Raw genomic sequence first — 57,671 nt, forward strand, 5'->3', positions numbered from 1 at the left:
TCGTACCAGATGATGTCATCTTGACCGCCTTGGCTGGACCAAATAGGCAACTTCACTGTCTTCACACCCTTGGTCGAGCTGACATTTGTCACCACCACATCAAAACCTTGGGAAGTCTTGTTTTCAATGTGAATCGTACCTGTCACCTTGTTTTGAGCTGGTTTTTGAGACTCTGACTGAGCTAATTTTGTCACAGCCGCATAACGACGAACACCGCTATATGAAACATAGCTAATCCATTGATAGCCATCATTTTCCAGCACTTTATCATAGTAGACACTGTCGCCCCTATTAAAGGTAAATTGTGTCGGAGCTGACAATTTAGCTTCATTCTTAACCTCTGTCGTTCTAGAGAAAGCATATCTTCCTCTAGAAGGGAGAGTTCCTGTTGAAGAAGGTGTTTGCTTTGCTGGCTGTTGAGGTTCAGATTGAATCAGCTTGTTAATAGCCGCATAGCGACGAACACCACTATAAGAGCGGTAACTTAGCCATTGGTATCCATCTGCAATCAAAACTTGGTCGTAAAAAACACGATCCCCCGCATTTACATAAAATTGCAATGCTGCACTTGCTTTCGGTTCATTTTTCACTTCCGTACGTTTCGTATAAGTGTAATAGCCCTGACTTGGTAAAGAAGGTACACTTTGCGTTACTTTGGATTCTGCAAGACGAGCTTGTTGTGCTGGTTGCGTTTTATCCATCAATTTCGCAACATCAGCTTCTTCTTTCCCTGCTTCTTTTTCGACAGGACTCTTTTCAACTTTTACAGTTGTTGAAGGGGTAGCTGTGTCTGTTGTTGCATCAACAGATGAATTTGTTGTTTCGTCTTCTGTCTGTGTCGCTGCATCAACAGTCGTTGTTTGAGAAGGTGTCGTCTCTGTAGCTACAGAAACAGCTTTATCTGCCGTTATCGTCTTTTGAGTATTTTCAGAAGACGTTTTAGCAACACCCGTGTCTGCTGATGAGCTAGCTGGCGCAGTTGTTGTTACAGCAGTTTCTTTTTGAGTTGCTGCTGATTGAGAAGACACATCAATTGATTCAGTTGTGTTTTGAGTCTTATTTGCTGTGCCAACTTGAGCTGCTTCAGGTACTGTTCCTGTCGTGGCTTGTTCATCAGCTGACACGGTTTGACCGCCCATAAAGAGGACACACCCAATCAAAACAGAAGCTGCACCACACGAATATTTACGAATGGAAAAACGTTGTTCTTTGTGATCAAACATTTTTTTCATCACTTGTCCTACTTTCTAATTTGTGTTTATCATCTTAATTTCTATAAAAGGGATGTGTATTGGCATTTTCATCTTGCCCACTCAAAATCCGGTCTGTATTAGAAACCTGTCCCGTAACAGGATCAGCTACACCAGCAGGAACCACAATAAAAGCAGCACCACCTACTTGAGCGTCTTTAGGATAAATCGTTCCCCAAAATGTGTTCGCGACTATTTTTTCAGAAGTAAGACCATACTCTCTTTTCTCACCTGCAAAAGCAGCTTGACCATTAGAATTAATGGTAATACTTTTTCCCAAGTCATTACTCCAAGTTCCTGAAATTGTTGAAAAATCACCACTAGCAAGAGCGTTTACGTCAACTGTAGACTTTGTTTCTGCTGCAGGAGAAGTATTACTATCGGCGTTAGTTGTACTTGAAGAGGGTTGAGTAGTTGACGATTGAGCAGGTGACATCTGTTCACTAGCAGCAGATTGAGTACTGTCCCCTGCTTTTTTATTACTACTCGCGTTAGCAGTCATCTTTTTCTTAGCTTTAGATGATTTTGCTTTTTTAGAACTACTTTGTGCAGTCTTTACTGTCGAATGGTCATTCGAATCACTTTTTGTTTCATTTTTATGGCAAGCGCCCAGTAAAAGCAAGGAGCATAACATAGTTATACTTGCTAATTTATATGATTTTTTCATTGTATTTCCTTTCTTTTTCAGGAATCCTTAAATTCCAAAATCATTATACAACTTTGTTTTGTAAAAATCAACACATTTTTGAAATATTTGTAATCTATTTGTAACATATGTGTATTTTCTATTTTCTGCCTTTAGAAAATTAGGCAATGCTGATATATCGACGATTGCCTGAGAAGGAAAGGTAACTAATCCAATAATGTCCATCTGCAAATAGAACTTTATCATAATTAACTGTATTTCCAGCTTCATAATAAGCTAATTCAGGAGAAGAAATTTTAGGCTCTGCTTTAATACTAGATCGTCCTGTAAAAGTATAAACTCCTCTGTCAGGTATAGCAGGTTTTGTGATAAAGTGTACGTCTGTTTTTGTACCAGTAACACCAACTAATTTACCATCGTTTTGGACATAATATAAATGGATATTGTACTCTCCTTGGTAATTTTTATGATCACTTGCACGAACTGAAACTTTATAAGTGCCATCGTTTTGTTTAGTGGCTCTATACCAAATAATATCATCTTGACCATTTTGACTTGCCCAAATAGGTACTTTTACTTCTTTTACACCATTCGGACTAGCAACATTTGAAATAACTACATCAAATGTCCCTGTTTGATTATTCTTATTTTGTATGTTAATAGTTCCTGTAAGAGTAACTGCTGGAGTTTGTACTTCTGCAATTGTCGTTTTGGTGCCACCTACACCTATTTGCTTACCATTGTCTATAACGTAATAAAGATGAATATTGTATTCCCCACGATTATTTTTATGATCGCGAATATTGACAGAAACTTTATAAGTGCCATCATTTTGTTTAGTAGCTCTATACCAAATAATATCATCTTGACCATTCTGAGTAGACCAAGTTGGAACTTGTACTTCTTTTAATCCACTATTGCTAGATACATTGGTAATTACAACGTCAAAAGTACCGGCTTGATCATTTTTATTTTGTATATTGATCGTCCCTTTTACAACTGGAGTGACTGGAGTTGCAATTTTATTTATAGCAATATAACGACGGTGCCCCGAATAAGAGATATACGAAATCCATTCGTAATTATCAGCAATTAAAGTCTTATCATAAGTTACACTATAACCATTATCATAATAAGCAAGGTCTGGACTAGATATTTTAGGTTCTGCTTTGATTCCTTTACGGTCTGTAAAATGATAGGTTCCTGAAGAAGGTAATGTTCCTCCTGTATTAGGTTTTGTAGGTTCACTAGGAGTAGTGGTGCCACCAGCCAGATCTTTAAAATGGATATAACCACTGAATGCCGTTTTAGCAACCGTCCGAATATGATAATTATGTGTGAAACCATAATTATATTCTTCAATTTCTACATTGTTTCCAATGACATTTGATACCCACGCAACATGACCATAGGAACCATCATCTAACCAAGCAACCGATCCTTTTGCAGGATTCATGTCAACTCTATATCCTTCTCGTCTTGCACGTCCTCCCCATTGTCCACCGTTACCATAAGCACCCGGAAGTTCAAAGTGATTTACTGAGCTTAAACGGTAAGCAGTAAAAGAAGTGCATTCTCTTGTATATAGTCTCCACTTATCAATTTGTCTATTATTGGGATCTACACTATCATGTTTCCATGGATAATCGTCACCTCTTGCAACAGAACCATTGTTCACAGCTAATGCATGACGCGCTATTTTTGAGGCAAACATAGTTTTTGTTGCACCCTCTTTTAACTGATTCGAAGATTTATTAACTAAGTTATTCTTATTTTTTGAGACATTATTATCGCCTTTTTGAGTAGAAGAAGCAGTACTTGAAATTATATTATTGTTAGATTCACTAGTCTCCTTGACTTTCATGTCTGGTGTGGACGAAACTGATGAATTATTTTCATGTTCCACTTGAACATTAGATGTTGAAACAGTAGACGTTACTCTATTTTCTGATATCGGCTTAGTATCTTCGACTGGTTTAGTTTGAACCGTAACTGAAACTGATTTTTCTTTATTGTGAACTTGAACATTATCAACTATAGATACTTTATTTGATACACCACTATCCACAGCTTGATTATTCTTAGAGTTGTTTTCAACATTAGAATTTATCATTTTATCAGAATGGGAAACAACAGACTCTGTTGTAGATGAAACAGTAGACGTTGAGGTTGTCTCATCTGCCGAAACATTAGCAACATTAAACAGAAAGCATCCTAGCAGTACAGATGCAACACCAAATGAATATTTCCGGATTGAAAAGCGTTGAACTTCTTTATTAAAATTTTGATTCTTCACAATTATTATTTCTCCTTTATATAGTTAGATTCAATATTTATCACTAATATGGACTTGATCGATTCTGATACACTTTTATTGCCTTCATTTACATTTTATACACTTATTGTAGCTTAACTTCACTCATTTGAAAGAAACTTGTCAAAGTCTGTCATTATTTTGTCATATTCTGTAATAGTTTTAGGAATTTATTTACCAGTTATGACAAAATACAAGCCAATTGTGACAATGGTCTTCTATTTTCTTTAAATTTCGATAGAATAAATACAAGGAGGTGGATTTCTTATGAATGCAATTGATTGGTGGAAACTTTTAAACGGGAGACATTAATCATCTGTTATTTACCTATTCTCACTAAAATAAAAATACTTACAACTAAGTATGTAAGTATTTTTATTTCCTAATAATTTATCTCATTTCAATTGTCTGTCTAAAATGAAAATCCTTGCTTTGCGTAATAATGGATACATTAGGATATTTTTTCAATATATTTGCTACATTATATAAACCAATTCCCCGATCTTTGCCTTTTGAAGAATAACCACATGAAAAGATATCTGATGTATCAATCTTTGCAACATCCGTAGTATTTTCTATAATCAAGACATTTGTATTACCACTATTAAAAAGAGCTACCGTTATTTCCGAACTCTGTGCTGACTGAGCTCCTTCAATGGCATTGTCCATTAATATTGAGAGAATCGTAACAAAATCCAACAATTCCATTTGTGACTCACTGAAATCTTTTTCTGCTTCAACGCTAATGTTTATTCCTTTACTTTGTGCTTCAAGTAACTTTGCGGATAAAATGCTTTTAACTGCTTCATTTTTTACTTTTATTAAATTGGTAATATTATATTTTGGATTTTGAAACTGCTCCGTGGTTTTTGACAAGACTGAATTATAGACGCTAGATATAATATCAATATCGCGATTATCAATCCCTGTTTTTATACTACTTAAAATATTTATATAGTCATGCCGAAAATTCCTTAGTTCATTATAAAGCGATTCTATTTGTCGATTATAATTTGCTAAATCTTCTAATTGCCTATTCTTTTGATAAATAATCTCCTCCTCTAATCTATCTTTAAAAGTTGTATTTATATAAATCAACATTATTAAAAACAAAATAGTATAAATACCAATTAAATATTGTCGATAAAAAATCGCAGAATTGATAACATCTTCAAAAATTAACAATATTTGCAAAAGAATAAAATATACAATCATTGTCAAATTAATTAAACATAAAAAACGATTTAAGTATTGCTTTTTAAAACCTTGTTGTAAATTTTTAAAATCAATCTTTAAGGATTTTATAAGAAAATAGTAAGTTGGGAAAATCAATAATTCAATTAATAATGAGAAATATCCACTACTAGCTGTTTCTCTCATACTAACTCCCAATAATGGAAAAACAAAAAATGTTAATATTCTGTTAAAAAGACTTTCTACAACAACAGGATATAAGCCATAAAAGATATCTAACATCCTATTGTGAAAATCATTTCGATACAAAGAATATAACACCAAAAAAAGTAACGTTACAAAATAAGCAATCACAGGTGCAATAAAAAACAGAAAACGAAGTAATAATGGTGCAAAAATAAACCACTTTTTACTCAGATTTACTCCACTCACTTGATGAAAAATCAATAATAGAATCACAATATGAATGAAAAATGTAATATTATATAATACTTCTCCCATAATCTCTCCAACTTTATCAAACTATTGAAGTTTTTTTATTCTATCTATCAACCCTTTTAATCTCATTCTTGATACTAAACAATGTTCATTATCTTCAAAATATACTTTACCATTTTCTTTATCCACTTTTATAATATTTTCAAGATTTACTACATAAGATTGATGACATTTATAAAGTCTTTTATCTACTTTTTCAATTTCTGAAATACGAGCATAAAACTCCATTCTCTCATTTTTTGTATGTAAAATAACTTTATGAATCGTTGGCGATGTTTCAAAATATAAAATATTATGAAACGGCACTTGGACCATAGCTAATGAAGTTTCAAAATTAAATGAATCTTCAATAACTGTACGACCTTGCTGTTCTATCACAGTATTGATAGCTTCTTCAACATGTCTAGAAAACGCTCTTTCATCTAATCCTTTATCAATAAAGTCGAGAGCCGCAACTTTATACTGAAAAATTATAGGCATAAATTCTGAATGGGTTGTTACAAATACAATTGTTGCATTTGGATCTTTTCTTCGAATTTCTTCTGCAATCTCAAACCCTCTTTTTGATTCATTTTTTATTTGAATATCTAAAAAGAAAAGTTGATGTGAACCTCTTTCTGTAATAGATTCAAGTAGTTGATTGGGTTTCCCATAAATATGAATACGACGATATTTCCAAGAATTTTTCTTCATAACCTCTTTTATCGTCCTCTCCATTCTAGATTGTTGTACAAAATCATCTTCTAGTACAAAAATAGTTATCATTTCTCTCTCCTTATTAATTCTAATGCATAAAATAATCAGATAAAGACATTATAATATAAATAAAAATCGAATAAACTAAAATGTCATAGCTGGTTGTTATAATGTCTCATTTGGATAGAGTGATGTTTAGGTTATATTAAGTTTTTATTTTGTAAGTAGCCTACCAACACTTGGTATCCTGCAACCGTCAAATGCAATCCGTCGGTTGTAAATGCTTCTTTTAATTGTCCTGTTTCGTCTAGCAGGTCGTCATAGACATTTACAAAGGTCACATTCATATAAACAGAAGCTAACTCTTGATAAGCATGATTGAGGGCTTGAATTTTTTGATTGTTTCTTCGATGAACTCGCTTTTTGTAAGTAGGGCTTTCATTGACTGGTAGGACAGACAAAAGGCAAACTTCTGCAAGAGGATAATTCCTAGCAATCGTTTGGATGATACTTTCCACATTTTTTACTGTTTCTTGCTGGGGGATTTCCTTGCCAATATCATTGGTACCGATAAGGAGAAAGACCTTATCAACTGCCTGCCCAAATAAAAGAGATCCTAAATGCTCTAGTAGCAAATCCGACCGATAACCTCGAATTCCACGGTTTATTAGTGTTTTTGACGTTTTAAATAACTCATGTAAGGGAAAATACTCTACGATAGAATCTCCCAGAAAAAGTACATCGGGGTCTTTGACGGATATACGATTCAAATCGTGGTACTTTTGTCTGATCTGCTCTTGCTCATTTAACAACCATTCTTCTAATAGTTGGACAGCCATTGACTCTCTCCTTTGCTCAAATAGTTCTCTAATACTGTCAGGACGCCCGCCTCTGTATTTGCTGGTGCAAGGTGATTGGCAACTGCCTTGGTTTTAGGATCCGCATTCTCCATAGCATAGGAAACCCCAGCTAATTGCAGCATTTCAATGTCATTTTCACTATCTCCAAAGGCCATGATTTCCTGCTCTTGAATTTCCCATTTTTGCATCAATTGCTCTAACCCCCAAGCTTTATGGATCCCTTTTTGCAAAATGTCAATCGCTCCATAGCCGCTTGTGACCGCATTTAATGTGTCTGCAAAATCCTGATTGAGCTGTCGAGTAGCCTGAACTGCTACTTGCTCGTTTACCACCATACTCATTTTCAGAACTTGCGGAAAATCGTCTGGACGTAATGTTTCGACAAAGTTTATCTTTCGGTAAAATTCTTGCGCCATTTCTGCTGTCATGACTTTTTCAATCATAGGGAAAATCGTTCCCGTTTTGACAAAAGCGCCATTTTCAGTTGTGACGACGAGGTGCACATCACGTTCTCTCCCTTCAAAGTAAGACAAGACTTGTTCCACCAAGTCTGGAGACCAACATGTACCCAGCAGTACCTCGTTTTTATCAAAAATCCGTGCACCATTTGCAGCAATCAAGGCCACGCGCTCCAGCAAATCCCCAAATAACAAGCGCATTCGGTGAATTTCATTGCCCGTTGCCACCACAAACCGAATCTCCCGCTTGTCCAGCTCATCCAATATATTTTTCAACCGACTTCGATCGAATTCTCCTTTTTCATCTAAGAGCGTTCCGTCCATATCGGTCACAATCATCTTAATTGTCATGTTATCACCTCTAACAATCATTCATTTCAAATTCAAATCCCAACGTTCATTTATTTCATGATGTAAAACTATCCTTTTGCTATTTCTGTAATTTTGCTTGGATAATACAGGACAGGATTAGCTACATTTACATCCTATTTCAAAAGGATTATAGCACATTTAAAAAATAGTAAATAAACCTTTTTCTTCTATTTTATCAAAAAGAGGGGTGAAGAGGAAACAATTGTATTCAAGCAAGGACTGGTCTTTTCAAATATAGTTTTAAACTATATCCCTTCCTCTAAATTAACTATTTTTCAAAAGTGCTTAGCTTGTGTACAATAAAAAGTAAGAAATTTAGAAAGAGGCTTTTGACATGACACAATCAAAATTTCAACTTGTTGGCTCTCTTCTTCGCCCAGCCAACCTCCTTGCCTACAAAAATAAAATCGAACATCGTGATGATATTCACTATCCATTTTACGACAGTTTTCCCGGCTATCTTGAAACAGAGACAGCAGTGATAAAAAAAGTGATTGCTGATGAGAAGGCAAACGGTATTGATATTCTAACAGACGGAGAATACTCAAAATCAATGTGGCATTTAGATTTTATTTGGGGTCTTAAAGGTATTGAACGTTATATTGCAGACCACGGCTACACTTTCCAAGACCATGACGGCGGACAGTACGAAACACGTAAAGACATTGGTATCCGTATCACGGAACCTCTTTCAGGGAAGAATCATCATTTCTTAGACATTTACAAATTGCTCAAGGAAGAAGCTGGTAATACGCAAACCAAATTAACCATTTGGGGACCTGCGCATGCTTATATTGAACTGACTATCTTTGATAAACTTGCTGGTGAAGGGCAAGTTTACAAAACAAATGAAGAATTAAAGGCCGGTCTCATCAAGGCTTACAAAGAATTCTTGGCGGAATATAAAGAAGCTGGCGGTGAAATTATCCAGTTTGACGACTGCCTTTGGGAACTTTTTGACGAATCAAATCCTGCTTCATTTTTTGCCGATGGCAATGCTGCGCTGGCTGATTTAGCTGATGAATTCATTGCAATCAATAACGAAGTGGCTGATTATGGACATCAATTAGGACTGAAAGTTTGGACACACAACTGCCGCGGAAATTATGAAAGCCGTTCGGCATCAGGCGGAACTTATGAAGCCATTGCGGAAAAATTCTTACGTGATCAACACTATGACCGCTTTTTCTTGGAATGGGACAGTGATGTATCTGGTGATTTGAAGGCTCTTGCTTCTCTTAAAGATAAAGATGCCGAAGTTGTCCTTGGTCTCCTTTCTAGCAAGACAACTGATCTGGATGATGAAGAACGTGTGCTTCGTTTATTAGAACAAGCCAGCACTATCCTTCCTAAGGATCGTCTCCTGCTGTCACATCAATGCGGTTTTGCTTCCTGCGATTCAGGCAATGAGTTGGCTATCCCGCAGCAATGGGCTAAAATCAAACAAGGTCAAGAAATCGCTAAAGAGTTTTGGGATTAAGTTGTACGTGACGACATCTTATGACTGTTTAGTGAATCCTTATAAAATGCGAGACAAACTTCTTTTTGAGGTTTGTCTTTTTTGACCTTTGGCAATAAATACGACTGAAAAAGAGTAAAGTCAAAATGATTTCTCTATTTGGCAAATTTTTAAGGTAAAAACAACAGAGAGCGGCACTTGGACATTTTCCTCCTGATATCTATGTTACAACTTTCAGTTCATTTGTTTAACACAAAAAAGGAGGTTGAAACAAAAATTCCCAGCCTCATGTATTTTATCGTTTAGCTTGCAAAACGCAGTGGTTAGTTGGATAACCTTATCTCTGACTGTATCGGCGATAGTGGCTATCCTAACCAACTTGTGCGGAGGTGGGAGTAAAACAGTCCAGTGAACTGTTTTAGGTCAGCAACTAGAAACTAGGACTTGCTGAAAAATCACATTCTTCAAACGATTGATGTCTGTCCCACTCTCTATTTATAAGGAGCAAATTTATCAAATTACACTGTCAATTCAATCTGATTGCCTTCTAAACCCAGAATGCAGCTTTCATAGTAACCATCCCCCGTCAGACGTGGACCGCTTAAAAGCTGATAACCATCTGCTTGAAGCCTAGCTGTCAATTCATCTACCTTTTCTCTGCTTCCTAGACTAAAAGCCAAATGATGATAGCCCAAAAAGAGAAGTTCTTGGTTGTTCTCTGCTAAACCTTCCTTTCGGGTCATGATTTCCAATCTCGCCCCTTCGTCAAAGCTGAGGAAGTAAGACTGAAAACCTGTTTTTTGATTATGGTAAAGCTGATTACTTTTCACTTCAAAATATGTTTCAAAGAAACGTTTAGCCCCTTCTAAATCTCGAACATAGAGGGCTGCGTGCTCAATCTTCATAGAGTTTTCCTCCGTTCGTTGCAATAACTTCTTTATACCAATCAAATGATTTCTTCTTGTAGCGAGCCAAAGACCCTGTTCCATCGTCGTTGCGGTCAACATAGATAAATCCGTAACGCTTGCTCATCTGAGCTGTTGAAGCAGACACAAGGTCAATACAGCCCCAAGTGGTATAGCCCCAGAGCTCAACACCATCTTCAATCGCTTCGCCGACCTGTTGCAAATGTTGTTTAAGATAATCAATACGATAATCATCTTCAACAGTTGGACCATTAGGGCTATCCACCAAGACATCTTTAGCACCGAGACCATTTTCTACGATAAAGAGTGGCAACTGGTAGCGGTCATAGAAAGCATCGAGGACCAGACGCAGACCAATTGGGTCAACTTGCCAACCCCATTCAGAACTTGCCAGATAAGGATTTTGCAGACCACCTAGAACATTTCCACGACCAGAAGAATAACTTTCTGGGTCATGAGCTTGAACCACACTCATATAATAAGAGAAGGAGATGAAGTCCACGGTATGTTCTGCCATCAATTCCTTATCACCCGGCGCAAATTGAATCTCGATTCCATTTTCCTTGAAGAAACGGTTCATATATGCTGGGTATTTACCACGCGCATGAATATCTGAAAAGAGATAGTTTTGATTTTCAAACTCACGGGCAGCCAGTACGTCCTCTGGTTTTGGCGTCATCGGATAAGCCGGCATGGCTAGTACCATACAACCAATCTTAAAGTCTGGATTGATTTCATGTCCAATCTTCGTTGCAAGAGCTGATGCCACTAGTTCGTGATGAACTGCTTGATAAAGGTCTTGCTTGGACAATTCTTCTACGGGTGTTGCAATCCCTCCGCTCATAAATGGCGCATGAAGAACGGAGTTGATTTCATTAAAGGTCAACCAATATTTCACCTTGTCTTTGTAGCGAGTAAAGACAGTGCGAACATAGCGCTCATAAAAACCAATCAAATCACGATTTGCCCAACCATTGTACTTGCGTGCCAAGTGTAGCGGTGTTTCATAGTGCGACAAAGTCACTAAAGGCTCAATACCATATTTTGCCAATTCATCAAAGAGGTCGTCATAAAACTTTAGACCTGCTTCATTTGGCTCCGTTTCATCACCATTTGGGAAAATCCGTGACCAAGCAATGGAAGTACGATAAACCTTGAAGCCCATTTCTGCAAAAAGGGCAATATCTTCTTTGTAACGATGATAAAAGTCAATCCCTTCTAATTTGAGATTGTCTAGTGTTGGCTCATCTGTAATCAAAGGATTGAGATCACCTGCTTTAGCTGGCATGCCGCCTTTTGGTGTCACATCTTGAACCGAAAGACCTTTCCCGTCCACATTGTAAGCTCCTTCGTATTGATTGGCAGCTGTTGCACCGCCCCAAAGAAAATCTGCTGGAAATTTACTCATGACTTTTACCTCTTTTATTTTTTACTTAATTATATTATAATCTTAGACAAGAGTATTTTCTAACACAATTCTCTTATAAATTGATATTATTCCACGAAAGAAGCAACACTTATGGATCTGGGAACATTACACAAAGATATCGTTTACAAAAATCAAGGCACTCCTTATTCTCTCACACGAACCATTACAAAAAACGGTCAGCCGGACATTCTCTTTCATTGGCATACGGATGTTGAACTGGTTTATGTTCATGAGGGAACTGCGCAGTTTCACATTGATTATGATTACTTTAATAGTGAAGCAGGTGATATTATCCTGATTCGTCCCAACGCTCTTCACTCCATTCACCCGATTGAAAATCGCCGCCATTACATGGATGCTCTCAACTTTCATTTGGATTTGATGGGCTATTCTACTATGGACCAAGCCAGTATTGACTATTTGCAGCCACTTTACAATGGACAATTAGATTTTGTACACGTCATCAAGCCCAATCAACCAGCCTATACAGACATTCGGCAATGTTTACTTGATGCTATGAAAATAGGCTATTACCGCACAAAATATTTTGAATTTCAACTCAAAGCCCAGCTCAATCAACTTTTTTATCTCTTATTTGAAAATGGCTATGTGATTTCAAAAGAGCAATCCTTAGAAGGCTATCGCAAGGAAGAAAAAATCCGTACCATCATTGACTATATCAGTAGTCATTATCAAGAGGAACTCACGATTGACCAGCTTGCTCAAATTTGTGGTTACAGTGATACCCATTTCATGAATTTCTTTAAGAAACATCTGGGGGTATCTTGCATGGAATACGTGATTCAATTTCGCTTGCGAAAAGCGGCTGAACTCTTGCAACACTCTACCTTGCCCGTCCTAGAAATTGCTGCCCAATCTGGCTTTAACAACCTCTCTAACTTCAATCGTCAGTTTAAAAAGTATTACCAACTAACTCCTAGTCAATATCGTAAAAAATAACAAGGAGGCATTCCATGAAAGATATTATCTGGTTATTTCCACTGCTTTTCATTTTTCATGATTTAGAAGAAATCATCGGCTTCATACCATGGATAGAGCAAAATGAAAAACTACTGGAGAAAAAAGCTGCCTTCATTTTAAATGCCCACAAAAGCTTATCCACAGAAGGGTTCGCACTAGCTGTAGCAGAAGAATTTGTCGTGGTGCTCTTTGTCTCTTTCTTTGCTATTTTTTACCATACTCGCTTCCTTTACCTCATCTGGTTGGGTGGATTCATCGCTTTCGCTCTTCATCTGGTGCTTCATATCCTGCAAGCTATCTGGATTAGGCGCTATATACCAGCTCTTGCAACCTATATCCTGTGTTTACCGGTTAGCAGTATTATCATTTGGAAAACCACCACTTTACTTCATATCAACACAGCTGAACTGCTCTTTTTCAGTCTCATTGGTATTCTCATCATTATCAGCAATCTCTTTTTTGCACTCTGGTTAGGTAAACAGTTTTCCAAGTGGGTAAATAAGATTTTTTACAACCCAGAAAAGATTGAAAAACTGTAACATAAATGGTACACTAAAAATGTAAACGGATTCATGGAATTAAAGTTAAAAATGCAGCATGATGATTTTGAGGAATAAGAGGAGATAAAATTATGAAAAAAGACATACATTCGTCAATCGTTTTCTTATTAGTTTTCATTCTTATCACTGCATGTACTCACGGAAAAACAGCACCAGCGAAGTCATTAGATACTGTTAAAATCAAGCAAACGCAAAGCTCTCATTTTTCTACTTCTCAACAAAGTGCTTCTAGTTCAAGTCAGACAAGTTCTTCTCAAACCGCAACTCCTGAAGAAAGCAATGCTTCAACTGCAAATGAAAAGGTCCCCTCTGAATCTATAGATAACACAGACAAAGACAGTCATGCAGGAGGAAAAAAAGTTCAACTAAACATCTCTACAATTGTCCAACGACGGTGGAATTACTGTGCTCCAGCCACAGTATCCATGATACTTGCAAGTAGAGGTCTTCAGGTTGACCAAGCCCAGTTAGCCAACGAAATGGGAACAGATGAAACTTTTGGAACTCATAATAGCAATGCCATAAAAGTTTTAAATCGCCATTTGTTTGGCTACGATGTACCGTCAGGAAATCAAGCAGGTTATCGTTTAGCAACTGTAGCGAATCCTAATTCTGATTCAGAAGATATGAAACGATTCAAAAAGCGTCTAATTCAAAATATCAATGACGGCTATCCAATGTATTATACTATTGATAATTCAAAAATGTATCCAGGTAGAAGTGGAGAGCATAATGTTATTGGTGTAGGATATGGCTTTACAGCAGATGGTTCAGATGTTGCCTATATATATTACATAGATCCTTCTTATATGGTTCAAGATCCTGTTTATGCTGGGTTGAAAATTGTTAGTCCAGAAGAATTGCTACATGCAATGGTAAGTTGTACTGAGCCAAATTATGCATGGTAAAACTCTTCTATCCTATTACTGAATTATATCGAAAGCAAAAAGCCAGAAATTCTTCATGCAAGAATCTCTGGTCTTTTTTCTCTAAAGAAATAAACTCATTCGTCCCATTTCAAATTTACATGCTCATTCATTTCCTGATAAGCAGTGTCAATTCGTTCTTTGGTAGCTTGGTCTAATTTGTCTCGGTATTTTCCACCTTCAATGAAATCTTCTAAAATATAGGTCTGATAAGTGTAGAGCGGATAGCCTTCCGGTGAATACGTCCCTTTCGCCACACGACTCACCCAACTCGGATGTGCCTGTACATCCTTGATAATCGTCCCTTTCTTTGATTTTTCAACCGTCACGTCCATGAGCACGCCGCGTTCTGTCCATTTCTTATTTTCCACACCGTCCATTGTCTCGATTCGCTGATTGGAGATAAAATTTCCCATAGAATAGATAATGAATTTCTTTTGCCCATTTTGTTTAACGACCTCTGATGGTTCAACGACATGCGGATGCCCGCCGAAAATAATATCCGCTCCCCACTCAATCATCTTATGATAAAGAGTTTTTTGCTCCTGTGTCGGTTCCAATTGATATTCAACCCCCATCTGAGGCATGACAACGGTTATATCAGCTTCTTTTTCGGCTTGCTTAATTTCTTTTTTCATCTTTTCTTCATTTAAATCCGACAAATGATGATTGTAGTCTGCATGAGAGATATTTTCCTCCAAACCGTTAAACCCATAGGAATAAGCTAAGAGCGCAATTTTAATCCCATTCACTTTTTTAATCACAAGTGAGGCTTTATCCCTATTTTTATGTGTATAAACCCCAATCGGTGTAATTCCTTGCTGCTCAAATGCTTTTGCTGTTGAAAAAACACCTTCCAATTGAGAATCCAAAATGTGATTATGTGCCAAATCCACCACTTGATAACCAGCGTCTTTGATAGCGGATACCACCGACTCTGGCGCATTGAACAGCGGGTAGCCTGCCAAAGGATAATTTGGTCGAATCGTCCCCTCAAAGTCTCCTAATACCAAGTCCGCCTTTTTCAACCAAGGTTTGACATATTGATAATTCTCTGTGAAATCATACGTCCCGTCTGACTGTAAGGCACTCATATATAGAAGGTCATGATACAGCAAATCCCCATTTGCCATGATACGAGCCGTCTGTACACCGTTTAGGGAAGAGGACGTTTTTTTCTTTTGTACAATACTTGTTTTTGTCGGCTTTGTCTTAACGCTATCGTTTATTTTCTCAGCTAATAAAATCCCACTTGCTACTAAAAACACTACGCAAAGCAAGCCTAAAATAAACTGCCAATTAGTTGCTGACTGTATTTTTCGTTCTGATCTTTTCATGTTCCATTCTCCTCTATCTACATTGTAGCACAAAGAAGCAAACATGACGCAGGAAATGATAAATAATAAAAAGGACAAAGCATACTTGTAGTAGCTCTAGTTGATTTTTTCGACCAACTGTTTTGGAACTCTACAAATTTTGCTTGTCCTTTTCTTAGATTATTTACTTACTTTCAGCAAATCATCGCCTAGTTTCACATCGCCGTCAGCTAATGTTTCAACTGTCTTATAATCAGCTATATTGGTCACAATGATTGGAGTTGTAACAAGATAACCTGCTTTTTTGATAGCATCTATATCAAAGCTTAGCAATAATTGACCCGCCTTGACCTTTGAGCCTTGAGTAACATGTGCCATAAAGCCTTCTCCTTCAAGAGCGACTGTATCCATGCCCACGTGAATCAAGATTTCAGCGCCATCATCAGTCGCTAAGCCAATCGCATGGTTGGTTGGGAAAAGCAGACGAATCACACCGTCAGCAGGAGCGACAACTTCGCCAACGCTAGGCTCAATTGCTATACCTTGACCCATTGCACCACTTGCAAAAACAGCATCAGGCGTATCTTCGAGTGCGACCACTTTCCCGCTAAGCGGAGCTGTGATGACTTGCTCAGGAGCAATCTCTTCAACTGGCAGACTGATTTCTTCAGCAGCGACTTCTTGTGCTCCACCATAGAGAGTTGGAATCTTTGTAAATTGGGTCAATACAAATCCAAGAACAAAACTGATTGCAATTGCTACAAGGAAGTGAATGAGCAATAGTGAATCTTTTGGATCAATGAAAGACGGAATCGCAAAGAGCCCCATTCCACCCATTACTTGCATTTTGGCATTAAAGAAAGCGAGATAAGCCCCTTGAACCGCACCGGCAATACAAGTCATAATAAATGGTGTTCGCATTGGCAAGGTAATCCCGTAAATGGCTGGTTCTGTTACCCCAAACAAAGCTGAGATAAAGGCTGGAATAGCCAATTGTTTGACTTTTTCTTCTTTTGTACGCAAGAAGATATTGAGCAATGCTCCTGCTTGCGCAAAGCAAATAGCAATAGAAGCTACAAGAATGACACCTGGTCCTTTTTGTAATTCCAAAATTGCAAGCGGCACCAATCCCCAGTGGAGACCGAACATAACCAGCACTTGCCACAAAGCACCCAGAATAATTCCATAAATAATTGGGCTGAAGCTATAAATACCTGTGAAAATAGCACCGACTATATCAGAAGCCCATGTCATGACTGGTCCAATGACAAGAAATGATAACGGTACAGTAATTAAAATTACAAAGAATGGAACAATAAAGACTTTGACAACATCTGGAATGATTTGTTTAAAGAATTTTTCAATTTTTGAGCCGACCCAAATTGCTAGAATGATTGGCAATACAGTTGATAGATAACTAGAAGCAGGGAAGATAATCGGCAAACCTAAGAAAGTTGCGTAGATTTTTGACTCAATAAAAGTTCCTGCAAATAGCGTATAGAGTGGTTTGGCACCTGTAAAGCTAGCTGCGATATTGGGATAAACCAAGGCAAAGCCAATCGCAAGCGCTGTGAATTTTTCCATTTTAAACCGCTTAGCAGCAGTCAAAGCCAGAATCAATGGTAAGAATTGGAAGAATCCGTCACCAGCGGCATTTAAGATGACATAAGCACCGTCTGTCGACTTAACACCACAAGCTGCCATAATGGCAACTACACCTTTGATCATACCAGCTGCAGAAAGAGCTCCCAGCATTGGTTGGAAAAGTCCTGAGATCAAGGCGATAAATCGGTCAAAGAGATTGCCTTGCGGAACATCTCCTTCATCCACATCAATACTATCCTCACCAGAAATACCTGCTTCCTTAATGACCGCCGCATACACATCTGGCACGTGGTTCCCAATCACCACTTGGTATTGTCCACCAGCTTTTACAACCGTTACAATACCGTCTCTATTTTTCAAGTATTCCGTATCTGCCTTGCTCTCATCTTTCAGAGAAAAACGCAAACGCGTCACACAGTGCACTAACTTGGTAATATTTTCCTTACCACCAACGTGAGCAACAATATCCTGAGCTAAGTCAGTATAATCTTTTGCCATAATGGACCTCCTTTATTTTTTAGGTCAGCTGTGTTGTTGCACATATAAATATAGAACAACGGTAACAAAAAAACCTAAACACATACCAAATAGAAAGTAGCTTTCCTACCTTATATCTCGTATTTGTCTAGGTTTTGCCTGCATGACCAGTAACAATCCGTAAATTAAGTATAGCACAAATTTATTTTATTGCAAGCGGTTTCTAAAACTTTTTTTATTTTTACACCAAAAACATCATAAAATCTCAATTATCCGCATAAATACTAGAAGCAATTTCCCTTGAATGGTGAAGCTTAAAAAGGCACTTCCAACACAAATTGGATATTCGCAAAGGTAGGCGCTTCAAATAGGAGGTATCTTTTTTTACTCAATTAAAAAGGTTGTAATCATGATGTGACCTTTGAGGAACTGAAATTCTCTGCACTTCGCCGTGAGGGACGTATTCAAAAAGAAGATGGCACGCTTTCAGACGAAATTAAAGAGCGTACCTATGAGCGAACAGGGACGATTGACTCAGGTAAGCGTTCTGTTAAAAGCATTTTACTAATTTATTCAAGATGGTTTTCTATTAACAAGACTTTTTAAAATGACATTAGATTCATTCATATTATTTCATGAAAAGATACGAACGCGTTTGAAGAAAAGCATCTGAAAGAGGCTAATTATGGAGTTTTCTCTAAAAGGTTTATCAGACAAAGCAATAAAAGTTCTTGAAATCGTTAAATATATTGGTGTAGCAGTAGTGAGTTTTTTGATATATCATCAATACTTGTTTTTTGGAGGATTATATGGTATGATAAGTTATACAAATCATACTAATCATACGATAAAGGAGGCAATTATTGTGAAAGCACCAAAAGGGAAATATGCGTGGACAGCTACAGTTGGAGAAAAGGGACAGATTGTAATACCGAAACAGGCGCGTGATATATTTCATATCAAACCCGGTGATACAATTCTGCTTCTTGGCGATGAAAAACGAGGGATTGCTATACCGCCAAAGGGAGCATTTGCTCACTTAATGGAAGCAGCTTTTGAAGAGAAAGAGGATGATTGATATGGAAAATATTCTGGAAATAAATGGTCTCACGAAAATCTATCCGGCTTTTGAACTAAAACCGACTAGCTTTCATATTGAGGCTGGTGAAGTGATGGGATTCATCGGTCGAAACGGTGCAGGTAAAACAACGACCCTTAAATCTATTCTAAACCTTGTTCATCCCGATGCAGGCAGCGTCCGTATTCTTGGAATGGATTATCTGGACAATGAGGATAACATTAAACAGCAGATTGGTTATGCAGTAGGCGGAATTAATTATTATACAAGGAAAAAGCTAAAAGAAATTGTGGCAATCACTCGTGGCTTCTATGACACTTGGGATGACAAGGAGTATCGTCATTACCTGACTGCATTCAATCTTGACGAAAACAAGAAGATTATGGAGCTTTCTGAGGGGATGAAGGTGAAATTTTATCTTACTTTGGCTCTTTCCCATCAAGCCAAACTTTTAATCCTGGATGAGCCAACCAGCGGACTTGACCCAGTATCCAGAGATGAAATGAATGAGATTTTCCGAAAATTGGCCCAAAAAGGTGTCGCTATTTTATTCTCCACCCACATCACCAGCGATTTAGAAAAATGTGCGGATACGATTACCTACATCAAAAACGGAGAAATCCTGTTATCGACCAAGAAAGAAGATTTCATTCAGTATTACGCAACAGAAATGGGTGGCAGTCCAACGCTTGAGGACATTATGGTACATATCGAAAGAGAAGAGGTGAATCTCTGATGAAAAAGCTACTGTATAAGGAAATGAAACTGACAGCCAATCCCTTGAGTTATTGGTTTATCGTTTTTTCAGCCATGACTATGATTCCAAGATATCCTATTCTTGTAGGTTCCTTCTTTATCTGCCTGGGCATTTTCTATACTTACCAACAGATTCGAGAATACGATGATATAACCTACACGGTGATGTTGCCGGTTAAGAAACAAGACGTGGTTACAGCCAAATATTTATTTGTCTTGTCTATCGAATTGGTGGCATTTATCCTTTGTACATTTCTAACGGTTATGCGGATGAGTTTTTTAGGGAATGCTGCTCCTTATGTTACCAATCAATTGATGAATGCAAATGCAGCTTATCTTGGATATGTAATGATTGTATTTGCAGCCTTTAACAGCATTTTTCTTGGAGGCTTTTTTAAGACAGCTTACCAGATTGGCAGACCTTTTATCCTGTTCTGCCTAGCCGGTTTTATCATCATTACTGTGGGTGAGGCCTTGCACCATATTCCCAGTTTAGAAAGTTTGAATGACCCTTCCTACATAAGCATACCGCAGCTTGTCATATTCGTAATTGGTGTCACCATGTTTCTGTTATGCACCTGGTTATCCTACCAAAAATCGATTAAAAATTTTGAAAAGATTGATTTGTAAAGTAGAGTACATTGACGACAAGAGGGAAAGATGATGAGAACAGTAAGCAAAAAAGATATAGTAGAGGGATTGAGAGAAATCGGCCTGAAAGAAGGGGATATTGTCATTGTCCATACATCTTTAAAAAGTATGGGCTATGTATGTGGTGGAGCGCAGACTGTGATTGAAGCTCTAATTGAAGTAGTGACTTCTGAGGGTACAATTGTGATGCCCACACAGTCATGGAAAAATCTGGATCCAGAAACAGATGTGCATTGGGAGGCGGAGGAGTCTGACTGGGATAAAATCAGAGAAAATTGGCCAGCATATGATAAACAGCTAACACCGACAAATACCATGGGAGCTGTTGCAGAAATGTTTCGTCAATGGCCAGGAAGCATCCGAACAGACCATCCAGCAAGATCTGTTTGTGCATGGGGGAAACATGCGGAATATATTACAGCGGAATATACTCTTTCAAATATATTTGGAGAGGGTTCACCGATTGCAAAACTCTATGAACTGGATGCAAAAGTACTCTTATTAGGAGTTGGCTATGACAAAAACACCTCCATACATTTAGCGGATGTACGTGCAGAATATCCAGGGAAACATGACTGTATTGAACATAGTGCCGTACTTGAAGACGGTGTTCGCGTATGGAAGGCTTATCAGACCTTATTCGTTGACGGAGAAGATTTTGAGGACATCGGAAGGGCATTTGAGAAAAGAGGTCTGGCAAATAGAGGCAACGTCGGCAATGCCGATTCCAGATTAATGAAGCAACGCCATCTAGTGGATTTTTCTGTTTCCTGGATTGAAAACAATCGCAGATAAATTAGAAGTTGTGGGAATGATTCGATATGTATAATTTAAATGCAATAATCAAAAAAATTGAAGATAATATAAATTGTGATGATTTTGAAATCGTTATGATTGATTGTATAGAAGATATTAAACGCAATCATAACCAATTAGCTTCGGTAAAGCCTTTACTTCAACTTATGGAAAGAAATCCTCTTATCCACTTTGGAGATCCGGGTGCGATAGTACATTTTGTTGAGACATTTTATAAAAAAGGATATGAAGAAGAACTTGTCAATTCCATAAAAAGAAAACCTACTTTGCATACTATTTGGATGTTGAATCGTATAATAAATGGAGCGGATAATAAAGAGTATTATTTAAGCCTGTTGAAAAAAATTTATGAAAATAAATCATATGATAAGGAAATAAGAGAGGAAGCATTATATTTTTTATCTATTCATTAACTTTGAATTTATAGAGGTGTTATATTGGAAAATTGTATTTATATCATTTCAGGTCCTCCAGGCGTCGGGAAAAGTACTGTCAGCAAAGAATTAGCTGCTACATTTGATAAGAGCGCTGTTATAGAAGGGGACATGATTTATTTAATGGTTAAAAGTGGGTTGGTAGCCCCATGGGAAGATGATGGCTACTATATGGATTTGTTTTGGGACAATATCATCAGTTTGACCAAAAATTTCATGGACAGAGGCATCACAGTTGTCATAGAATATGTCATCTTTGAGGAGCAACTTAAGAAAATTGCAGACTTCTTAAAGGCAAGACAGATAAACTTAAAATACTGTGTGTTGCTAGCAGAAGAACAAACGCTTAGAGCCCGAGATTTATCTAGAAAAGAAATCGAAAGAACGGGTGATTTATCAATCACATCAAGAAATGAGTTTTTATCTAAAAATATCAATCAGAATCATTTGCTTTATACGGATCATTTAGGTATTAAAGAAACTGTAAATATAATAAAATCATCAAATAGGTTCTTTGTTTAAGAGATATAATAAAAAATTTGAATGAAGACACATGTCTTTTGAAAATTTGACAATCCATTCATAACAGATTACACAAAGAAACGTGAAGGTTCTTCCTAAAGAAAAAAACGCTCAAAAGCCTATATAGCAAGGCGTTACGAGCATTTAAGAATGTTCAAAATGATAATTGGAAGTTTGCGATATGTTTATACAAAAAAGCGAGACAAAACCAAGGATATTTATTACTTTTGGCTGTCTCGCTTTTGATTCTAAAACTATCTAAAAAGTTCAGTTTGAAGTGATCTATTATTTATCAAATTCTGATAAATTATTATATTTTTCATCTAAGCCATGACTAAACCAACGACCATTTAAAACTTGTGAGATCAAAACTTGTTTTCTATCTGTAGGGACACTAGTATCTTTTTCGATGGCATCCAAAACATCTGCATAGGTAAACTCTTTCTTTCCCATCTTAATATTATCATCTTTTTTAGTCGCATCTAAATAAAGAGTCGTTTCATCGCCAGCTGCTGACCAAGTTTTCCATTCTGGCAAATTTTTGCCATTTGGATTGCCATTAGAGATGAAATGATAGATATAATCTTGGAAAATAGTAGATAATTTTTTTGCGCCATTACTCTTATAAGCATCACCAACTAATGCTTTATAATTTTGATTATCTTGATCAAAAAGCGGGACAAAAACTCCATGATACGAGCCAAAAGTTGACATTGGAGAGCCAACAACAGCTGGATCATGACCGAATTGAACCTCACCTGCATAAATTGGTGACTTATAATTGGCAATCATTTTTTCTGCTGATTCTTGAACATTAAAGAGACTATAAAGTTGACCACCGTATTTATTGATAAAGGCGTAATCACTTGCAGCAGGTTCTTGAGTCATGGTTTTATTTTCTTGAGCTTTAGCGAAATACTTATCAAAATATCCAAATAAGGAGAATTCATCTTGACCTGTTAACATCAATAATGGAACATTGTTGTAATTCTTGGTGTCAAATCCTTCTTTTGGCAACACAACCCCATCAGGATAGAGGTGTGGGAAAACACTCATGCGGATAGAGGCATTTCCCATCAAAGGAGCCAAGCGTTTCGCATCTAAATGATATAAATAATCTTTAACTTCATTGTCGCGTGTTAACAACCAAGCTTTCGCTTCTTCTACAGATCCTTTTTTACCATCTTCTACAACCAGTGGCGCTAAAGCCGTTGCGAATACATCTTGGCTCTTAGACTCATCAGCCAGTGTCATACCGCCACTGAAGGAAATAGCTTTATCAAATTTCCCTTTGAAAATTGGCGAAATCAACATCGCCATTACATCACGACCGCCTGCCGAAAAACCTGAAACAGTAACGTTTTTAGAGTCACCGCCAAAGTTTTCAATATTTTCTCGAATCCAATCTAACGATTTTGCAATATCCAGCAGAGTATAATTGCCAGAATTTTCTTCATCACTGCCTGTTTTCAGTGCAGGAAGAGGATTGAAACCTAAAACACCCAAACGATAGTTCACAGAAACAAAGATTGCATCATGGTTTTTGACAAACGAAGCCCCTGACAATTCTTCTGATTTCCCAGTTTGATTATTTCCTCCATGAATATAAACCAGAACTGGCAGCTTCTTTTTATTTGAATTTGGACGATAAATATCTAAATTCAAAGCATTTTCACTACCAATAACGCCATCTGTACTTGATTGAAGAGCTACTTGACCAGATTTACTAGCATCAAGTTCTCCTTTCCACTTTTTAGGATTGCTTGGTGCTTTCCAGCGATTAGCTCCAGAAGTGTCTCCGCCGTACGGAACACCTTTCCAGGTAAGAATACCGTTTGTAGTACTCCCTTTCACCAGACCGTACTCTGTCTGGCGAACAATCAAATGATTATTTTTTTGTTCTCCCTGCTTTGAAGTCTGACTACAAGCGACTAAAATTATAAGTGAAATAGCTAGCCCTATCCATTTGCAAAAGTTTCTAAAGTTCATGTACTGTCTCCTTTATATTGATATTGAAAAAGTTTTCTTTGTTTCCTATGCTGTACCCTCCTTCTTAAAACAAAGAAAAAACCTAAACACATACTAAATAGAAAGTAGCCTGACTACTCTATATTTTGTATTTGTCTAGGTTTTGCCTGCATGACCAGTAACAACCCTTATTTTAAGTGTAACATAATTTTATTGTTTTGCAAGCGGTTTCTAATTTTTTTAAATAATTATCAAATGATAAATAAAGCGGTCATCTGTTGATAATATAAAAAACTTTGACAAGTCGTTCAACCTATCAAAGTTTTAAAAGATTATTTAACCACTTGGTTTAGTCGTTCGTACACTTCAACGACTTCTTTCGCTAAATCAATAAACGTTAAGCTGGTCATCAAATGGTCTTGAGCATGCACAATCAAGAGGCTGAGCTCAATTTTTTCACCTTGAGCTTCTTGTGTCAGCATCACTGTCTGTGACTTGTGTGCTAAAACTAATGCCTCATCTGCTGCTTTTAACTTTTCATGTGCTTCTTCAAAGAGACCGTTCTTAGCTTTTTGAATCGCTTCAAAAGCATTGCTCTTCGCCTCGCCACCATACATAATGAGGGACATGATACTTTCTAAATTTGAATTTTCCATATCAATCTTCTAGCCTCCGATCAGTTCCTCAGCTAACGCTAGCACCTGTGGACCGTTCATCATGCCATAATCCACCATTGGGATAACTCCAACTGGGATATTCTTTTGAGCTAACTTTTCTGTGAATTGATCTAAAAGATAGCGCACCTGTGGACCTAATAACAAAACATCTACTTTCTTCTCAGAAAGGATATCATCTACTTCTGGTGCTGGAACTGCAAAAATTTCTGCATCTAATCCTTTTTCATCGGCTGCAGCTTGCATTTTTGTAACAAGCAAGCTGGTACTCATACCCGCAGCACATGCCAACATAATGGTAACTTTAGTCATAATTGTTCCTTTCTATTCATTAGAGTCAATGATTTTTCACCTATTAACGGATCTTGCTAAACGTGATACAGTATGTCGAACACCACGAATAGTATTGCTCAGTGCATAAATATTATCCACTACTGCCAAACCACCATAACCTGCATCCCCAATATGTTGAATATCAACACCACAAATTTTATTACGAAGTGCGATTTGTTTAATTGTTTCAATATCTGACGTCTCTTGGCTAGTGCCAATAGCGCTTAAGACTAAACCTCTTTTACTATGTACTAGATCTACGACAGCTCTCATTTCCTCATCGCTGAAAGCAGGAACCGTTCCAACGGCTGGCACCAAAATCACATCTGCACCCGCGTCTAATAATTTCTCAGCTGTCTGAAGATCTGTAACCGGCTCGGATACCCCTGCACCGTGCATTTTCCCAGCTATAATCAAACCTGAAAAATGCTGCTTAGCTAATTTTACTGCATCAATAATTTCTTTATTGCTAACTCCTGTTCCTGGATTACCTGTCAAACAAACAAAATCAAAACCTAATTTTTCAATTTGTTCAAAAGAAGCCTGACTAGCTTGCCGACCGGCAGCAATCACTTGTACTTCTTCCAACATATCAGCTTCCAAATCAACAGGTTCTAAATTCACTCCAATCGGAGCGCCTACCAAGCGATGCAATTCGTGAACAATTTGCTCTTTTTTACAATCTAAGCCAAATATTTCTGGTTGGAAAACATCTAAGCAATTCAGCAAAATCATATCTGCACCAAAAGCTCTTGCAATCTCAGCATTGGTAATATCTCCGACAAAGGTTTCACGAATGACAACATTTTCGGATAAAACAACTCGCCCTTCACTCGCTTGAATGCTTTGCTTGAGCTCTTGGGCTGTCATATTCAAAATTTCCGAAGGATTTGCACTAATTAATCGTTTCATATTCTCATCTCCCTACTGATTTTCTTCTGCTTTAAAGCGTTTTTCAATAGTAATTACAAATGGAATATAGATTAAAATATCAATCACAATAAGAACAGCTTGTAAAATAGACGCTTTAAAACTTCCCGTTGCCAGCAAGCCACTAATAATCGGAGGAGTTGTCCAACCTGGGTCAGTATATGTTAACGGTACAAGACCACTTGCCATGGATGACCATGCAACGATGAGATTCGCAATCGGTGCCAAAATAAATGGGAACAGAAGCAAAATGTTTAAGACAATTGGAACACCAAACATCGTTGGCTCATTGATATTGAACAAACCTGGAACCACTGTAATAGGTGCCAGTGTTTTGATCTGCTTGCTTGATTTTCTCTTTTTCGCCAAATAACCAATCGCTAATACCAAGCCAATAGTTGCGCCGCCACCGCCAATGAAGACGAAATTATCCATAAAGACACTGGTAAAGATATGCGGTAGTTTTTCCCCTGCTTGATAAGCAACTTTATTGGCATCGAGATTCGAAAGCCACAATGGTTTCATAACCGCATTGACAACATTTCCTCCATGAAGTCCAACAAACCAGAATGAACTATTTAAAGCAACTAGAATCATCAAACCAAATAAATTATTACCTAGTAGACCTAGCGGTTTTCCTAAAACAGTTTGAGCTACCGCATGCAAATTTGGTAGTTTTAAACTTGCTAAAAGGGCATAAACCAACAACCAGCCTGTGATAATCACTGCACCTGGAATAATGGCGCTGAAACTTTTTGAAACTGCCGGTGGAACACCATCAGGCATTTTAATTTGGACATTATGATTGATGAACCATTGATAGATATAACCATTCACTAAACCAAGAATGATTGCTACAAAAAGACCTTGTGAAGCTAAAAATGCTGTGGGAACACCGTTTCCTGTTTTAGTAGCAAGGAATGGTGTCACTGTGATAAAGGCAGCAAGCGAGATAATCCCAGAAGGAATCCCATCCACTTTGTATTGACGGCTCATATAGTAGGCAATTCCAAAACTGGCTACCAAACCAATCAGACCAAAACTACTATCCACGCCTTTCCATAGATAGACAGAAACCCCAATTTTTGTCAAATAAGCTTCCCATCCTGGAACAGGAAAACTAGCAATGACCATAAACAAAGAACCAATCAACAGTAATGGTACCGCAAGCGTAATGCCGTCCCGAATTGCTACTAAGCCTTTATTGTTCCCCAACTTAATAGCAATAGGCATTAGTTTTGCTTGTAAAAATTTGTCCATCTTTACAATCTCCTTTGATTATAATATATTATTAAATAGCAGACAAAATCAACTTTATCTCGCTTTTTAATTATATTGTAAAACAATTATTCCAAAAAGTCAAGCGCTTTCACTTATATTTGATAATTTTTTATAATCAATATATAATAGATGCAGGGAAGGATGGTAGATAATGAATCAAACGAAAAAACAAGCTGAGTTACGAACAATTATTTTAGATAAAATTTACGCCAAGGGGCCAATTTCTCGCATTGATATTTCAAAAGAGACGGGCATTACTCCTGCTACAGTTAGTGCGATTACAGGAAGTTTGATCCAAGAAAAACTGCTGTATGAGCTGGGGGAAGATGAAGAACACGCAAAAGTCGGACGCAAGAAAATCCTCTTGGGTATAAAAAAACAGCACTCTTATTTCATCGGCTGTGAACTGTCTGAAAAATACTTTTCTTTTGTGTTGAGTGATAATACAGGAAATGTGATTGATAAAGATAAAGCAACCGTCACCTCGGAAAAAATTCTAGCAGAAGGCGCTGATTTGTTTTGTCATTTACTTGAACAATTCATTTTTCGGAACAATTCCTATACAATTCAAGCCGTGGGAGTAGCTATCCCTGGACGCTATTTGCACAATGACTTGATTACAACAAACAATCAAACATGGAAACAATTTGATCTAGCGAAGATTAAAAACGAGTTTTCTTTTCCAATTTACTTTTCTAATAATGTCAATTGCATGGCACTAGCAAAACGCCTTTTTTCTGCTTACCAACTGGATGAGAATTTTATCTATTTTCATTTTGCACGGGGTATGCACTGCTCTTATATGTACAATGGCAAAATCTACGGCAAAAGCAATATTGTCATCGGCGAAATTGGTCATACCGTCGTTTGTCCTGACGGAGAAGTCTGTGGTTGCGGACGCAGAGGCTGTTTGCAGACTTATGCTAGTGAAAGTTGGCTGATAAAAAAAGCAAAAATCATCTTCGAAACTGCCGAGTTGACACATTTAAAATCACTTGTCACAGATAAAGAAGAGATCACGATTCAAACTATCCTCACAGCATATAACTTAGGAGACCAAGCTATTCTCAATCTCCTGCATTTGGCATTTAAGTATTTGGCACAATCCCTGCTAAACCTTAACATGATGATTGATGCAAAGAAAATTTATCTGCACAGTCCCATCTTGACTGATGACAAAGTCATTGCAGCTTTCTATCAAGAAATCTCACAACAACCAAAACTACTCTTCAAAGACTTGCCTGAACTCATTATCGAGCCTTACAATGACTTCACTGGTGCAACAGCTGGTGTTGCGCTTTGTCTGCAAAAGGAGTTTTTATCCATTTAGCTTCATTATGGCTCATAAGCTTGTTATACTTATTACAAAAATTAGAGGTTAGAACAATTGTTACGAACCTCTAATTTTTACTATACAATACAAGATGGACTTACTAATTTGTCTGAAATATTTATAAAGAAAGAACCTCTATTGTGTCAAAGAGGTTCTTCAAAGATTCCTTTAGAACTTTCATTTTTACATAACTACATCCATCGTCAGGACTTGTCCGTCTTTTACAACTTGCTCACCTGCTATATAGACATCTTTAACATCATTTCCCTTGACAGCATAGATGAGATGGGAAAGCATCTTTTCTTCTGGATACAAGTGTACTTTACCTTTTGGCTGAATGATTAAAAAATCTGCTTGTTTGCCAACTTCTAGACTGCCGATTTGATCATCCATGCCGAGCGCTTTGGCACCTTCAATTGTCATTGTTTTCAAAGCCTGCTCAATGGTAAATTGAGTGGCGTCACCTGTGCGCATTTTTTGTAAAAGAGCAGCGGTACGACTTTCTTCAAACATATCCAAATTATTGTTGGAAGCGACCGAATCCGTTGCAAGTCCGACTGTCACGCCAGCTTGAATCAAGTCTGTTACGGGAGCAATGCCAGATGCTAATTTGAGATTGCTGATGGGGTTGTGGGCGATATGAATCTTAGAGGCTGTTAGTTCTGCAATTTCTCGCTCATTTAATTCCACACCGTGGGCAAAAATCCCCTCATGTTCCAGATAGCCTAATTCTCTCAAGAAAGCAAGTGGGCGTTTTCCATAACGCTCTAAAATTATGCCATTTTCTGCTTGTGTTTCTGCCACGTGGATATGCAATTTCAGCTGTAATTCACGCGCCAGCTCTAAGCTTCCTTTTAGCAAATCCTTACTGCAACTATATGGCGCATGTGGTGCTACCATTACTTTAAAGCGGTCATCATTGTAGGATAAAATTTTCTCAATAATGACCCGAGTGCGTGCTAAAGTTTCTTCTGCCGTCTCCACATCTGAGCTAAACAAAGTCGGTGAAAAATAACAACGCATTTTAGAACGTGCTACGACCTCATAAATTTGCCCAATTTCAACACCGTTGGGATTGTACATATCATTAAAAGTCGTCGTCCCAGTCTGAAGCATTTCTATAAGTGCTAACTTGACAGCTTTTGTTGTCACCTCTGGTGTAAACTCGCTTTCTGCCGGCCAGATATAATCTTCTAGCCATTCGTGGAGATTGCTGTCATCTCGAATGCCACGAAGTGTGGTCATAACAGAGTGAGTATGGCAATTGACTAGACCAGGCATAAGCCAAGCTCCCTCACAATCTACTGTCTCATCTGCCCTCACTTCCCAAGTAGCATCCTCACTCCCACAATAAACAATCTTGTCCTCGTTTACCACCAGCAGCCCATTTCGATAGACATGAAAATCTGCGTCACATGTCACCAAATTCACTTGTTTAAATGCTTTCATCGCTTCTCCTTTAAACAAGAGCCATAAGATGATGTTCAATTACTGTGCATCGTTAGCAGCATTCACAAAAACAAAAGCCGTATGGATACTCATTTCACATTCACCTTATGCTCTATTTGTATTTGACAACATAACTAAGGACAAAGCCACGCTTATTTACGGTAAGACGGTAGAAACTCTCCAACCTTATTATGGAGATTATATGTTTTCATTGAATTTTTTAGTTATTGTAGCAAAATCCACACCAAATAGCAAGCTTTAAAAAATAGGAAAAACATTGAAATTTACTCCGCAAATCCTATCTACAATACTTTGAGCAATCAATCACTACAACATTTATTTAGTCTGTAATTATTTTTGAAACTGCTAGTCGCTCTATCCACACATTTATGAGTAATTGCGAAATAAGCAGAGCCGTCTAGCTCAGTCCCTGTTTACTCTACTGATCTTACTTCATATATGAAAGCAAGTAGCCATATCCTGCTTGTTCCATTTTTTCTTTTTTAATAAAGCGTAGTGCTGCTGAATTGATACAATAGCGAAGTCCGCCTTGTTCCTGTGGACCGTCTGTGAAAACGTGGCCTAAGTGTGCATTTCCTGAACGCGACCGCACTTCAATTCGCTCCATGCCGTGACTTTTATCTTGATAATACTTGATCACATCTTTGGCAATCGGTCTTGTAAAACTCGGCCAACCACAACCAGCATCAAACTTATCACTGGCAAAGAAAAGCGGTTCTCCCGTTGTCACATCCACATAAATGCCTTCTTCAAACATTGCAAAATATTCGTTATGAAATGGTCGTTCGGTTGCGGCATGTTGAGTGACTTGGTAGGATTCTTCAGACAAATCTGCCTTTAAAGCTGCTTCGTTCGGTTTCTCATATTGTCCTGGATCTACTAGAGGCTGGTAGGCATCATTGACATTGATATGGCAATAACCACTAGGATTTTTCTTGAGGTAATCTTGATGATAATCCTCTGCCAATACATAATGGCGCAGCGGTTCTACTTCCACCGCAATCTTCTGACCGAATCGCCGCTCTTGCTCTTTCACGACTTCGTTAATGACTGGCACATCCGTGTCGTTTGTGTAATAAATCCCTGTGCGATATTGACGACCAATATCGTTTCCTTGCTTATTGATAGACAGCGGATCAACCACCCGAAAATAATAGAGCAGAATTTCTCGCAAGCTAAGCAAATTTTCATCATAAGTCACCTGAACGGTTTCAGCATGGTCGGTTTGATGAATCAGCTGATAATTGGTAGATTCCACCTGCCCATTGGCATAGCCGACAGTCGTATCAATCACACCTGTAATACGGGAAAAATATTCTTCCAAACCCCAAAAGCAGCCACCTGCTAGATAAATTTCAGCCATAAAAACACCTCATTTCTTTGTTCTTATTTTCTCACAAATTCCTAAAATGTTATAAGGATTTGATTAGAACTTTCTTGAGAATGATGTGGCAATGAATTGCCAAATACCACTTGTGGTTAGTCCAGATAGTGCAATTTCCCACGAAAATCTTCTATGCTTTCATAGCCTTTTTCTTCCATAATCGCTTTCAGCTCATTTGTAATGCGCTCAAAAGCCCCTACACCTTCTTTATGCAGCGTTGTTCCAACTTGCACCATACTGGCTCCGCAAAGAATGTGCTCAAAAGCGTCCCGCCCTGTCAATACACCGCCCGTACCGATGATTTGAATCGAAGGATTAAGTCGTTGATAAAAAGCATGAACATTAGCAAGTGCAGTTGGTTTGATATATTCACCACCAATACCACCAAAGCCTTTTTTCGGACGAATGACAACTGTTTCATCGTTAATATACAGCCCGTTACCAATTGAATTGACACAGTTGACAAAAGAAAGAGGAAATTTGTTAAAAATAGCTGCCGCTTGATCAAAATGTGCCATATCAAAATATGGTGGCAATTTAATGCCTAGTGGCTTGGTGAAATAGTCAAACACTTCACTCAAGATCTTTTCCGTCGTCTCAAAATCATAAGCGATTTGTGGTTTGCCAGGAACATTGGGACAAGATAGATTGAGTTCGGTCAAGCCTTTAAAGTCACTGTCCTGCACCTTTTTCAAAAGAGCATGGGTTTCTTCTAGCGATAGACCTACCAGCGACAAAAAGAAGGTTCTATTCGGTTCTGTCTGTTGTAATTCTAACAAGTAATCCAAATAATAGTCCAGTCCATGATTGGGTAACCCCATTGAATTGATTGAGCCAAGCAGCACATCTTGGTAGCGAGGTTCGGGATTTCCTGCTCGCGCTTGCAAAGTAGCTGTTTTAGTGACAAAGGTTCCCGCAGGTGAGTTTTTAACTTCTTCTAACTCCTCAATCGTCATGCAGGCAACGCCAGCCGCATTCATCAGGCAATTGTTAAAAGTAAAACCAGCGATTTGTGTTTGAGTTGATGACATGAAATACTCCTTTCATTTTTCTATTGTACCATTAAAAGCAAAAATCTGACTCTTTTAACGGAATAGAAGGAAAAAATGTTCGGGATAAGCAAATGAATTTTTGCTGAGCAGGATTTTGTTGTAAATTTTATGTCGGAATTTTCAGAAAATTCAACTTTTTTCTTTACAGCACAAAAATTTTCTGCTATAATGACACACGTAACAAAATATAACATACACTGAACTCGGACGAAAGTCTAGCAAAAAAGATAGGCTCCCTTGTGTTCATCGAACACGGCGTCAGCCTCCCATTTTGTACGATTTTTACTCGTCCTCGTATCTTATTTAAGGAGAAGTCTATGACAACTGCTAAAGAATATATCCAAAACACTTTTGAATTGGTGAAAGCTCGCAATGCTCACGAAGCAGAATTTCTGCAAGCGGTGGAAGAATTTTTAAACACGCTTGAACCCGTTTTTGAAAAACATCCTGAATACATTGAAGAAAACATTCTGGCACGCATTACCGAGCCAGAACGTGTGATTAGTTTCCGTGTTCCTTGGGTTGATTGCGACGGCAAAGTTCAAGTCAATCGCGGTTACCGCGTGCAATTTAATTCCGCAGTTGGACCATATAAGGGTGGTCTTCGTTTCCACCCAACGGTTAATCAAGGTATTTTGAAATTTCTCGGATTTGAACAAATCTTTAAAAACGTTTTGACTGGACTGCCAATCGGTGGTGGTAAAGGTGGGTCTGACTTTGATCCGAAAGGCAAGACAGACGCTGAAGTGATGCGTTTCTGCCAAAGCTTCATGACAGAATTGCAAAAATACATCGGTCCTTCTCTTGATGTCCCTGCAGGTGACATTGGAGTTGGTGGACGTGAGATTGGCTACCTCTATGGTCAATACAAACGCCTACGTCAATTTGATGCTGGTGTCTTGACTGGTAAACCACTTGGATTTGGAGGTTCTCTAATCCGCCCAGAAGCAACTGGTTACGGTCTTGTTTACTATACGCAAGAAATGCTCAAAGCAAACGGTGAAAGTTTTGACGGAAAGACTGTTGTCGTATCTGGTGCCGGAAATGTAGCTCAATATGCTGTGCAAAAAGCAACCGCCCTCGGTGCTAAAGTCATTTCTGTGTCTGATTCAAATGGTTATATCATTGACAAGGACGGAATTGACTTTGATCTTCTGGTAGATGTGAAAGTAAAACGTCGTGCTCGTCTGACAGAATACGCTGCTGAAAGAGCAAGTGCTACTTATTACGAAGGCTCTGTCTGGACTTACGAAGGTGCATTCGACATTGCCTTGCCATGTGCCACTCAAAATGAAATCGACGGTGAAGCAGCGAAACGCTTGGTAGCGCAAGGCGTATTCTGTGTATCAGAAGGTGCTAACATGCCAAGTAATCTTGACGCCATTGCTGTTTACAAAGAACATAACCTCCTTTATGGTCCTGCTAAAGCCGCCAATGCTGGTGGAGTTGCTGTATCTGCTCTGGAAATGAGTCAAAATAGTCTCCGCCTCTCATGGACGCGTGAAGAAGTAGACACTCGTCTGAAAGACATTATGACCAACATCTTCAACACTGCTAAAACAACTGCTGAAAACTACAATCTTGGCAAAGACTATCTAGCAGGAGCAAACATCGCTGCTTTTGAAAATGTCGCCAATGCTATGATTGCTCAAGGGATTGTTTAAACGAACATGCATGATAAAAGGCTGTGGACAGATTCGTCCACAGCCTTTTACTGTTCTTCTGCTGAAAATTTCTAAAACTTCACGCTTTTGGCTTCTCCCCACCTGACATTGTCATAAGCGAGAGTATAGGGCTGCTGCGAGCCGTCCTCACCGTCATACATCAGCTTCCATTCCACCTTTTCGCCCACCGCAAGCTCCTCTTTTATGTTGGTAGTATCAAAAGTAGCGTCATCCAAGACATAGGATTCTCCCATTTCGTCTTGTAAATCAAAGTCATAGACATTGAGAGGGAGAGATTCGCTAGAAGTATTTTCGATAATGACCTTGGCGGTAATCGTTGCTCCTGTTGCTTGCCCTTTCATCCGCTCTTTGGAGTCCACATGAATGTATTGAACAGTGATTTTCATTCCATTTTCAAAACGCACGCTGTCTCCCAGACGGTGATGTTTATAACTATCTTGATAAACTGCAGTTCGAGCACCATGCCCTAGAAAGGCAAAGTTAAAAATACTTAAACCAGCCACCACGAGGGTCATGAATACAAGCATGACACAGCTAATGATGGTCGTCCAAAACAAAGGCTGCTTATACAGGGGCTGTTTCAAACGATAGACGTGACCGGCAGGGGTCGTTATTTCATGCGGTACTTGTTCTTCCATAATAATCTCCTTTCTGCTTACGCTGGTGCATAAATCGTTGGCAAATCAATTCCTCCCTTTAATAGAGCGTCATGATACAATCTGTAAAATTGATGATAAACGGTACTTTGGCTACCACTTTGGACAGTGATACTGACACGGAAATAAAATTGTCCGTTGTCTGCGAGTTGCGGACCTAAAATCGTCGGTTCCTGCAAAATTTCTACTTGATCGCCCGCATATTCTTGATTGACCTGCTGGATAATCCGAGTGACCTTCTCCAAATCCGTCTGAGCGTATAATGGAATATCAATGAGCGCACGCATATTGCCGCGTGAGAGATTGCTGACGACGGTAATGTTGCGATTAGGAACGTAATGCAAAGTGCCATCTGCATCGCGCACTTGTGTCGTCCGAATCCCGACGCTCACAACCGTTCCTGCGATTTTAATCGAGCCATTGGTCAGGCGAACGCTGTCTCCGACATCCAACTGTCGCTCCAGTAAAATAAAGAAACCATTGACCAAATCGGACAAGAAACCTTGAGCGCCCATCCCGATTGCTACCCCAGCAATCCCAGCTCCTGCCAGTAAACTAGACACCGGCAAGCCTAAAATCGCTAATATCCAATAGATCAAGAAAAAGTAAAGGGTGTAATTCAGTAAATTTTCAATCAAACGAGTGAGGGTCTTTTGCCGCCCTTCGTCTTGACTGGAGAGTTTCAAAGAGGGTGAGATAATCTTTCTTACGAGTACATGTACCAACTTTTTAGCGAGGTAAAAGAGAGCTAGCAATAGCACGAGTGAGACGAGCTTGCTAAAGACGTCATCTAACAAATTAGACCAGTTGAATTTTTCAAAGTAGCGAGAGAATACATTCTTGTTCGCAAATAACATAGGTCACCTCCTGCTTATTTCTATTATACCATATCTAAGCCTAATTGAATCAGGGGAATACGAACTCCACCCAGTGTATTCTATCTAAAACAGATTGATTTTTCAGAATATTTATACTATAATGGGAGACATTATGATCATGAAGGGATTATATGATATGAAAAGAATAGTTTTGGCTTGGAAAAAATCTAGTTTGATTAAGCGTATTGCTATCGGGATTGCATTAGGGGCTGTCCTCGGCTTGACCTGTCCTAAGCTGTCAGCAATTGGCTTATTGGGAGATATATTTGTTGGTGGCTTAAAGGGCATTGCTCCACTGTTGGTTTTTGCTTTGGTGACCAATGCTCTATCACAACATCGAAAAGGGCAAGAAACCAACATGAAAACTATCATTATCTTGTATCTTTTGGGAACATTCTCAGCAGCTTTAGTCGCAGTGCTAGCTAACTACCTTTTTCCTTTACACATCACACTCACAGCGTCAAAGACCAAGATTACACCACCAGATGGGATTGGGCAAGTCCTCAGTAATTTATTGCTCAAAGTAGTGGACAATCCAGTCAATGCTCTCATCACCGCAAACTATATTGGAATATTATCTTGGGCTGTGGTATTTGGACTTGCCATGCGTGAAGCCAGCAAAAGCAGTAAAGAGCTTTTGCAAACTATGGCAAGTGTAACCTCTAAGGTCGTTGAATGGATTATCAATCTGGCTCCTTTTGGAATTCTTGGTTTGGTCTTTAAGACGATTTCTGACAAAGGATTGGCGGTGTTGGCTAACTATGGCAGCTTATTAGCAGTTTTAATCGCTATCATGCTTTTTGTAGCTCTGGTCGTCAACCCTTTCATTGCCTTTGTTCTGATGAGAAAAAATCCCTACCCACTTGTTTTGCGGTGTTTAAAAGTCAGTGGTGTGACAGCTTTCTTCACACGTAGTTCAGCTGCTAATATTCCTGTCAACATGAAACTTTGTGAAGAACTAGGACTCAACAAAGATACTTATTCCGTTTCTATTCCTCTTGGTGCCACTATTAACATGGCTGGAGCAGCTATTACCATCAATGTGCTCACCCTTGCTGCAGTCAATACATTAGGCATTTCGATTGACTTTGCGACAGCATTAATCCTCAGTATTGTCGCCGCTATCTCTGCTTGTGGTGCTTCCGGGGTGGCAGGTGGTTCTCTTTTGCTCATTCCTGTTGCTTGTAGTCTCTTCGGTATTTCAAATGATGTTGCCATGCAAGTCGTTGGGGTAGGATTCATCATTGGAGTTATCCAAGATTCCTGTGAAACGGCGCTCAATTCCTCAACGGATGCGCTCTTTACTGCAGTTGCCGAAAAAAGCGTTTGGGGAAAAAGGAAAAAAGCGTAATACAATGAGGTTGGAAAAGTCCCAACCTCATTTTTTAATTAACCCAATTCTGCTTTAGGCTCTTTGCCCTTGCGACGGGCAAGGATATCCGCATAGTGCTTGCGGCTGTTATTGAGCACGGAAAGAAAGATTACTAAGTTTAAGTCCAATGAGCTTTTCTTGCTTCATAAATTCCTTCTTTCCTTTTTTACTTGTCACTTAAAGTGACCGTTTCAATGACTTCTCCTTTTTCCGTCAGCGCGGCGGATGACCTCAACTACTTTTCGTTTGCTTCGTCCGCCCGGCGGAAAATCTCCCTTACTTTTGGTTTACTCCGTCCGCCCGGCTGACAGTATGAACCAAAAGAAGTTTATCTCGTCCGCCGGGCGGACGGAGTGAACGACAATCAGTTTGCCTTGTCAGCTGCGAGGACGAAATGAAATTGTCTCGTTTGTAATTATTTCCTACTTAACTTCTAACTTTATTTTTTGAAGATAACTTTGAAAAGAAGATAGATACAAATGAATAAGAGTACAACAATGACGAATACAGCTACTATTCCAAATGTTCCCAGGATTTAATCGTCCTTTCTGATTGAAACAATCTTTCTTCATTTTCATTATAGCACCGATTAGTGTATTGATCTATTAGCAAAAAGGTAGTGACTGATGAAAACGAATTTTCGTCAAAAGTACTCTTCTAATCTTGAAAAGAGAAAGAGTTTGGGACAAAAAGATTTCAATTTTTAAAAATCTTAATTATTAAGCCCTTCAAATCTATAATTAAATGCGAAAAGCGAACAAAGCAGAATTCTGATTACCAGAAAACTAGTTTTGTTCGCTTTGTATATTTGAGGTCGGACTTTTGTCCCAGCCTCGTTCTCTTTTAGCTCAATTCGGCTACAATAGCTTTTAATTGTTCTTTGGTATGAACACCGACAACTTGCTTCACCACTTGCCCATCTTTTTTGAAGATGAGGGTCGGGATTGACATGATTCCAAATTCACTTGGTGTATTTGGGTTGGCGTCCACGTCCATTTTGAAGATTTTCAATTCGTCTTCATGCACTTCTTCGGCTATTTTTTCCAAAATCGGTGCCTGCATGCGGCAAGGACCACACCATGCTGCCCAAAAGTCAATGAGGACAAGTCCGTCTTTTGTTTCTTCTGCAAAATTTGCATCTGTAACTGCTGCTACCATATTGTTCTCCTCTGACGATGACCAATGTCATCGCTCTATTTCATTTCTTGACATCATTCTACACTAAAAGGAAGCATTTGCAAAATATTTGCTACGGAGCGAAAAACTCCTCCGCAGATTAGTATTCAATAATTTTCCAAAAACGAACTTCTATTCGTTAGCAATTACTTGAGACGAAGCATTTGTAGGGGCAGAATGTGCTACGGAGTTAGTCGCTCAAAGAAAAATGATTGGTCATCAGATTGCTGGCGTCTAGCAGGATTTTATTCAGAAGTTGGCCCGTTGCTTCTTGAATTTTATCGCTTAGGGCTTGATTTTCTGCTTCGAAGTCAACTATTTCTCCTTTTTCCAAGGCACAATCCACGCGCCCTAGCATTTCATGTCCCAAAGCCATGGTCGTTTCTTGGTAATCATCCAAATCTCCCAGATGACTAGAAAAATGCGCGTCAGCCAAAGCTGCAATTAAGCGATTGGTCCAGTAGAAGGAATCCGTCGAAACCTTGTCCGTCGTGTTGGCAAAGTAGGCTGGTGTTGTAGAGACTTGGGTAAAGAAAGGCACGGCTGTATTGTAAGGCATAGAGCCATAGGACAACCATTGGATGCCCGTCGTTTCCTGTGGTTTATTGGGTCTCAACTGCAAGATAGATGTTTGACTTGTGCGGTTAATCCCAATCGTGCGGAAGGTCCGCTGACTGTGATGACTGCCTTCTAAGCCATAAGGGTCATAAGGAGAGTCTTGGTAGTGGCTGCTAAGGACATACTTGACATCTTCAATCGTGATTTTACGGTAGGGTTTTTGACACCAAGGAAGGAAAAAGGAGCGCGGGTCTTGCTCAATTTCTGGATTGAGAAAACGCTGAATATCCCAAGCACGCGGTGTATTGTAATGGCGGTCTTTGTCACGCTGGCTACCAAAAGCATAGCGCGGATTGAAAGATTCCCCGTCATAGTTGAGATTCAAATTATTGCGACGAATAAAGTCTTTCAAATCAGGATCACAGAGGAAATATTCGGGATTGTCAAACTCAAAATAATCCATTCCCAGCTGATTCGGATTGGTTACATAGGCGTCATCGGGCACCCGGCGAGCTAGCCAATGATGTCCACCGATTGTCTCCAACCACCAGATTTCATTCACGTCAGAAAAGGCAATCCCGTTTGACTCATAGGTGCCGTATTCTTCAAGAATCTTCCCTAAACGCAACACACCCTCACGCGCCGTTTTGATATAAGGCAACACCAAGGTCAGCATGTCTTCTTCTCCGATACCAGTCACCACCAAAGGATCTGCTCCCAGCACTCGGCTATTCGTGGTAATCGTCTCTGTCTCGCTCATGGCTACATTGTAAACATTGATACCAGCTTCACCCCAAATCCCGTCTTTTGCAAGAGCGTCCGGTACACTGGTGTAGCGAACTGGATTGTCCGGCAAATCTATCTCAAAGCTTGATAGTACAGACTTGTAATGCCGCGGCTGATCTTCTGGGTTAACAACAATAAATTTCTTGGGCGTAAATACACCATTTTGTGAATCTTCTGTACGTGCAATCATAGTTGAACCGTCATAACTCGCTTTTTTCCCAACCAGAATCGTTGTACAAGAATCTTGTATTCCTTTTTGTCTCATAAATATTTCCTCTTTTCAATCTTTCTTCTTTATCATGAACAGTTTTGTTCACCAACTCTGCATTACTTAAACACCACAATAGTTGCTCCGCTACCCCCAGCATTTTGCGGTGCATAGCCAAAACTCTTGACATGCTTATTGCGACGGAGATATTTGGTGACGCCTTCGCGAATGACGCCCGTCCCGATCCCGTGAATAATATCCACCTGTGCCATATTGTTGAGCAAGGCTTGGTCGATAAAGGTATCCAGCTCTTGCATGGCTTCTTCATAACGTTTTCCTCGCAAATCCAGTCGAGCTCTTGGTCCGCTTGTGGTTGTTCGTTTCACCACATTGACCTGCTTGCGCTTAGGCTGTTCTTTTTCAGCTTTGAGCAGGTTAAACTCTGCTTCCTCCAAGGTCATCTTGATGAGTCCCACCTGTGCTTCCCAGCGACCGTCTTTGACCTGATTGACAAGCGTGCCTCTCTGACCGTAGCTAATCACCAGAATATCGTCTCCCACTTTTGGTTTCCGTGCTTTTTTGGCTTGTTTTAACACTTTATTCTGTGACAAGTCCACCGTTTCCGGAGCTAATTTTTTCAGCTGGCTTTTGGCTTCAATAATTTCGTGCGGTTTGAGACTGGATTTAGCATGTAGATTTTTGAGAATCATATCACTCTCGGTCAGCGCCACATCAATGATTTCCTGCGCTTCCAGCCTTGCCTTATTTAGCTCAGTTTCTTTTTCCCGATTGAACTCATTGTAGAGCTTTTTAAGAGCACGGTTAAATTTGAGATTTTCTTGCTCCACTTCTCGGATATTATCCAACCGCTTGCGGCTTTCCAAGGTCTGCTCTTCCAAGCGCTCAATAACGCGATTGACATCGCTGTCCGTGTCAGTCAATTCTTGAGCATCCTTGACCACTCTATCAGACAGACCTAAACGCCTTGCAATCTCAAAAGCATTGGAGCGACCCGGCACTCCCTGCATAAAACGATAAGTTGGCCTTAGGCTTTCTGTATCAAACTCCATGCTGGCATTTTGCACTCCCTCAGTCTCAATCCCATAGACCTTAAGCTCTGGATAGTGGGTCGTTGCCATTGTCTTGACCTGTCGCAGTCGCAAGTCTTCAAGAATTGCCATAGCAAGAGCTGCACCCTCCTGCGGGTCGGTTCCAGCTCCAAGCTCATCCAAAAGCACCAAGGCATTCTCATCAGCCTGCTCTAAAATAGAGACAATGTTCGTCATATGGCTGGAGAAAGTCGACAAACTCTGCTCAATAGACTGCTCGTCTCCAATGTCCGCAAAGATTTGGTCAAAAATCCCCACTCGACTCCCTTCATCTGCCAAAATAGGCAGGCCAGACTGTGCCATAAGCTGAGCCAAGCCTAGGGTTTTGAGCATAATGGTCTTTCCGCCTGTATTGGGACCAGTAATGACGATTTCCGTTAAATCCGATGCAAAGTACAAATCATTAGCCACTGCATTTTCTATCAGAGGATGAGCAACATGGAGCAGTCGAATATCCTGACGGTCAGACAGCTTGGGTACTACCGCTCCTCTCTCCTGCATAAAGCGCACCTTAGCTCGAACAAAGTCCAGATGTCCAATAATCCAAGCATTATTAGCAATTTCAGCAATATGAGGACGTATGCGGTCAGACAACTCTTGTAAAATCCGCAAAATTTCATAGCGCTCGTCTGCCCGTGCATTGGTGATTTCTTCATTGAGATTGACCACCGCCCGCGGCTCGATATACACCGTGTTTCCACTAGCAGAAATATCATGCACCACGCCTGAGATACGATGGCGGAATGTATTTTTGACCGGCAAAACATTGCGACCGTTTCGACTGGCTACTACTTGATCTGCTAGCATATCGCCCTTGGTTTTGAGGATATCTTGCAAAATATCTCTCACTTGAACTTCATTTTCTTGAATTTTCCGGCGAATGCGAGCTAAATTGTCACTCGCAAAACTTTCAACAAATCCGCCCTCATTGATAGCCTGCAACGCTCCTTGCAAGCTCGGAAAAGAAACCAAATTTTCAAAAAGCCGATTCAATCTTTGCAACTCAACATTTTCCAAATCCTCATAAAAATCAGTCAATTCTTGCGTGACAGCCAAAACCCGCTTCAGAGCGAGAAATTCTTCAATGTTTAAGTTGCCTTCCAGCTCCAAGCGCTTGGTCAAGCCCGTAATGTCTTGGGTCGCAGCCAGACTGAAGTGAGGACGCTGTACAAAAATCTGCTGCATGTCCGTCATTTCTAAAAATGCTGTTTCCAGCCTTTCTTGTTTATTGGACGGGAACAGCTGCTGCAGCTCCAAGCACCCTTGTTCTGTCAGAAGATAGGGTTCAAAGAGCGCCTTGATTTTCCAAAATTCTAACGTTTCTAAAATTTTTCTATTCATATTCTTATCTTTCCTGATGAAAAAGAAACTCAGCTAGCACCACCAACTGAGTCTTTGTATTTATCCGATGATTTTGGTCACCCAGAGTTGTTTCAACATTCCTGAAGTAATTGGTGTGTGACTGATGATAAATCGAGCTAAACCACTGGCATTGAGATGATTTTGAACAAGTGGTAAGGGAATCGTTGCTAAAACGGTCAGCAGCATTTGAATTCCAAATAAAGTGACGCAAACAGCTAAAGCACCACTAGCAACATTGTACCAACGCTCATTGGCTTTCTTGTTTGGCACTAAGTGAATAAAAATCCCAATAAAACGGGCTATGCTATAAACAATCGTGTAAATGACTAGATAAGCCAGACCGGCATAAAAAACCTTGTCCAACTGGAACAATTGGCTGCTGGGAAAGAAATAGGTAAATGTTCCTTCCTGTGCACTAGCGTAGGGAACTAAAAGATTGATTTGTTCACCTAGAGATTGGTACAGTTGCCCTGCAATAATTGTTGAAATAACCGCCGAAACAGTATAATAAGCCTGCAAAACAATCCCACGCGAATAGCCAATGTAAAAACTCCAAGCCAAAATCAGCAAAATTACCAATGAAATCATAGGGTCCCCTCTTGCTCACTAACCTTTTGCTTGTTGGCTTCTAACACTTTTTTACGAAGTTCTTCCAGCTCTTGCTCCTTGTCATCGAACTCAATCTCACGTGACAATTGCGTCGCTAAACTATTGACTGCCAGCAAAATAGCTAATGTTTCATCATCTGCCGCAGGCATCTTCTCTTTAATTGCGTGATATTTTTCTGTTGCAACCTTTTCAACTTCTTCCATGAATAAATTATCGTGTTCTGTTGTTAAGGTTACACTCTTCTTTCCGAAAGTAAATTTGTATCGATTTAAGTTTGCCATAAAATCACCTCAAAATATTATACCAAAAGGAAGCGATTTTGTCAGTTTTTAAAGAAATTTATAACTTTTATGGTACAATAGCAATATGGAAAGTATTACCTTACAACCCAGTGAGAAACAAATTCAAGATTTTGTTGCCCACTACCAGGCACAGCTTGTTTCTAGTAAAAATCCTTATATTCGTTACCTTTTTAAGCTTGATAAGGCAACTGCCTCCATCTACACTTCAGGAAAAGTCCTCTTCCAAGGAGAAAACGCAGAGCAGGCAGCACAATTTTTTGGCTATCAGTCTTCCAGAGAAGAAACGACAGCTCCTCAGCAAAATTGTCCTCTTATCGGGACAGATGAAGTCGGCAACGGTTCTTATTTCGGCGGACTTGCTGTTGTGGCATCTTTTGTCACAACAGAACAGCATAGGTTTCTACGAAAGCTGGGAGTTGATGACTCTAAAAGCCTAACAGACCAGAAAATCAGGCAAATCGTTCCTTTGTTAAAGGAAAAGATTCAGCACCAAGCTCTGCTATTGTCCCCCCAAAAATACAACGAAGTCATTGCTTCTGGCTACAATGCGGTGTCTGTCAAGGTTGCTCTTCACAATCAAGCCATTTATCTGCTCTTGCAAACGGGAGTGCAGCCTGAAAAAATTGTTATTGATGCCTTCACAAGTGACAAAAATTATCAGAAATACGTCAAACAGGAACGCAATCATTTCTCAAATCCTCTCACTTTAGAGGAAAAAGCGGAAGGAAAATACTTAGCCGTAGCAGTCAGCTCCATGATTGCACGCGACTTATTTTTAGAAAATCTTGAAAATTTAAGTCAAGAGCTCGGCTATGAATTGCCCAGTGGAGCAGGAGCAAAGTCCGATAAAATCGCAAGTCAGCTTCTTCAAGCCTACGGCATAAAAGGCTTAGAAGCGAGTGCAAAACTGCATTTTAAAAATACTGAAAAAGCGAAGAAACTTCTAGAAAGGTAAGTTATGCAAACAAAATCAACTACTTTTTCAAAATTTATGAAAGAATGGGGATTGTTTATCCTCTTCATGGCCGTTCTTTTCTTATCACGCGCCTTTCTTTGGGTTCCTGTCAAGGTAGACGGGCATTCAATGGATCCAACCTTAGCTAATGGAGAATATCTATTTGTTGTCAAACACTTGCCTGTCAATCGCTTTGATATTGTCGTTGCAAGTGAAAAAGACGAAGATGGAAAAACCAAGCAAATTGTCAAGCGGGTGATCGGTCTTCCTGGAGACACTATCCGCTACGAAAACGACCAACTATATGTAAATGGCAAAAAGGCCAACGAACCTTATCTTAAAAATTACCTCGCGAAGTTTAAAGATGATAAATTGCAGGCAACCTATTCCTATAACAGTTTCTTTCAGTCTTTAGCAGATAAAGCTCAAGCCTTTACGCAGGATGCAAATGGGAACACTAGCTTTACCATTGAAGTTCCAAAAGACGAATACCTGCTTTTAGGAGATGACCGTCTTGTCTCAAAAGACAGCCGTCAGGTGGGAACATTTAAAGCCAATCAATTGCAGGGCGAAGCAAAACTCCGTTTCTGGCCTTTGAATAGAATCGGCACTTTCTAATCCCAAACAAGTCTATTTTAATTCGTTGGAGCTGGGCAAAAAGTATTCCAGCTTCTATCAGATTTAGGAATAAACGAATAACGCAGCTTCAACAATTTAGTGAATTGTTGAAGGCGGGAAATCAGCCTTGCATGGCAAGCCACCGTGATTGCTCAAAGCACTGCTTTGAGGTGGCAGATAAAACTTGCGAAGCAAGTATCAAAGCTGTTCGCTTTTCAAGCTCGGAAGAGCATCTTTGACGAAAACTTCGTTTTCTTCATCTGCAACCTTAAACAGCTTGATAACTGTTTAAGCACCCTTGCGGGGGTGGGACTACGAACTAAAAATTTTCAATTTTTAGTTCTGCCCCACTCCCATTCTTTTAACATTGATACAGGAAGATGATGGAATTTTACTTTTCAGGCACCATTGAACGCATTATTTTTGAAAATCCCAGCAGTTTCTTTCGGATTCTGCTGTTAGATATTAACGACACCGATGCAGATTTTGATGATTTTGAGATTATTGTCACGGGCACCATGGCGGATATTATGGAGGGCGAAGACTACACTTTTTGGGGAAATCTCGTGCAACACCCTAAATATGGTGAACAACTCAAAATAACACGCTATGAGCGTGCAAAGCCAACCAGCAAAGGCTTAGTCAAATATTTTTCAAGCGACCATTTTAAAGGGATTGGTGTAAAAACAGCGCAAAAAATCGTGGATCTCTATGGCGACAACGCGATTGATAAAGTCTTAGCAGAGCCAGAAAAATTAAAGAATATTGCAGGTCTTTCTGCTAAAAACCGTGAAGCCTTTCTCACAAAACTAAGACAAAATTACGGCACCGAGAGAATTCTTGCCAAGCTATCTGAATACGGTATCCCGAACAAGCTTGCCTTTCAGATTCAAGATTTTTACAAAGAAGAGACTCTCGAAATTGTCGAACACTATCCTTATCAGTTAGTGGAAGATATTCAAGGAATAGGATTTAAAATTGCCGACCAACTGGCGCAAAGCTTAGGAATTGAAAGTACTGCTCCAGAGCGTTTTCGTGCTGGGTTGCTTCACACGCTCCTAACCCAGTCTATGGAAAAAGGCGACACTTATCTTGAAGCCAAAGAACTTCTAGAACATACGATTGAGCTCCTCGAAAGTTCCCGTCAGATTGAGTTAGACCCAAGTTCTGTTGCGGATGAGCTGGCATATTTGATTGAAGAAGATAAAGTTCAAAATGTTGATACAAAGATTTTTGAAAACAGTCTCTTTTTTGCCGAAGAAGGGATTCGTAGCAATCTCTTGCGCATTTTAGAAAAAGGGAAGCAAAACAAATTTGAACCGGAAAAAATCGAAGCTGCTATTACTCAAATCGAAAATGAGTTTGCCATTTCCTATGATGTGACTCAAAAACAAGCAATTTGTGACGCTATCAATCACAAAATTTTCATCCTAACGGGTGGTCCCGGAACAGGAAAAACGACCGTCATCAATGGAATCATTGCTGTTTATGCTCTGCTGCATGGGTTGGATTTGCGCAAATCTCAAGATTTGCCTATTCTTCTAGCCGCTCCAACTGGGCGTGCTGCCAGACGCATGAATGAATTAACAGGGCTTCCAAGCGCAACGATTCATCGGCATTTAGGCATGACAGGAGACGACGACACCAGCCATTTAGACGATTATTTGGACGCAGACTTTATTATTGTCGACGAATTTTCAATGGTAGATACTTGGTTAGCCAATCAACTCCTCAGCAATATCTCTTCCAACAGCAAACTTCTCATTGTCGGAGATGCTGATCAGCTGCCTTCTGTCAGCCCCGGACAAGTGCTGGCAGATTTACTGAAAATCCCTCTTCTTCCACAGACCAAATTAGAAAAAATTTATCGACAAAGCAAAGACTCCACTATCGTCAACTTAGCCAGCCAGATTCAAAAAGGCATTCTGCCACCTGATTTTATAGAAAAAAAGGCTGACCGTTCTTATTTTGAAGCGCGTAGTGAACATATTCTGCAGATGATTGAACGTATTGTAGAAGCTGCTATCCGCAGTGGCATTCCAGCTCAAGATGTGCAGGTACTTGCGCCTATGTACCGCGGACAGGCTGGGATTGACCACATCAATCAACTCATGCAAAATCTAATCAACCCTGCCGAAAAAGAACAACTCGTCTTTGAAGCAACGGATTGCCAATACCGACAAGGCGACAAGGTGATTCATCTGGTCAATGATGCGGAAAGTAATGTCTTTAACGGCGATTTGGGTTATATCACTGATTTGCTGCCAGCCAAATATACTGATTCAAAACAGGACGAGTTGACTATCAACTTTGACAGCAATGAGATTGTTTATCAACGCAGTGAATGGTATAAAATTCGTCTGGCATACGCTATGAGTATCCACAAATCTCAGGGTAGTGAATTTCCTGTAGTCATTTTACCGATTACATCCAGCAGCCACCGTATGCTGCAACGCAATCTTATCTATACTGCTATCACCCGTGCCAAGAGCAAATTGATTCTTCTTGGGGAAAAGTCTGCCTTTGACTTTGCTGTCAAAAACACTGGCACAGCTCGCAATACCTATCTAATCCAACGCTTTTCAGACCTCCTAACTGATGAAAAAGTTATACACACTTCTGTGAATAATTTGGAAACAACTGTGGAAAAATATATCTTGACTGAGGAAAATTTCTTGAAAATCAACCCTATGATTGGAATAACGGATGAGGATATTCAAAGTGTTTTTGGAGAATGATAGAAAAAAGTGGCTCTTTGTCAACTGTAGTGGGGTAATGAAAAGCTAAGATTGAGAGAGGATGAGATTCGTTCTCTCCATCTCTGGTATCGCTGAAACAACAGCCACCTCTATCATAAGCGAATTAGGAGATATTCGCCGTTTTCAGTCTGCCAATCAAATCAACGCCTTTATTGGAATTGATCTCAGACACTACGAATCTGGAAACTTTCTGGCTTAAGAACACATCACCAAACGGGGCAATCCTCATGCCAGAAAAATTCTCTTCAAGACCATTCACAACATTGCTTCGGTCAGTCATACCAAGCCCTATCATATTGCGGACTTTTATGAGAAACGAAAAAGACAATCGCAGACGACTTCAACTAAGCCTCATACGATTGCCTCAATGCATCGCCTCATAAGGACAATGTATTACCTCATTACGCATAACAAACTTTACGATTACACTTTAACCCAAAATCATTAAAGCCGTCTATGCTCTATTATTGTAACACCTTACAAAAAATTTCGCTAGGTATGGTATTGATTTTGTGTACTCTTTTTCCAATCAAAAGAGCCGAAAAGAGCTAGGATAAACTATTAAAATCAAATCAATCATCAATTCTTTGACTGAAAAATATTGAATTGCTTGACAAATGGTAGAAAAAAGACCACCTCTTTGGTGATCCTTATAGGGAGATTATTATGAAAAAGTTTTAGGATTTCATCAAATAAAGTTAGGAGGTCTTCATTTGATAATATTATTATAAAATGATTTTCTTAAATGAAGCTTAAGCCGTATTTCAAATTTACAATTTCTGCAAAAGATACTGAAAAAGTTCTAGATTCCCTTTTTCTTCATTGACTAAAAACTCTGGGTGCCATTGAAGCCCAATGATCCGACTATCATCTAGCGACTCAATCGCTTCAATGGTTTTATCCCTAGGATCAAAAGCTGTTGCGCGAAAATTCGGTGCCAAATCTTTAATACTTTGTCGGTGGACAGAGTTAATCTGACTAGCACGACCGAACAATTCTTCAACAATGCTGCCTTTCTCAGTTTGAATAGAATGAGAAGTTCCAAAAGGTAAGCCCTGCCAATGGTTGTCAATATGCTGATTGAGCGTTCCATCAAAAGCAACATTGACCAACTGCAAGCCTCGGCAAATTGCCATAATTGGTTTTTCTTGTCGAATAGTTTCTGCTAACAGAGCCAGCTCAAATTCGTCTCGCACCATATTGTAATCATCACTCTCAATCGTCTGCTTTTCTCCGTAAAAAGTGGGGTGCACATGTTGTCCGCCAGACAAAATCAATTTATCAATACTTTCAATATAATCCCTCACCAAACTTTTGTCACCAACAGGGATAATCATAGGCAATCCACCAGCAATTCTGATACTCTCAGCAAATTTACTAGAAACGGACGAATGGATATTTTTACCTTCCTTATCGACAGGACAAAGATTAGCGGTCACTCCAACAATCGGTCTGCTCATACGATTCCCTCCTCATTGATATACACAATCTTACCACTTCCTCTACCTGCCGTCCAATTGATTTTTTTAAAGGTCGTGATAAATAGTTTTTATACTAGCCACAACTCCTGCCTCATTACACTCTTTTTATGCACTTTAATCAGCCTTTATTCTTATAAAATAATAACTTATAAAAACAAGCTACTACTAAACAAGAAATTTATCGCTTTCTATGGTAAAATGAAATTAGAAAACTCTATAAGGAGAAGAACATGGAAAAACAAACAGTTGCTGTTTTAGGCCCTGGTTCATGGGGTACTGCCTTGGCACAAGTATTAAATGACAACGGACATGAAGTTCGTATTTGGGGCAATATTGCCGAACAAATTACTGAAATCAACGAGCACCACACTAACAAACGGTATTTTAAAGATATTGTTCTTGATGAAAAGATCACAGCGTATTACGACTTAAAAGAAACCCTTGATGGCGTGGATGCTATCCTTTTCGTCGTTCCAACCAAGGTCACACGTCTTGTAGCCAAACAAGTAGCCGAGGTGCTGGATCATCCAGTTAAAGTGATGCATGCTTCAAAAGGTCTGGAGCCCGACACTCACAAACGACTTTCCATGATTTTAGAGGAAGAATTGCCTGAACAATTCCGTAGCGAAATCGTCGTTGTCTCTGGTCCCAGCCACGCTGAGGAGACTATCGTTCGCGACATTACTCTCATCACAGCAGCTTCAAAAGACTTAGAAGCAGCAAAATATGTTCAAGAACTTTTCAGCAATCACTACTTCCGTCTCTACACTAATACAGATGTCATCGGCGTAGAAACAGCCGGCGCACTAAAAAATATCATTGCTGTCGGAGCAGGTGCCCTTCATGGTCTCGGTTACGGTGATAATGCAAAAGCTGCGATTATCACACGCGGCTTAGCAGAAATTACTCGTCTTGGCGTCAAACTTGGTGCTAGTCCCTTAACATATAGTGGCTTATCCGGAGTAGGAGATTTAATTGTTACAGGAACCTCCGTTCACTCACGTAATTGGCGCGCTGGTGATGCTCTTGGTCGTGGCGAAAAGTTAGAAGATATTGAAGCCAACATGGGCATGGTCATCGAAGGCATTTCCACCACCAAAGCTGCTTACGAACTCGCACAAGAACTGGGTGTCTATATGCCAATTACTCAAGCGATCTATCACGTGATTTATGAAAGCCTTAACATAAAAGACGCCATTTATGATATAATGAATAATGAATTCAAAGCTGAAAACGAATGGTCGTAATTAGCTACTACAAAAAAGGAGGGTCATATGACTCAAGTAAGAAAAGCTGTTATCCCTGCTGCTGGACTTGGAACTCGTTTCTTGCCAGCAACCAAAGCGCTCGCCAAAGAAATGCTGCCTATCGTTGACAAACCGACTATTCAATTTATTGTCGAAGAAGCATTAAAGGCCGGTATCAAAGACATCTTGGTCGTAACCGGAAAATCTAAACGCTCCATTGAAGACCACTTTGATTCAAATTTTGAATTGGAGTACAACCTCAAAGAAAAAGGTAAATCTGATCTTTTAAAACTCGTAGATGAAACGACTGGTATCGGTCTTCATTTCATTCGTCAAAGCCATCCACGTGGGCTTGGAGACGCTGTTTTACAGGCCAAAGCTTTCGTTGGGAATGAACCTTTCGTTGTCATGCTAGGTGATGACCTAATGGACATTACAAATGACAAAGCAGTACCACTTACCAAGCAATTGATGAACGATTACGAAGAAACACACGCTTCAACTATTGCTGTCATGAAAATGCCACACGACGAAGTTTCTTCTTACGGTGTTATTAATCCACAAGGTGAAGGAGTAAATGGGCTCTACAGCGTTGAAACTTTTGTTGAAAAGCCAAAACCAGAAGACGCACCAAGTGATCTCGCCATTATCGGACGCTACCTACTGACGCCTGAAATCTTCTCCATCTTGGAAACACAAAAGCCAGGTGCCGGAAATGAAATCCAGCTGACAGATGCTATTGATACTCTCAACAAAACACAAAGAGTATTCGCTCGTGAGTTCACAGGTGACCGTTATGATGTCGGCGACAAATTTGGCTTTATGAAAACATCTATTGACTATGCCCTCAAACATCCTCAAATCAAAGACGATATGAAACAATACATTATTGAGTTAGGCAAGAAATTAGACAAAAAAGAAAACTAACAGATAGCTGTGATGGGTGGCACCTATTCCTAATCAATTGTTCTAAAGAACTCTAATTGATTAAAATCAAAAGTGCTTTTCCAATCACTACATTTGTTGGGAAAACAATAGCTTGTAAAGAGTTTGGGACAAAAAGATTTCAATTTTTAAAAATCTTAATTATTAAGCCCTTCAAATCTATAATTAAATGCGAAAAGCGAACAAAGCAGAATTCTGATTACCAGAAAACTAGTTTTGTTCGCTTTTTATACTTGAGGTCGGACTTTTGTCCCAGCCTCTACTTTTTGATACCTAAAATTCTTAACGAAGTAGATAATTGCTCAAAGCACTGACTTGAGGTTATAGATAGAGTTTGCGAAGTAAGTCTCAATACTGCTTTTGGCAGACTCGGAAAAAGCCCCTTTGGAAATGAAAATAGTAACCGCAAATCTACTTTACAACAAACTCTCATTGTACCCAATCTAAATAAAAAACTCATTAAAATTCTGAATGGTCTGTTTTAAGTCTTAAACGGTCATTTTTAACTAAAACTCCGCTTTAGTGATTTCCTAAGACAGAGTTATTTCTATAAAGTTAAAAGATAAATCGCAGAATAGCTACCAATATCACACCAAAAATCACGGTCACTACTAAGTTACGATAGCGAAAAGCAATATAAATTGTTGGAAAGACAGCTATTAAATCTAGCCATTTAAAGGTTGGCAACTGCCCTATCTTCCCATTTGTAAGGCTGGATAAAATCAATGCAAAAATAATAGAGACTGGTAAATACTGTAAAAATCGTTCTACAACTTTAGGTAAGCCGCGATATTTTACCAAGATAAAAGGAGTCACCCGCGCTAGCCACGTCACCAAGGCTGAGAGAAGAATGGCGACAAATATATAATTATTTATCATCTAGTATTACCCCCACAGCACAGCCTAATAAGGTCGACGTTAAAACAGCTAAAGACGAAGAAACAAGCATACTTAAAGCATAGAACGACAAAGCTACCACAACCAAAATCACTACTAGTTTTTGAAGTTTTGTTTTATGGAGCATCACTAAAAATTGGGAAGAAAAAATCCCAATAAACATGCCCACCAGCGCAAAGTCCAGTCCAAACACTTCTGGATTGGGCAAAAGACTTCCTAATGTCGTTCCGACCACAGAGCCAACAATCCAAGCAAGATAGCTCGTAATATTATTGCCATACATCCACTGAAGCGAAATATCCTTTGTATGGACACGCTCACTTAGTAAAACGCCGTATGTTTCATCTGTCAAGAGTATTCCGATACCGATATTTTGCAATAGACTGGCATGCCAAAAAAAGGTTGATGTATGAAGGCTCAGCAAAAACAACCGCAAATTGATTAAAAAAACTGTCAGAGCAATAGCTGTTACCGGTGCGTGAATCGCAAGAAGTGCTAGCATAGCAAACTGAGCACTTCCTGCATAGACTAAACTGCTCATGAGTGCCATTTCAAGAGGACTGACATAAGAAGCACCAATAATTCCACAAGCTAGTCCAATACTAATATACCCAAGAGCCGTTGGCATCGCTGCCTTAGCCCCATCCTTAAAACTTTTTCCAATCATATTTATTCTTCCATTGTGTCAAATGCCAGACTTGGCTTAGCATTCAAGCTCAATGTTGCAAGATTCCCTTTGTTCCACTCACTGACGCTCGCATAAGCAATCATTCCTGCATTGTCCCCACAGAGACGCAAAGGCGGTATGATTACCTTGATATCTGTCATTTCAGCTGCTAAACGTTCACGTAAACCTTGATTAGCAGCAACACCTCCCGCAACGACTAAGGTCTTAACAGGATATTTCTCCAAAGCTTTTTTTGTTTTTGCCATGAGAATATCTAAAACAGCAGCTTGAAAACTAGCAGCCAAATTTTCTTTCGACAAACTTTCACCCCTTTGCTCCGCATTGTGACAGAGGTTGATAAAGGCAGACTTCAACCCAGAGAAAGAAAATTCTAAATTATCCTCTTTAATCATCGCTCTCGGAAAATCATAAATATCTTGTCCTTTATGGGCCAATTCATCTATCTCACGCCCAGCTGGATAAGTCAATCCCATCACACGACCAACTTTATCATAAGCTTCTCCAACTGCATCATCGCGTGTTTCTCCGACAATCTGATAATCACCAGCTTCGCTAACATAAACCAATTCCGTATGCCCTCCACTGACTAATAATGCTAAAAGAGGGTATTCTAATTTCTCAACACTCTGAGCCGCCATCAGATGACCTGCCATATGATTGACAGGAATAAGCGGTAAATGATGTGCCCACGCAAAGGACTTGGCAGCTGCCAGCCCGACCAAAAGAGCACCGACTAGTCCCGGTCCATAAGTTACCGCTACTGCAGTCACTTCTTTTTCTGTAATACCAGCCTCCGCAAGAGCCTCCTCAATACAAGCTGTGATAACTTCCACATGGTGACGGCTGGCTACTTCCGGTACCACGCCACCAAAACGTTTATGGCTCTCAATCTGGCTCGCAATAACATTGGATAAGAGTTCAGCGTCATTTTTTAAAACCGCTACGCTAGTCTCATCGCAGGAGGTCTCAAAAGCTAAAATATATCTGTCATTCATTGTTTTCCCTTTTCATTACAATCGCATCTTCCACTGGCTCATGATAGTAATTCTTACGCCGAGCGATTTTTATAAATTTCTCTTTTTGGTAAAATAGCAGAGCTGCTTTGTTGGATTCTCTCACTTCGAGAAAAATCTCTTTGTCAATTGGCAGATGTTCAAACAAAGCGGTCGCAATTTTTTGTCCTTGATAGGCTTTCTTAACCGCAATTTGTAAAACTTCCGCTTCAAAATCCGACCCTTGAAAAGCCAGAAAGCCAATTAAATTTTGAGCTTCCAAAGCCAAAACATAAACCGACAGAGGATTTTGTAAATCTTTCTCAATCTGCTCTATATTCCAAGGACTGACAGCATACACATCTTTTAATACTTGGTAAATCTGCTCTGCCAAATCAGCAACCTGCTTTTTTTCATCTTTTTTAATCTCAATCATAAGCGCTTGATGTAAGAATCGCTCGTTTCTTGATGATTTTTGAGCCAATTCTCTTCTGCTTCCACTCGCTTGAGGTAATTCGGCACAAAATCATGAACAGAACGATCCGATAGTTGCAGACCGATTTTAGCAAGGAGCACAGCGCTTGGCAGGGTTGCTTTGATAAGAGCTGCTGGCAAAGCGGATTGAATCTGCTCCGCAAAATTTTCCACTTCTCCTACAAAAGTTACCTGAGAAGCAGACTTGGCTTTTTCTAACACTTCTTCAAAAGATAAATGAGCTTCTGGCTGAACTGCTCTGCCATTTTCATAAAAACCAGCATAGACATGATTGCGTCTAGCATCCATGAGAGGAATGACCAAGCCGTCAATGTCCTCTGGCACCAGAATTCGCAAGCTAGAAACTCCTACCAAATCTATTTTAAGCGTATGTGCTAACGTTTTGGCTGTTGCCACAGCAATTCGCAAACCTGTATAACTACCCGGACCTTCTGCAACCACAATGCGTTCTAAGTCAGTTGGTTTTAAATCCAAACTTTCCATTAAAAAATCAATAGCCGGCATCAATGTAACGCTATGATTTTTCTTAATATTTATCGTCATCTCAGCAAGCAAACTCTCATCTTCTAAAATCGCAATTGCTAGGGCTTTGCTGGATGTGTCAAAAGCTAAAACTTTCATTCTTATCTTTCCTTTGTGATAATCTACTTTCTATTATACTACAAAAAATACGGATTTCCTCAATATGATTTCCAAAAAAACAAGACCTTTTGAAAATCGTTTTCCTAGTTTTTCTCACTTCTTTCTTTTACTAAATAACCTTTTTATGATATAATGATTATAATTGTAACGTATCAAAATCAATTTATTACCCAGAAAATCAAATAGATGGAGACCGCCCTTGAAAATAAGGTGGCTATTTTCTGGTAGATTGATTATGAATGAGAAAGGAATTGAAATGATTTACAAAGTTTTTTATCAAGAAACAAAAGAACGCAATCCACGTCGGGAAAACACGCATTCTCTCTACTTGGATATTGACGCCAAAGACGAACTAGAAGGACGCATCAAAGCCCGGAAACTCGTCGAAGAAAAAACACCTTATAATGTTGAATTGATTACACTTTTGTCTGACAAACATTTAGAATACGAAAAAGAATCAGGCAACTTTACAATTACGGAGCTCTAAACCATGTCATATACTTTAAAACCCGAAGAAGTCGGTGTATTTGCCATTGGTGGTTTAGGAGAAATCGGAAAAAATACCTACGGGATTGAATACCAGGATGAGATTATCATCGTTGATGCAGGGATTAAATTTCCTGAAGACGACCTCTTAGGGATTGATTATGTCATTCCTGATTATTCTTATATCGTAGAAAATATTGACCGTATCAAAGGAGTGTTGATTACTCACGGTCACGAAGACCACATCGGAGGGATTCCCTTCCTTCTCAAGCAAGCAAATGTTCCCATTTATGCTGGACCACTTGCCCTTGCACTGATTCGTGGTAAATTGGAAGAGCACGGACTTTTACGTGACGCTAAACTCTACGAAATCAATCAAAATACCGAACTTCAATTTAAAAATTTAAAAGCAACCTTCTTCCGCACAACTCACTCTATCCCAGAGCCTTTGGGAATTGTCATCCACACACCTCAAGGGAAAATTGTTTGTACGGGTGATTTCAAGTTTGACTTTACCCCCGTTGGCGAGCCAGCAGATTTACATCGAATGGCAGCTCTTGGGGAAGATGGCGTTCTAGCACTTCTTTCTGATTCCACCAATGCAGAAATTCCAACTTTCACAAATTCCGAAAAAGTCGTTGGTCAATCTATCATGAAAATCATTGAAGGCATTCACGGGCGGATTATTTTTGCCTCCTTTGCCTCAAATATCTTCCGTCTTCAACAAGCTGCGGATGCTGCGGTTAAAACTGGCCGAAAAATTGCTGTTTTTGGACGTTCAATGGAAAAAGCCATTGTCAACGGAATCGAACTAGGTTATATCAAAACCCCAAAAGGGACGTTCATTGAACCAAATGAAATTAAAGATTATCCTGCAAATGAAATTCTAATCATGTGTACAGGAAGTCAAGGAGAGCCAATGGCAGCTCTTTCACGCATTGCGAATGGAACACATCGTCAAGTGCAGCTTCAACCAGGTGATACAGTGATTTTCTCTTCTAGTCCTATCCCTGGAAATACCACCAGTGTCAATAAGCTCATCAACACCATTTCAGAAGCTGGCGTTGATGTTATCCATGGAAAAATCAATAATATCCATACCTCTGGGCACGGAGGGCAACAAGAACAAAAACTCATGCTTCGCTTGATAAAACCGAAGTATTTCATGCCAGTCCATGGTGAATACCGCATGCAAAAAGTCCATGCCGGGCTTGCAATGGATACAGGCATCCCTAAAAAGAATATCTTTATCATGAGCAATGGAGACGTCCTTGCTTTAACTGCCAATTCAGCTCGTATTGCAGGAAGTTTCAATGCCCAAGATATTTATGTTGATGGTAATCGTATCGGAGAAATCGGTGCCGCAGTCCTTCGCGACAGACGTGACCTTTCCGAAGATGGCGTTGTCCTTGCAGTAGCTACCGTTGACTTTAAATCAAAAATGATTTTGGCTGGTCCTGATATTCTTAGTCGCGGTTTTATCTATATGCGTGAATCAGGTGAACTGATCCGTCATAGCCAACGTATTCTTTTCAATGCGATTCGTATTGCATTAAAAAATAAAGATGCTAGCATTCAGTCAGTCAATGGTGCTATCGTAAATGCTCTTAGACCATTTTTATATGAAAACACAGAGCGTGAGCCCATTATCATCCCAATGATTTTAACACCAGATGAAGAAATCTAGCAATACAATCCTTACATAGTAAAAAAACAACTTGATTTGGGTAAAGTCAAGTTGTTTTTATTGTAGCTTGGTCATAACGACCAAACGAGTGGAAACTCTGGAGTTTTATCAACATTCTAATTTAATTTTTATACATATTCAACTCCCAACTTCCACAAGTCTGAGCCGAGGAGCGAATGACAACAAAAAAAGAGAGGCAAGCCTCCCTTTTCTATACTGATGAATTATTTAGCAATTTTTGCAAAATATTCAAGAGTACGTACAAGTTGTGCAGTGTATGACATTTCGTTATCGTACCAAGATACAACTTTCACCAATTGTTTTCCGTCAACATCAAGAACTTTAGTTTGAGTTGCATCAAACAATGAACCAAATGACATACCTACGATATCTGAAGATACGATTGGATCTTCTGTGTAACCGTATGAT

The 57,671-nt window shown here is 39.2% G+C and carries 53 protein-coding genes, 2 pseudogenes and 1 riboswitch (1 of these 56 cut by a window edge); of the genes and pseudogenes, 22 read left to right on the plus strand and 33 right to left on the minus strand.

Annotation, left to right across the window (positions count from 1 at the left end; translation table 11 throughout):
- The 7 genes from HMPREF2634_RS03180 to HMPREF2634_RS03210 form a co-directional block, all read right to left on the minus strand.
- Positions 1-1,232 (minus strand): SH3 domain-containing protein (locus tag HMPREF2634_RS03180; protein ID WP_142350295.1); only part of this gene is annotated, 1,232 nt, incomplete at its 3' end.
- Positions 1,233-1,266: 34 nt separating this feature from the next.
- Entirely contained in the window at positions 1,267-1,917 is a 651-nt protein-coding gene (locus HMPREF2634_RS03185) for a DUF6287 domain-containing protein (protein ID WP_070836295.1), read from the minus strand.
- A 139-nt stretch (positions 1,918-2,056) separates the two neighbouring features.
- Positions 2,057-4,192, minus strand: coding sequence for a GBS Bsp-like repeat-containing protein (locus tag HMPREF2634_RS03190; protein WP_070836296.1), 2,136 nt, complete (start codon positions 4,190-4,192; stop codon positions 2,057-2,059).
- A gap of 408 nt (positions 4,193-4,600) precedes the next feature.
- Positions 4,601-5,905 (minus strand): sensor histidine kinase, encoded by a 1,305-nt coding sequence (locus tag HMPREF2634_RS10090; RefSeq protein ID WP_070836298.1) that lies wholly within the window; start codon positions 5,903-5,905, stop codon positions 4,601-4,603.
- 21 nt (positions 5,906-5,926) lie between these two features.
- Positions 5,927-6,667, minus strand: a complete 741-nt coding sequence (locus HMPREF2634_RS03200; protein WP_070836300.1) for a response regulator transcription factor — start codon at positions 6,665-6,667, stop codon at positions 5,927-5,929.
- 131 nt (positions 6,668-6,798) lie between these two features.
- Positions 6,799-7,437: an SGNH/GDSL hydrolase family protein gene (locus HMPREF2634_RS03205; protein ID WP_070836302.1), complete on the minus strand. Its 639-nt coding sequence runs from the start codon at positions 7,435-7,437 to the stop codon at positions 6,799-6,801.
- Entirely contained in the window at positions 7,419-8,267 is an 849-nt protein-coding gene (locus HMPREF2634_RS03210; RefSeq protein WP_070836304.1) for a Cof-type HAD-IIB family hydrolase, read from the minus strand. The genes HMPREF2634_RS03205 and HMPREF2634_RS03210 overlap by 19 nt, the downstream gene beginning before the upstream one ends.
- A gap of 355 nt (positions 8,268-8,622) precedes the next feature.
- On the opposite strand from HMPREF2634_RS03210, the gene HMPREF2634_RS03215 reads away from it, so the two are divergent.
- Positions 8,623-9,768: a cobalamin-independent methionine synthase II family protein gene (locus HMPREF2634_RS03215; protein ID WP_070836306.1), complete on the plus strand. Its 1,146-nt coding sequence runs from the start codon at positions 8,623-8,625 to the stop codon at positions 9,766-9,768.
- Between the two features lie 497 nt (positions 9,769-10,265).
- Here HMPREF2634_RS03215 and HMPREF2634_RS03220 read toward each other — a convergent pair whose 3' ends face one another.
- Together HMPREF2634_RS03220 and HMPREF2634_RS03225 are read right to left on the minus strand one after the other, a co-directional pair.
- Positions 10,266-10,652 carry a VOC family protein gene (locus tag HMPREF2634_RS03220; RefSeq protein WP_070836308.1) on the minus strand — a complete coding sequence of 129 codons (387 nt, stop codon included), beginning with the start codon at positions 10,650-10,652 and terminating at the stop codon, positions 10,266-10,268.
- Positions 10,642-12,081, minus strand: coding sequence for a glycoside hydrolase family 1 protein (locus HMPREF2634_RS03225; protein WP_070836310.1), 1,440 nt, complete (start codon positions 12,079-12,081; stop codon positions 10,642-10,644). Before HMPREF2634_RS03225 ends, HMPREF2634_RS03220 begins: the two co-directional genes overlap by 11 nt.
- A gap of 111 nt (positions 12,082-12,192) precedes the next feature.
- Here HMPREF2634_RS03225 and HMPREF2634_RS03230 point away from each other — a divergent pair, with 111 nt between their 5' ends.
- The 3 genes from HMPREF2634_RS03230 (at position 12,193) to HMPREF2634_RS03240 (ending at position 14,551) form a co-directional block, all read left to right on the plus strand.
- Positions 12,193-13,062, plus strand: a complete 870-nt coding sequence (locus HMPREF2634_RS03230; protein WP_070836312.1) for an AraC family transcriptional regulator — start codon at positions 12,193-12,195, stop codon at positions 13,060-13,062.
- A 14-nt stretch (positions 13,063-13,076) separates the two neighbouring features.
- Positions 13,077-13,622 (plus strand): HXXEE domain-containing protein, encoded by a 546-nt coding sequence (locus HMPREF2634_RS03235; protein ID WP_070836314.1) that lies wholly within the window; start codon positions 13,077-13,079, stop codon positions 13,620-13,622.
- Between the two features lie 92 nt (positions 13,623-13,714).
- Entirely contained in the window at positions 13,715-14,551 is an 837-nt protein-coding gene (locus tag HMPREF2634_RS03240; protein WP_070836316.1) for a C39 family peptidase, read from the plus strand.
- Between the two features lie 95 nt (positions 14,552-14,646).
- Here the strand turns inward: HMPREF2634_RS03240 and HMPREF2634_RS03245 are convergent, their stop codons facing one another.
- Both HMPREF2634_RS03245 and HMPREF2634_RS03250 read right to left on the minus strand, forming a co-directional pair.
- Positions 14,647-15,906 carry a CapA family protein gene (locus tag HMPREF2634_RS03245; protein WP_070836318.1) on the minus strand — a complete coding sequence of 420 codons (1,260 nt, stop codon included), beginning with the start codon at positions 15,904-15,906 and terminating at the stop codon, positions 14,647-14,649.
- Between the two features lie 159 nt (positions 15,907-16,065).
- A complete protein-coding gene (locus HMPREF2634_RS03250) occupies positions 16,066-17,988 on the minus strand; it encodes a beta-glucoside-specific PTS transporter subunit IIABC (RefSeq protein ID WP_021002116.1) in 1,923 nt (640 codons plus the stop codon).
- A gap of 393 nt (positions 17,989-18,381) precedes the next feature.
- Between HMPREF2634_RS03250 and HMPREF2634_RS09680 the strand changes: the two are divergent.
- The 7 genes and pseudogenes from HMPREF2634_RS09680 to HMPREF2634_RS03285 all read left to right on the plus strand — a co-directional run.
- Positions 18,382-18,483 (plus strand): annotated as a pseudogene (locus tag HMPREF2634_RS09680) (conjugal transfer protein); the annotation flags it as partial.
- A 349-nt stretch (positions 18,484-18,832) separates the two neighbouring features.
- Positions 18,833-19,045, plus strand: a complete 213-nt coding sequence (locus HMPREF2634_RS03260; protein ID WP_041784134.1) for an AbrB/MazE/SpoVT family DNA-binding domain-containing protein — start codon at positions 18,833-18,835, stop codon at positions 19,043-19,045.
- Between the two features lies 1 nt (position 19,046).
- The gene (locus tag HMPREF2634_RS03265) at positions 19,047-19,781 is read left to right on the plus strand and encodes an ABC transporter ATP-binding protein (protein ID WP_106079114.1); all 735 of its coding nucleotides are present in this window, start codon (positions 19,047-19,049) and stop codon (positions 19,779-19,781) included.
- Complete coding sequence (locus tag HMPREF2634_RS03270; protein ID WP_021002119.1) at positions 19,781-20,431, plus strand: ABC-2 transporter permease; 651 nt, start codon at positions 19,781-19,783, stop codon at positions 20,429-20,431. The genes HMPREF2634_RS03265 and HMPREF2634_RS03270 overlap by 1 nt, the downstream gene beginning before the upstream one ends.
- Before the next feature lie 30 nt (positions 20,432-20,461).
- Positions 20,462-21,247, plus strand: a complete 786-nt coding sequence (locus HMPREF2634_RS03275; protein ID WP_041784055.1) for an AAC(3) family N-acetyltransferase — start codon at positions 20,462-20,464, stop codon at positions 21,245-21,247.
- A 26-nt stretch (positions 21,248-21,273) separates the two neighbouring features.
- On the plus strand, positions 21,274-21,681 hold the full coding sequence (locus tag HMPREF2634_RS03280; protein WP_021002121.1) for a hypothetical protein: 408 nt from the start codon (positions 21,274-21,276) through the stop codon (positions 21,679-21,681).
- A gap of 24 nt (positions 21,682-21,705) precedes the next feature.
- The gene (locus HMPREF2634_RS03285; RefSeq protein WP_021002122.1) at positions 21,706-22,224 is read left to right on the plus strand and encodes an AAA family ATPase; all 519 of its coding nucleotides are present in this window, start codon (positions 21,706-21,708) and stop codon (positions 22,222-22,224) included.
- Positions 22,225-22,509: 285 nt separating this feature from the next.
- Here the strand turns inward: HMPREF2634_RS03285 and HMPREF2634_RS03290 are convergent, their stop codons facing one another.
- From HMPREF2634_RS03290 to HMPREF2634_RS03310, 5 genes are all read right to left on the minus strand, one after another.
- Positions 22,510-24,213, minus strand: a complete 1,704-nt coding sequence (locus HMPREF2634_RS03290; protein WP_021002123.1) for a carboxylesterase family protein — start codon at positions 24,211-24,213, stop codon at positions 22,510-22,512.
- 311 nt (positions 24,214-24,524) lie between these two features.
- The gene (locus tag HMPREF2634_RS03295; RefSeq protein WP_021002124.1) at positions 24,525-24,848 is read right to left on the minus strand and encodes a PTS sugar transporter subunit IIA; all 324 of its coding nucleotides are present in this window, start codon (positions 24,846-24,848) and stop codon (positions 24,525-24,527) included.
- Between the two features lie 9 nt (positions 24,849-24,857).
- The gene (locus tag HMPREF2634_RS03300; RefSeq protein ID WP_021002125.1) at positions 24,858-25,178 is read right to left on the minus strand and encodes a PTS sugar transporter subunit IIB; all 321 of its coding nucleotides are present in this window, start codon (positions 25,176-25,178) and stop codon (positions 24,858-24,860) included.
- A gap of 36 nt (positions 25,179-25,214) precedes the next feature.
- On the minus strand, positions 25,215-26,111 hold the full coding sequence (locus HMPREF2634_RS03305; RefSeq protein WP_021002126.1) for a DUF7916 family protein: 897 nt from the start codon (positions 26,109-26,111) through the stop codon (positions 25,215-25,217).
- 12 nt (positions 26,112-26,123) lie between these two features.
- Positions 26,124-27,389 carry a PTS sugar transporter subunit IIC gene (locus HMPREF2634_RS03310; protein ID WP_021002127.1) on the minus strand — a complete coding sequence of 422 codons (1,266 nt, stop codon included), beginning with the start codon at positions 27,387-27,389 and terminating at the stop codon, positions 26,124-26,126.
- Positions 27,390-27,561: 172 nt separating this feature from the next.
- On the opposite strand from HMPREF2634_RS03310, the gene HMPREF2634_RS03315 reads away from it, so the two are divergent.
- The gene (locus HMPREF2634_RS03315) at positions 27,562-28,740 is read left to right on the plus strand and encodes an ROK family transcriptional regulator (RefSeq protein ID WP_021002128.1); all 1,179 of its coding nucleotides are present in this window, start codon (positions 27,562-27,564) and stop codon (positions 28,738-28,740) included.
- A gap of 186 nt (positions 28,741-28,926) precedes the next feature.
- Here HMPREF2634_RS03315 and HMPREF2634_RS03320 read toward each other — a convergent pair whose 3' ends face one another.
- The 3 genes from HMPREF2634_RS03320 to HMPREF2634_RS03330 form a co-directional block, all read right to left on the minus strand.
- Positions 28,927-30,192 (minus strand): TRZ/ATZ family protein, encoded by a 1,266-nt coding sequence (locus tag HMPREF2634_RS03320; protein ID WP_021002129.1) that lies wholly within the window; start codon positions 30,190-30,192, stop codon positions 28,927-28,929.
- Positions 30,193-30,315: 123 nt separating this feature from the next.
- A riboswitch (purine riboswitch) is annotated at positions 30,316-30,418 on the minus strand.
- Positions 30,419-30,640: 222 nt separating this feature from the next.
- Positions 30,641-31,576 (minus strand): peptide-methionine (R)-S-oxide reductase MsrB, encoded by a 936-nt coding sequence (msrB, locus tag HMPREF2634_RS03325; RefSeq protein ID WP_003026399.1) that lies wholly within the window; start codon positions 31,574-31,576, stop codon positions 30,641-30,643.
- A gap of 116 nt (positions 31,577-31,692) precedes the next feature.
- Entirely contained in the window at positions 31,693-32,628 is a 936-nt protein-coding gene (locus HMPREF2634_RS03330) for a dihydroorotate oxidase (RefSeq protein WP_021002130.1), read from the minus strand.
- Between the two features lie 338 nt (positions 32,629-32,966).
- Here HMPREF2634_RS03330 and gdhA point away from each other — a divergent pair, with 338 nt between their 5' ends.
- Complete coding sequence (gdhA, locus tag HMPREF2634_RS03335; protein WP_021002132.1) at positions 32,967-34,313, plus strand: NADP-specific glutamate dehydrogenase; 1,347 nt, start codon at positions 32,967-32,969, stop codon at positions 34,311-34,313.
- 71 nt (positions 34,314-34,384) lie between these two features.
- Here gdhA and HMPREF2634_RS03340 read toward each other — a convergent pair whose 3' ends face one another.
- Both HMPREF2634_RS03340 and HMPREF2634_RS03345 read right to left on the minus strand, forming a co-directional pair.
- Entirely contained in the window at positions 34,385-34,972 is a 588-nt protein-coding gene (locus HMPREF2634_RS03340) for a DUF4352 domain-containing protein (protein WP_003026404.1), read from the minus strand.
- A 17-nt stretch (positions 34,973-34,989) separates the two neighbouring features.
- On the minus strand, positions 34,990-35,847 hold the full coding sequence (locus HMPREF2634_RS03345) for a mechanosensitive ion channel family protein (RefSeq protein ID WP_003026406.1): 858 nt from the start codon (positions 35,845-35,847) through the stop codon (positions 34,990-34,992).
- A gap of 157 nt (positions 35,848-36,004) precedes the next feature.
- Between HMPREF2634_RS03345 and sstT the strand changes: the two genes are divergently transcribed.
- On the plus strand, positions 36,005-37,219 hold the full coding sequence (gene sstT, locus HMPREF2634_RS03350; RefSeq protein WP_026248199.1) for a serine/threonine transporter SstT: 1,215 nt from the start codon (positions 36,005-36,007) through the stop codon (positions 37,217-37,219).
- 864 nt (positions 37,220-38,083) lie between these two features.
- Here the strand turns inward: sstT and trxA are convergent.
- The 5 genes from trxA to HMPREF2634_RS03375 all read right to left on the minus strand — a co-directional run bounded on the left by trxA (position 38,084) and on the right by HMPREF2634_RS03375 (position 43,329).
- On the minus strand, positions 38,084-38,398 hold the full coding sequence (gene trxA / locus HMPREF2634_RS03355) for a thioredoxin (RefSeq protein WP_070836320.1): 315 nt from the start codon (positions 38,396-38,398) through the stop codon (positions 38,084-38,086).
- 208 nt (positions 38,399-38,606) lie between these two features.
- A complete protein-coding gene (locus HMPREF2634_RS03360; RefSeq protein WP_021002133.1) occupies positions 38,607-40,025 on the minus strand; it encodes a C69 family dipeptidase in 1,419 nt (472 codons plus the stop codon).
- Between the two features lie 62 nt (positions 40,026-40,087).
- Positions 40,088-42,418 carry an endonuclease MutS2 gene (locus HMPREF2634_RS03365; protein ID WP_070836322.1) on the minus strand — a complete coding sequence of 777 codons (2,331 nt, stop codon included), beginning with the start codon at positions 42,416-42,418 and terminating at the stop codon, positions 40,088-40,090.
- Between the two features lie 60 nt (positions 42,419-42,478).
- Entirely contained in the window at positions 42,479-43,027 is a 549-nt protein-coding gene (locus tag HMPREF2634_RS03370) for a CvpA family protein (protein ID WP_021002135.1), read from the minus strand.
- Entirely contained in the window at positions 43,024-43,329 is a 306-nt protein-coding gene (locus HMPREF2634_RS03375; protein ID WP_003026418.1) for a hypothetical protein, read from the minus strand. Before HMPREF2634_RS03375 ends, HMPREF2634_RS03370 begins: the two co-directional genes overlap by 4 nt.
- Positions 43,330-43,414: 85 nt before the next feature.
- Between HMPREF2634_RS03375 and rnhC the strand changes: the two genes are divergently transcribed.
- From rnhC to HMPREF2634_RS09685, 4 genes and pseudogenes are all read left to right on the plus strand, one after another.
- Complete coding sequence (gene rnhC / locus HMPREF2634_RS03380; RefSeq protein WP_021002136.1) at positions 43,415-44,305, plus strand: ribonuclease HIII; 891 nt, start codon at positions 43,415-43,417, stop codon at positions 44,303-44,305.
- Between the two features lie 3 nt (positions 44,306-44,308).
- Complete coding sequence (gene lepB / locus HMPREF2634_RS03385; protein ID WP_021002137.1) at positions 44,309-44,923, plus strand: signal peptidase I; 615 nt, start codon at positions 44,309-44,311, stop codon at positions 44,921-44,923.
- A 383-nt stretch (positions 44,924-45,306) separates the two neighbouring features.
- The gene (locus HMPREF2634_RS03390) at positions 45,307-47,661 is read left to right on the plus strand and encodes an SF1B family DNA helicase RecD2 (protein WP_021002138.1); all 2,355 of its coding nucleotides are present in this window, start codon (positions 45,307-45,309) and stop codon (positions 47,659-47,661) included.
- Between the two features lie 70 nt (positions 47,662-47,731).
- Positions 47,732-48,130 (plus strand): annotated as a pseudogene (locus HMPREF2634_RS09685) (transposase); the annotation flags it as partial.
- A gap of 322 nt (positions 48,131-48,452) precedes the next feature.
- Here the strand turns inward: HMPREF2634_RS09685 and HMPREF2634_RS03400 are convergent.
- Entirely contained in the window at positions 48,453-49,142 is a 690-nt protein-coding gene (locus HMPREF2634_RS03400; RefSeq protein WP_021002139.1) for a gamma-glutamyl-gamma-aminobutyrate hydrolase family protein, read from the minus strand.
- A 251-nt stretch (positions 49,143-49,393) separates the two neighbouring features.
- Here HMPREF2634_RS03400 and HMPREF2634_RS03405 point away from each other — a divergent pair, with 251 nt between their 5' ends.
- Positions 49,394-50,410, plus strand: a complete 1,017-nt coding sequence (locus HMPREF2634_RS03405) for an NAD(P)H-dependent glycerol-3-phosphate dehydrogenase (RefSeq protein WP_021002140.1) — start codon at positions 49,394-49,396, stop codon at positions 50,408-50,410.
- Positions 50,411-50,437: 27 nt separating this feature from the next.
- Positions 50,438-51,337: a UTP--glucose-1-phosphate uridylyltransferase GalU gene (galU, locus tag HMPREF2634_RS03410; protein ID WP_057489825.1), complete on the plus strand. Its 900-nt coding sequence runs from the start codon at positions 50,438-50,440 to the stop codon at positions 51,335-51,337.
- A gap of 573 nt (positions 51,338-51,910) precedes the next feature.
- On the opposite strand, the gene HMPREF2634_RS03415 is transcribed toward galU, so the two are convergent.
- The 5 genes from HMPREF2634_RS03415 to tsaB are packed head-to-tail and all read right to left on the minus strand — an operon-like array spanning position 51,911 to position 55,048.
- Positions 51,911-52,234, minus strand: a complete 324-nt coding sequence (locus HMPREF2634_RS03415; protein ID WP_003028637.1) for an AzlD domain-containing protein — start codon at positions 52,232-52,234, stop codon at positions 51,911-51,913.
- Complete coding sequence (locus HMPREF2634_RS03420) at positions 52,224-52,919, minus strand: AzlC family ABC transporter permease (protein ID WP_021002142.1); 696 nt, start codon at positions 52,917-52,919, stop codon at positions 52,224-52,226. Before HMPREF2634_RS03420 ends, HMPREF2634_RS03415 begins: the two co-directional genes overlap by 11 nt.
- Positions 52,920-52,921: 2 nt before the next feature.
- The gene (gene tsaD / locus HMPREF2634_RS03425) at positions 52,922-53,935 is read right to left on the minus strand and encodes a tRNA (adenosine(37)-N6)-threonylcarbamoyltransferase complex transferase subunit TsaD (RefSeq protein ID WP_021002143.1); all 1,014 of its coding nucleotides are present in this window, start codon (positions 53,933-53,935) and stop codon (positions 52,922-52,924) included.
- The gene (gene rimI, locus HMPREF2634_RS03430) at positions 53,928-54,368 is read right to left on the minus strand and encodes a ribosomal protein S18-alanine N-acetyltransferase (RefSeq protein WP_003026437.1); all 441 of its coding nucleotides are present in this window, start codon (positions 54,366-54,368) and stop codon (positions 53,928-53,930) included. The genes tsaD and rimI overlap by 8 nt, the downstream gene beginning before the upstream one ends.
- Entirely contained in the window at positions 54,365-55,048 is a 684-nt protein-coding gene (gene tsaB / locus HMPREF2634_RS03435; RefSeq protein ID WP_049506824.1) for a tRNA (adenosine(37)-N6)-threonylcarbamoyltransferase complex dimerization subunit type 1 TsaB, read from the minus strand. Before tsaB ends, rimI begins: the two co-directional genes overlap by 4 nt.
- 277 nt (positions 55,049-55,325) lie before the next feature.
- Here tsaB and HMPREF2634_RS03440 point away from each other — a divergent pair, with 277 nt between their 5' ends.
- Together HMPREF2634_RS03440 and rnjA are read left to right on the plus strand one after the other, a co-directional pair.
- Positions 55,326-55,556, plus strand: coding sequence for a DNA-directed RNA polymerase subunit epsilon (locus HMPREF2634_RS03440; RefSeq protein WP_020999859.1), 231 nt, complete (start codon positions 55,326-55,328; stop codon positions 55,554-55,556).
- 3 nt (positions 55,557-55,559) lie between these two features.
- On the plus strand, positions 55,560-57,242 hold the full coding sequence (gene rnjA / locus HMPREF2634_RS03445; protein WP_003026442.1) for a ribonuclease J1: 1,683 nt from the start codon (positions 55,560-55,562) through the stop codon (positions 57,240-57,242).
- Between the two features lie 224 nt (positions 57,243-57,466).
- On the opposite strand, the gene gap is transcribed toward rnjA, so the two are convergent.
- Positions 57,467-57,671, minus strand: the end of a protein-coding gene (gap, locus tag HMPREF2634_RS03450; RefSeq protein ID WP_003026445.1) for a type I glyceraldehyde-3-phosphate dehydrogenase. It continues 803 nt past the right edge of the window; 205 of the gene's 1,008 nt are visible here — the last part of the coding sequence; the start codon falls outside the window, past its right edge; the stop codon is at positions 57,467-57,469.

It is taken from the genome of Streptococcus sp. HMSC034B03 (genome assembly GCF_001838575.1).
Taxonomy (GTDB): Bacteria; Bacillota; Bacilli; order Lactobacillales; family Streptococcaceae; genus Streptococcus; species Streptococcus anginosus.

What these genes read in the sequence shown, in the direction of transcription:
- gdhA (WP_021002132.1), top strand. Translation starts at nt 32,967, where the DNA reads ATGACAACTGCTAAAGAATATATCCAAAACACTTTTGAATTGGTGAAA.
- HMPREF2634_RS03370 (WP_021002135.1), bottom strand. Translation starts at nt 43,027, where the DNA reads ATGATTTCATTGGTAATTTTGCTGATTTTGGCTTGGAGTTTTTACATT.
- HMPREF2634_RS03270 (WP_021002119.1), top strand. Translation starts at nt 19,781, where the DNA reads ATGAAAAAGCTACTGTATAAGGAAATGAAACTGACAGCCAATCCCTTG.
- HMPREF2634_RS03400 (WP_021002139.1), bottom strand. Translation starts at nt 49,142, where the DNA reads ATGAGCAGACCGATTGTTGGAGTGACCGCTAATCTTTGTCCTGTCGAT.
- HMPREF2634_RS03275 (WP_041784055.1), top strand. Translation starts at nt 20,462, where the DNA reads ATGATGAGAACAGTAAGCAAAAAAGATATAGTAGAGGGATTGAGAGAA.
- rnjA (WP_003026442.1), top strand. Translation starts at nt 55,560, where the DNA reads ATGTCATATACTTTAAAACCCGAAGAAGTCGGTGTATTTGCCATTGGT.
- HMPREF2634_RS03225 (WP_070836310.1), bottom strand. Translation starts at nt 12,081, where the DNA reads ATGAGTAAATTTCCAGCAGATTTTCTTTGGGGCGGTGCAACAGCTGCC.
- HMPREF2634_RS03215 (WP_070836306.1), top strand. Translation starts at nt 8,623, where the DNA reads ATGACACAATCAAAATTTCAACTTGTTGGCTCTCTTCTTCGCCCAGCC.
- rimI (WP_003026437.1), bottom strand. Translation starts at nt 54,368, where the DNA reads ATGATTGAGATTAAAAAAGATGAAAAAAAGCAGGTTGCTGATTTGGCA.
- HMPREF2634_RS03390 (WP_021002138.1), top strand. Translation starts at nt 45,307, where the DNA reads ATGGAATTTTACTTTTCAGGCACCATTGAACGCATTATTTTTGAAAAT.
- HMPREF2634_RS03375 (WP_003026418.1), bottom strand. Translation starts at nt 43,329, where the DNA reads ATGGCAAACTTAAATCGATACAAATTTACTTTCGGAAAGAAGAGTGTA.
- HMPREF2634_RS03220 (WP_070836308.1), bottom strand. Translation starts at nt 10,652, where the DNA reads ATGAAGATTGAGCACGCAGCCCTCTATGTTCGAGATTTAGAAGGGGCT.
- HMPREF2634_RS03200 (WP_070836300.1), bottom strand. Translation starts at nt 6,667, where the DNA reads ATGATAACTATTTTTGTACTAGAAGATGATTTTGTACAACAATCTAGA.
- HMPREF2634_RS03265 (WP_106079114.1), top strand. Translation starts at nt 19,047, where the DNA reads ATGGAAAATATTCTGGAAATAAATGGTCTCACGAAAATCTATCCGGCT.
- HMPREF2634_RS03305 (WP_021002126.1), bottom strand. Translation starts at nt 26,111, where the DNA reads ATGAAACGATTAATTAGTGCAAATCCTTCGGAAATTTTGAATATGACA.
- lepB (WP_021002137.1), top strand. Translation starts at nt 44,309, where the DNA reads ATGCAAACAAAATCAACTACTTTTTCAAAATTTATGAAAGAATGGGGA.
- msrB (WP_003026399.1), bottom strand. Translation starts at nt 31,576, where the DNA reads ATGGCTGAAATTTATCTAGCAGGTGGCTGCTTTTGGGGTTTGGAAGAA.
- HMPREF2634_RS03330 (WP_021002130.1), bottom strand. Translation starts at nt 32,628, where the DNA reads ATGTCATCAACTCAAACACAAATCGCTGGTTTTACTTTTAACAATTGC.
- HMPREF2634_RS03185 (WP_070836295.1), bottom strand. Translation starts at nt 1,917, where the DNA reads ATGAAAAAATCATATAAATTAGCAAGTATAACTATGTTATGCTCCTTG.
- tsaD (WP_021002143.1), bottom strand. Translation starts at nt 53,935, where the DNA reads ATGAATGACAGATATATTTTAGCTTTTGAGACCTCCTGCGATGAGACT.
- HMPREF2634_RS03205 (WP_070836302.1), bottom strand. Translation starts at nt 7,437, where the DNA reads ATGGCTGTCCAACTATTAGAAGAATGGTTGTTAAATGAGCAAGAGCAG.
- HMPREF2634_RS03365 (WP_070836322.1), bottom strand. Translation starts at nt 42,418, where the DNA reads ATGAATAGAAAAATTTTAGAAACGTTAGAATTTTGGAAAATCAAGGCG.
- tsaB (WP_049506824.1), bottom strand. Translation starts at nt 55,048, where the DNA reads ATGAAAGTTTTAGCTTTTGACACATCCAGCAAAGCCCTAGCAATTGCG.
- HMPREF2634_RS03360 (WP_021002133.1), bottom strand. Translation starts at nt 40,025, where the DNA reads ATGAGACAAAAAGGAATACAAGATTCTTGTACAACGATTCTGGTTGGG.
- HMPREF2634_RS03235 (WP_070836314.1), top strand. Translation starts at nt 13,077, where the DNA reads ATGAAAGATATTATCTGGTTATTTCCACTGCTTTTCATTTTTCATGAT.
- HMPREF2634_RS10090 (WP_070836298.1), bottom strand. Translation starts at nt 5,905, where the DNA reads ATGGGAGAAGTATTATATAATATTACATTTTTCATTCATATTGTGATT.
- sstT (WP_026248199.1), top strand. Translation starts at nt 36,005, where the DNA reads ATGAAAAGAATAGTTTTGGCTTGGAAAAAATCTAGTTTGATTAAGCGT.
- HMPREF2634_RS03240 (WP_070836316.1), top strand. Translation starts at nt 13,715, where the DNA reads ATGAAAAAAGACATACATTCGTCAATCGTTTTCTTATTAGTTTTCATT.
- HMPREF2634_RS03295 (WP_021002124.1), bottom strand. Translation starts at nt 24,848, where the DNA reads ATGGAAAATTCAAATTTAGAAAGTATCATGTCCCTCATTATGTATGGT.
- HMPREF2634_RS03320 (WP_021002129.1), bottom strand. Translation starts at nt 30,192, where the DNA reads ATGAAAGCATTTAAACAAGTGAATTTGGTGACATGTGACGCAGATTTT.
- HMPREF2634_RS03405 (WP_021002140.1), top strand. Translation starts at nt 49,394, where the DNA reads ATGGAAAAACAAACAGTTGCTGTTTTAGGCCCTGGTTCATGGGGTACT.
- HMPREF2634_RS03250 (WP_021002116.1), bottom strand. Translation starts at nt 17,988, where the DNA reads ATGGCAAAAGATTATACTGACTTAGCTCAGGATATTGTTGCTCACGTT.
- HMPREF2634_RS03415 (WP_003028637.1), bottom strand. Translation starts at nt 52,234, where the DNA reads ATGATAAATAATTATATATTTGTCGCCATTCTTCTCTCAGCCTTGGTG.
- HMPREF2634_RS03340 (WP_003026404.1), bottom strand. Translation starts at nt 34,972, where the DNA reads ATGGAAGAACAAGTACCGCATGAAATAACGACCCCTGCCGGTCACGTC.
- galU (WP_057489825.1), top strand. Translation starts at nt 50,438, where the DNA reads ATGACTCAAGTAAGAAAAGCTGTTATCCCTGCTGCTGGACTTGGAACT.
- HMPREF2634_RS03245 (WP_070836318.1), bottom strand. Translation starts at nt 15,906, where the DNA reads ATGAAAAGATCAGAACGAAAAATACAGTCAGCAACTAATTGGCAGTTT.
- HMPREF2634_RS03300 (WP_021002125.1), bottom strand. Translation starts at nt 25,178, where the DNA reads ATGACTAAAGTTACCATTATGTTGGCATGTGCTGCGGGTATGAGTACC.
- HMPREF2634_RS03315 (WP_021002128.1), top strand. Translation starts at nt 27,562, where the DNA reads ATGAATCAAACGAAAAAACAAGCTGAGTTACGAACAATTATTTTAGAT.
- HMPREF2634_RS03345 (WP_003026406.1), bottom strand. Translation starts at nt 35,847, where the DNA reads ATGTTATTTGCGAACAAGAATGTATTCTCTCGCTACTTTGAAAAATTC.
- HMPREF2634_RS03230 (WP_070836312.1), top strand. Translation starts at nt 12,193, where the DNA reads ATGGATCTGGGAACATTACACAAAGATATCGTTTACAAAAATCAAGGC.
- trxA (WP_070836320.1), bottom strand. Translation starts at nt 38,398, where the DNA reads ATGGTAGCAGCAGTTACAGATGCAAATTTTGCAGAAGAAACAAAAGAC.
- HMPREF2634_RS03420 (WP_021002142.1), bottom strand. Translation starts at nt 52,919, where the DNA reads ATGATTGGAAAAAGTTTTAAGGATGGGGCTAAGGCAGCGATGCCAACG.
- HMPREF2634_RS03280 (WP_021002121.1), top strand. Translation starts at nt 21,274, where the DNA reads ATGTATAATTTAAATGCAATAATCAAAAAAATTGAAGATAATATAAAT.
- HMPREF2634_RS03440 (WP_020999859.1), top strand. Translation starts at nt 55,326, where the DNA reads ATGATTTACAAAGTTTTTTATCAAGAAACAAAAGAACGCAATCCACGT.
- HMPREF2634_RS03210 (WP_070836304.1), bottom strand. Translation starts at nt 8,267, where the DNA reads ATGACAATTAAGATGATTGTGACCGATATGGACGGAACGCTCTTAGAT.
- HMPREF2634_RS03310 (WP_021002127.1), bottom strand. Translation starts at nt 27,389, where the DNA reads ATGGACAAATTTTTACAAGCAAAACTAATGCCTATTGCTATTAAGTTG.
- HMPREF2634_RS03290 (WP_021002123.1), bottom strand. Translation starts at nt 24,213, where the DNA reads ATGAACTTTAGAAACTTTTGCAAATGGATAGGGCTAGCTATTTCACTT.
- rnhC (WP_021002136.1), top strand. Translation starts at nt 43,415, where the DNA reads ATGGAAAGTATTACCTTACAACCCAGTGAGAAACAAATTCAAGATTTT.